This window comes from Streptomyces sp. NPDC126510 (assembly GCF_040302345.1).
Taxonomy (GTDB): Bacteria; Actinomycetota; Actinomycetes; order Streptomycetales; family Streptomycetaceae; genus Streptomyces.
The window spans coordinates 167,583-224,692 of record NZ_JBEORR010000010.1; the positions used below are offsets into that span (position 1 = coordinate 167,583).

General features: G+C 71.3%; 47 protein-coding genes and 1 riboswitch (1 of these 48 only partly in view). Of the genes, 22 read left to right on the forward strand and 25 right to left on the reverse strand.

Features of this window, described 5'->3' with window-relative positions; genetic code table 11:
* Together ABTX60_RS16520 and ABTX60_RS16525 are read left to right on the forward strand one after the other, a co-directional pair.
* Positions 1-1,324: the 3' portion of a glycoside hydrolase family 43 protein gene (locus ABTX60_RS16520; protein ID WP_352097738.1), read on the forward strand. It extends 293 nt beyond the left edge of the window; the window shows 1,324 of its 1,617 coding nt (coding positions 294-1,617); its start codon lies beyond the left edge, outside the window; the stop codon is at positions 1,322-1,324.
* Positions 1,325-1,389: 65 nt separating this feature from the next.
* Entirely contained in the window at positions 1,390-3,504 is a 2,115-nt protein-coding gene (locus ABTX60_RS16525) for a glycoside hydrolase (protein ID WP_352097739.1), read from the forward strand.
* Between the two features lie 92 nt (positions 3,505-3,596).
* On the opposite strand, the gene ABTX60_RS16530 is transcribed toward ABTX60_RS16525, so the two are convergent.
* From ABTX60_RS16530 to sigJ, 7 genes are all read right to left on the reverse strand, one after another.
* A complete protein-coding gene (locus tag ABTX60_RS16530; protein WP_352097740.1) occupies positions 3,597-5,459 on the reverse strand; it encodes an RICIN domain-containing protein in 1,863 nt (620 codons plus the stop codon).
* A 16-nt stretch (positions 5,460-5,475) separates the two neighbouring features.
* Complete coding sequence (locus ABTX60_RS16535) at positions 5,476-7,623, reverse strand: beta-galactosidase (RefSeq protein WP_352097741.1); 2,148 nt, start codon at positions 7,621-7,623, stop codon at positions 5,476-5,478.
* 48 nt (positions 7,624-7,671) lie between these two features.
* On the reverse strand, positions 7,672-8,604 hold the full coding sequence (locus ABTX60_RS16540; protein ID WP_352097861.1) for a carbohydrate ABC transporter permease: 933 nt from the start codon (positions 8,602-8,604) through the stop codon (positions 7,672-7,674).
* Between the two features lie 2 nt (positions 8,605-8,606).
* Positions 8,607-9,524, reverse strand: coding sequence for a carbohydrate ABC transporter permease (locus ABTX60_RS16545; RefSeq protein WP_352097742.1), 918 nt, complete (start codon positions 9,522-9,524; stop codon positions 8,607-8,609).
* A 1-nt stretch (position 9,525) separates the two neighbouring features.
* Positions 9,526-10,911 carry an ABC transporter substrate-binding protein gene (locus tag ABTX60_RS16550; protein WP_352097743.1) on the reverse strand — a complete coding sequence of 462 codons (1,386 nt, stop codon included), beginning with the start codon at positions 10,909-10,911 and terminating at the stop codon, positions 9,526-9,528.
* Positions 10,912-11,204: 293 nt separating this feature from the next.
* Positions 11,205-12,314 carry a LacI family DNA-binding transcriptional regulator gene (locus ABTX60_RS16555; RefSeq protein WP_352097744.1) on the reverse strand — a complete coding sequence of 370 codons (1,110 nt, stop codon included), beginning with the start codon at positions 12,312-12,314 and terminating at the stop codon, positions 11,205-11,207.
* Between the two features lie 641 nt (positions 12,315-12,955).
* Positions 12,956-13,873 carry an RNA polymerase sigma factor SigJ gene (sigJ, locus tag ABTX60_RS16560; RefSeq protein WP_352097745.1) on the reverse strand — a complete coding sequence of 306 codons (918 nt, stop codon included), beginning with the start codon at positions 13,871-13,873 and terminating at the stop codon, positions 12,956-12,958.
* Positions 13,874-13,973: 100 nt separating this feature from the next.
* On the opposite strand from sigJ, the gene ABTX60_RS16565 reads away from it, so the two are divergent.
* From ABTX60_RS16565 to ABTX60_RS16575, 3 genes are all read left to right on the forward strand, one after another.
* Positions 13,974-14,375, forward strand: a complete 402-nt coding sequence (locus ABTX60_RS16565) for a hypothetical protein (protein WP_352097746.1) — start codon at positions 13,974-13,976, stop codon at positions 14,373-14,375.
* Between the two features lie 297 nt (positions 14,376-14,672).
* Positions 14,673-16,556, forward strand: coding sequence for an ATP-binding cassette domain-containing protein (locus tag ABTX60_RS16570; protein ID WP_352097862.1), 1,884 nt, complete (start codon positions 14,673-14,675; stop codon positions 16,554-16,556).
* A 107-nt stretch (positions 16,557-16,663) separates the two neighbouring features.
* Positions 16,664-17,302: an acetoacetate decarboxylase family protein gene (locus ABTX60_RS16575; protein ID WP_352097747.1), complete on the forward strand. Its 639-nt coding sequence runs from the start codon at positions 16,664-16,666 to the stop codon at positions 17,300-17,302.
* 112 nt (positions 17,303-17,414) lie between these two features.
* On the opposite strand, the gene ABTX60_RS16580 is transcribed toward ABTX60_RS16575, so the two are convergent.
* Positions 17,415-17,603: a CstA-like transporter-associated (seleno)protein gene (locus tag ABTX60_RS16580; protein WP_352097748.1), complete on the reverse strand. Its 189-nt coding sequence runs from the start codon at positions 17,601-17,603 to the stop codon at positions 17,415-17,417.
* Entirely contained in the window at positions 17,600-19,795 is a 2,196-nt protein-coding gene (locus ABTX60_RS16585; RefSeq protein WP_352097749.1) for a carbon starvation CstA family protein, read from the reverse strand. Before ABTX60_RS16585 ends, ABTX60_RS16580 begins: the two co-directional genes overlap by 4 nt.
* 225 nt (positions 19,796-20,020) lie before the next feature.
* Here ABTX60_RS16585 and ABTX60_RS16590 point away from each other — a divergent pair, with 225 nt between their 5' ends.
* From ABTX60_RS16590 to ABTX60_RS16605, 4 genes are all read left to right on the forward strand, one after another.
* Positions 20,021-21,562: a sodium:solute symporter family protein gene (locus ABTX60_RS16590; RefSeq protein ID WP_352097750.1), complete on the forward strand. Its 1,542-nt coding sequence runs from the start codon at positions 20,021-20,023 to the stop codon at positions 21,560-21,562.
* Positions 21,559-22,125 (forward strand): sigma-70 family RNA polymerase sigma factor, encoded by a 567-nt coding sequence (locus tag ABTX60_RS16595; protein WP_502992331.1) that lies wholly within the window; start codon positions 21,559-21,561, stop codon positions 22,123-22,125. The genes ABTX60_RS16590 and ABTX60_RS16595 overlap by 4 nt, the downstream gene beginning before the upstream one ends.
* Positions 22,122-22,394 (forward strand): hypothetical protein, encoded by a 273-nt coding sequence (locus ABTX60_RS16600; protein ID WP_352097751.1) that lies wholly within the window; start codon positions 22,122-22,124, stop codon positions 22,392-22,394. Before ABTX60_RS16595 ends, ABTX60_RS16600 begins: the two co-directional genes overlap by 4 nt.
* Positions 22,395-22,479: 85 nt before the next feature.
* Positions 22,480-23,139, forward strand: a complete 660-nt coding sequence (locus tag ABTX60_RS16605; protein ID WP_352097752.1) for a maltokinase N-terminal cap-like domain-containing protein — start codon at positions 22,480-22,482, stop codon at positions 23,137-23,139.
* A 12-nt stretch (positions 23,140-23,151) separates the two neighbouring features.
* On the opposite strand, the gene ABTX60_RS16610 is transcribed toward ABTX60_RS16605, so the two are convergent.
* Entirely contained in the window at positions 23,152-24,096 is a 945-nt protein-coding gene (locus tag ABTX60_RS16610; protein WP_352097753.1) for a helix-turn-helix domain-containing protein, read from the reverse strand.
* 101 nt (positions 24,097-24,197) lie between these two features.
* On the opposite strand from ABTX60_RS16610, the gene ABTX60_RS16615 reads away from it, so the two are divergent.
* The 3 genes from ABTX60_RS16615 to ABTX60_RS16625 all read left to right on the forward strand — a co-directional run bounded on the left by ABTX60_RS16615 (position 24,198) and on the right by ABTX60_RS16625 (position 29,392).
* Positions 24,198-25,298 carry a saccharopine dehydrogenase family protein gene (locus ABTX60_RS16615; RefSeq protein WP_352097754.1) on the forward strand — a complete coding sequence of 367 codons (1,101 nt, stop codon included), beginning with the start codon at positions 24,198-24,200 and terminating at the stop codon, positions 25,296-25,298.
* A 116-nt stretch (positions 25,299-25,414) separates the two neighbouring features.
* Complete coding sequence (locus tag ABTX60_RS16620) at positions 25,415-26,503, forward strand: ABC transporter substrate-binding protein (protein ID WP_352097755.1); 1,089 nt, start codon at positions 25,415-25,417, stop codon at positions 26,501-26,503.
* A gap of 54 nt (positions 26,504-26,557) precedes the next feature.
* Positions 26,558-29,392: a SpoIIE family protein phosphatase gene (locus tag ABTX60_RS16625; RefSeq protein WP_502992332.1), complete on the forward strand. Its 2,835-nt coding sequence runs from the start codon at positions 26,558-26,560 to the stop codon at positions 29,390-29,392.
* Between the two features lie 46 nt (positions 29,393-29,438).
* Here the strand turns inward: ABTX60_RS16625 and ABTX60_RS16630 are convergent, their stop codons facing one another.
* The 4 genes from ABTX60_RS16630 to ABTX60_RS16645 all read right to left on the reverse strand — a co-directional run bounded on the left by ABTX60_RS16630 (position 29,439) and on the right by ABTX60_RS16645 (position 32,794).
* Complete coding sequence (locus ABTX60_RS16630; RefSeq protein WP_352097756.1) at positions 29,439-29,870, reverse strand: PIN domain-containing protein; 432 nt, start codon at positions 29,868-29,870, stop codon at positions 29,439-29,441.
* Between the two features lie 91 nt (positions 29,871-29,961).
* Positions 29,962-30,669 carry a GNAT family N-acetyltransferase gene (locus ABTX60_RS16635; protein ID WP_352097757.1) on the reverse strand — a complete coding sequence of 236 codons (708 nt, stop codon included), beginning with the start codon at positions 30,667-30,669 and terminating at the stop codon, positions 29,962-29,964.
* 110 nt (positions 30,670-30,779) lie between these two features.
* Positions 30,780-31,646 (reverse strand): GDSL-type esterase/lipase family protein, encoded by an 867-nt coding sequence (locus ABTX60_RS16640; RefSeq protein WP_352097758.1) that lies wholly within the window; start codon positions 31,644-31,646, stop codon positions 30,780-30,782.
* A gap of 20 nt (positions 31,647-31,666) precedes the next feature.
* Positions 31,667-32,794 carry a rhamnogalacturonan acetylesterase gene (locus ABTX60_RS16645; protein ID WP_352097759.1) on the reverse strand — a complete coding sequence of 376 codons (1,128 nt, stop codon included), beginning with the start codon at positions 32,792-32,794 and terminating at the stop codon, positions 31,667-31,669.
* A gap of 394 nt (positions 32,795-33,188) precedes the next feature.
* On the opposite strand from ABTX60_RS16645, the gene ABTX60_RS16650 reads away from it, so the two are divergent.
* Positions 33,189-35,090: a rhamnogalacturonan lyase gene (locus ABTX60_RS16650; RefSeq protein ID WP_502992333.1), complete on the forward strand. Its 1,902-nt coding sequence runs from the start codon at positions 33,189-33,191 to the stop codon at positions 35,088-35,090.
* Here the strand turns inward: ABTX60_RS16650 and ABTX60_RS16655 are convergent.
* Together ABTX60_RS16655 and ABTX60_RS16660 are read right to left on the reverse strand one after the other, a co-directional pair.
* Complete coding sequence (locus ABTX60_RS16655; protein WP_502992338.1) at positions 35,078-36,193, reverse strand: acyltransferase family protein; 1,116 nt, start codon at positions 36,191-36,193, stop codon at positions 35,078-35,080. The genes ABTX60_RS16650 and ABTX60_RS16655 overlap by 13 nt on opposite strands.
* Before the next feature lie 144 nt (positions 36,194-36,337).
* A complete protein-coding gene (locus ABTX60_RS16660) occupies positions 36,338-36,820 on the reverse strand; it encodes a MarR family winged helix-turn-helix transcriptional regulator (RefSeq protein WP_352097761.1) in 483 nt (160 codons plus the stop codon).
* A 123-nt stretch (positions 36,821-36,943) separates the two neighbouring features.
* Between ABTX60_RS16660 and ABTX60_RS16665 the strand changes: the two genes are divergently transcribed.
* Positions 36,944-38,305: a pyridoxal phosphate-dependent decarboxylase family protein gene (locus ABTX60_RS16665; RefSeq protein WP_352097762.1), complete on the forward strand. Its 1,362-nt coding sequence runs from the start codon at positions 36,944-36,946 to the stop codon at positions 38,303-38,305.
* Positions 38,306-38,321: 16 nt separating this feature from the next.
* On the opposite strand, the gene ABTX60_RS16670 is transcribed toward ABTX60_RS16665, so the two are convergent.
* The 5 genes from ABTX60_RS16670 to ABTX60_RS16690 all read right to left on the reverse strand — a co-directional run bounded on the left by ABTX60_RS16670 (position 38,322) and on the right by ABTX60_RS16690 (position 44,299).
* Positions 38,322-40,064, reverse strand: coding sequence for an amylo-alpha-1,6-glucosidase (locus tag ABTX60_RS16670; RefSeq protein ID WP_352097763.1), 1,743 nt, complete (start codon positions 40,062-40,064; stop codon positions 38,322-38,324).
* Positions 40,065-40,097: 33 nt separating this feature from the next.
* The gene (locus ABTX60_RS16675; RefSeq protein ID WP_352097764.1) at positions 40,098-40,916 is read right to left on the reverse strand and encodes a carbohydrate ABC transporter permease; all 819 of its coding nucleotides are present in this window, start codon (positions 40,914-40,916) and stop codon (positions 40,098-40,100) included.
* Positions 40,913-41,896, reverse strand: a complete 984-nt coding sequence (locus ABTX60_RS16680) for a carbohydrate ABC transporter permease (RefSeq protein WP_352097765.1) — start codon at positions 41,894-41,896, stop codon at positions 40,913-40,915. Before ABTX60_RS16680 ends, ABTX60_RS16675 begins: the two co-directional genes overlap by 4 nt.
* A gap of 10 nt (positions 41,897-41,906) precedes the next feature.
* Positions 41,907-43,148, reverse strand: coding sequence for a sugar ABC transporter substrate-binding protein (locus tag ABTX60_RS16685; protein ID WP_352097766.1), 1,242 nt, complete (start codon positions 43,146-43,148; stop codon positions 41,907-41,909).
* Positions 43,149-43,276: 128 nt separating this feature from the next.
* Positions 43,277-44,299, reverse strand: coding sequence for a LacI family DNA-binding transcriptional regulator (locus ABTX60_RS16690; protein WP_352097767.1), 1,023 nt, complete (start codon positions 44,297-44,299; stop codon positions 43,277-43,279).
* A gap of 354 nt (positions 44,300-44,653) precedes the next feature.
* On the opposite strand from ABTX60_RS16690, the gene ABTX60_RS16695 reads away from it, so the two are divergent.
* Complete coding sequence (locus ABTX60_RS16695; protein WP_352097768.1) at positions 44,654-48,307, forward strand: LamG-like jellyroll fold domain-containing protein; 3,654 nt, start codon at positions 44,654-44,656, stop codon at positions 48,305-48,307.
* Between the two features lie 57 nt (positions 48,308-48,364).
* Here ABTX60_RS16695 and folE read toward each other — a convergent pair whose 3' ends face one another.
* Entirely contained in the window at positions 48,365-48,967 is a 603-nt protein-coding gene (gene folE, locus ABTX60_RS16700) for a GTP cyclohydrolase I (protein ID WP_352097769.1), read from the reverse strand.
* A gap of 162 nt (positions 48,968-49,129) precedes the next feature.
* Here folE and ABTX60_RS16705 point away from each other — a divergent pair, with 162 nt between their 5' ends.
* From ABTX60_RS16705 to ABTX60_RS16720, 4 genes are all read left to right on the forward strand, one after another.
* Positions 49,130-49,882, forward strand: coding sequence for a helix-turn-helix transcriptional regulator (locus ABTX60_RS16705; protein WP_352097770.1), 753 nt, complete (start codon positions 49,130-49,132; stop codon positions 49,880-49,882).
* Between the two features lie 158 nt (positions 49,883-50,040).
* The gene (locus tag ABTX60_RS16710) at positions 50,041-50,985 is read left to right on the forward strand and encodes an MIP/aquaporin family protein (protein ID WP_352097771.1); all 945 of its coding nucleotides are present in this window, start codon (positions 50,041-50,043) and stop codon (positions 50,983-50,985) included.
* A 133-nt stretch (positions 50,986-51,118) separates the two neighbouring features.
* A complete protein-coding gene (locus tag ABTX60_RS16715) occupies positions 51,119-51,514 on the forward strand; it encodes a cupin domain-containing protein (RefSeq protein WP_352097772.1) in 396 nt (131 codons plus the stop codon).
* A gap of 32 nt (positions 51,515-51,546) precedes the next feature.
* Positions 51,547-52,137 (forward strand): histidine phosphatase family protein, encoded by a 591-nt coding sequence (locus tag ABTX60_RS16720; RefSeq protein ID WP_352097773.1) that lies wholly within the window; start codon positions 51,547-51,549, stop codon positions 52,135-52,137.
* Positions 52,138-52,165: 28 nt separating this feature from the next.
* Here the strand turns inward: ABTX60_RS16720 and ABTX60_RS16725 are convergent, their stop codons facing one another.
* From ABTX60_RS16725 to ABTX60_RS16735, 3 genes are all read right to left on the reverse strand, one after another.
* Positions 52,166-52,936: a CbtA family protein gene (locus tag ABTX60_RS16725; protein ID WP_352097774.1), complete on the reverse strand. Its 771-nt coding sequence runs from the start codon at positions 52,934-52,936 to the stop codon at positions 52,166-52,168.
* Between the two features lie 21 nt (positions 52,937-52,957).
* Positions 52,958-53,179, reverse strand: a complete 222-nt coding sequence (locus tag ABTX60_RS16730) for a CbtB domain-containing protein (protein ID WP_352097775.1) — start codon at positions 53,177-53,179, stop codon at positions 52,958-52,960.
* A 36-nt stretch (positions 53,180-53,215) separates the two neighbouring features.
* A riboswitch (cobalamin riboswitch) is annotated at positions 53,216-53,366 on the reverse strand.
* Between the two features lie 146 nt (positions 53,367-53,512).
* Positions 53,513-54,283: a UbiA family prenyltransferase gene (locus tag ABTX60_RS16735; RefSeq protein WP_352097776.1), complete on the reverse strand. Its 771-nt coding sequence runs from the start codon at positions 54,281-54,283 to the stop codon at positions 53,513-53,515.
* A 136-nt stretch (positions 54,284-54,419) separates the two neighbouring features.
* Between ABTX60_RS16735 and ABTX60_RS16740 the strand changes: the two genes are divergently transcribed.
* From ABTX60_RS16740 to ABTX60_RS16750, 3 genes are read left to right on the forward strand one after another with little or no spacing between them, the layout of a single operon-like run.
* Positions 54,420-55,556, forward strand: a complete 1,137-nt coding sequence (locus tag ABTX60_RS16740; RefSeq protein ID WP_352097777.1) for a type III polyketide synthase — start codon at positions 54,420-54,422, stop codon at positions 55,554-55,556.
* A gap of 4 nt (positions 55,557-55,560) precedes the next feature.
* Positions 55,561-56,076, forward strand: coding sequence for an isoprenylcysteine carboxyl methyltransferase family protein (locus ABTX60_RS16745; RefSeq protein WP_352097778.1), 516 nt, complete (start codon positions 55,561-55,563; stop codon positions 56,074-56,076).
* Positions 56,073-57,104, forward strand: a complete 1,032-nt coding sequence (locus ABTX60_RS16750; RefSeq protein WP_352097779.1) for an NAD(P)/FAD-dependent oxidoreductase — start codon at positions 56,073-56,075, stop codon at positions 57,102-57,104. Before ABTX60_RS16745 ends, ABTX60_RS16750 begins: the two co-directional genes overlap by 4 nt.
* The last annotated feature ends 6 nt before the right edge of the window (positions 57,105-57,110 follow it).

A 57,110-nucleotide genomic window follows, 5' to 3' on the forward strand; every position in this document is an offset into this window, starting at 1 on the left:
CTTCGGCGCCAAGTACGACCTGAGCGGTGGACGCGGCTACGTCCGGGGAATCTGGGCCTCGTCGCTGGCGTACCGCCCCGCCGACCGGACGTTCTACTGGCTCGGCCAGATCGATTTCGCCCGGACCTACGTGTATACGGCCCGATCCGTCGAGGGCCCCTGGAGCAGGCACGCGACGCTCCCCCAGGTGTACTACGACGCGGGCCTGCTGGTGGACGACGACAACACCCTCTACGTGGCGTACGGCAACGGCACGATCAGCGTGGCCCAGCTGTCCGGGGACGGCCGCAGCCAGGTGCGGACCCAGCAGGTGTTCAGCACCCCTTCGGGGATCGGCACGCTGGAGGGCTCCCGCTTCTACAAGATCAACGGGAACTACTACATCTTCCTGACCCGCCCGGCCAACGGCCAGTACATCCTGCGGTCCACCAGCGGCCCCTTCGGCCCCTACACCCTGCGGCAGGTCCTGCTCGACCTGCCCGGGCCGATCTCCGGCGGCGGCGTTCCGCACCAGGGCGGGCTGGTGCGAACCCAGAACGGCGCCTGGTACTACATGGCGTTCGTCGACGCCTACCCCGGCGGCCGCATGCCCGCCCTGGCACCCGTCACCTGGACCTCGGACGGCTGGCCGGTCATCCAGCTCGTGAACGGCGCGTGGGGCAGGTCGTATCCCACTCCGGTCGTACCGCCGCCGCCCCGGCAGGTCACTCCCCTGACCGGTGCCGACACCTTCGACGGAACGGTCCTCAAGCCCAGGTGGGAGTGGAACCACAACCCGGACAACGGCAAGTGGTCGGTGAACAACGGCCTGACCCTGCGCACCGCCACGGTAACCAACGACTTGTACTGGGCCCGCAACACCCTCACCCACCGCATCCAGGGGCCCACGTCCACGGCGACGGTCCAGCTCGACCACTCCGCGATGCGGGACGGCGACCGGGCCGGACTCGCGCTGCTGCGAAATTCCTCCGCCTGGATCGGCCTGAAGCGGGACGGCGGTGTGACGCGGGTGGTCATGGTCGACGGACTGACCATGGACGGCAGTTGGAACACCACCGGCACCGGGATCGAGCGGGCGAGTGCGAGCGTGCCGGGTGGTCGCCTCTGGCTGCGGGCGAACGCCGACATCCGCCCCGGGGCGTCCCGGCCCGGCACCTTCTCCTACAGCACCGACGGCGTCACCTTCACCCGCCTGGGCCCCGCCTTCGCCATGGGCAACGACTGGCGGTTCTTCATGGGCTACCGGTTCGCCCTCTTCAACCACGCCACGCAGGCGCTGGGCGGCTCGGTCCGCGTGACGCGGTTCGAACTGTCCACCCCTTGAATGGCCCGGCCTGTCCTACCGCTCCACCGCTCGTCCTCACCCGCAGGCAACCAACAAGGAGACGCATGAACCCCCACTTCACGCGAACCGGACGTAACCGAAGGCCGCTTTTAGGCGTGCTGGTCGCCGCCACTCTGCTGGCCGGCGGAACGACCGCCACCACCGGAGCCGCCTCCGCCGCGCCGGCCACCGCGGCCGCCGCCCCGAAGGCGAGCACACTCGGCGCCCAAGCCGCGCAGTCCGGACGGTACTTCGGGACAGCTGTGGCGGCCGGGAAGCTGAGCAACGGTGTGTACACGGGGATCCTGGACCGCGAGTTCAACTCGGTCACGGCGGAGAACGAGATGAAATGGGACGCCACAGAGCGCTCCCGTGGCTCGTTCACCTTCGGTCCCGCCGACCAGATCGTCAACCGGGCCCTCGGCCGCGGCCAGCGCGTGCGCGGCCACACCCTGGTGTGGCACTCCCAGCTGCCCGGCTGGGTCGGCGGCATCGGCGACGCCGGAACGCTGCGCAGTGTGATGAGGAACCACATCACCACGCTCATGTCCCGCTACCGGGGCAAGATCCACTCCTGGGACGTGGTCAACGAGGCGTTCGCGGACGGCGGCAGCGGCCAGTTGCGCAGCTCGGTGTTCCGCAACGTCCTGGGCACCGGCTTCATCGAGGAGGCCTTCCGCGCCGCACGCTCCGCCGATCCGTCGGCCAAACTCTGCTACAACGACTACAGCATCGAGAACTGGAGCGACGCCAAAACCCAGGGCGTCTACCGCCTGGTGCGCGACTTCAAGGCCCGCGGCGTCCCCATCGACTGCGTCGGCTTCCAGGCCCACTTCGGCGCCGGGGGCCCGCCGGGAAGCTTCCAGACGACCCTGGCCAACTTCGCCGCGCTCGGCGTCGACGTCCAGATCACCGAACTGGACATCGCCCAGGCGCCCGCCGCGGCGTACACCAGCAGTGTGCGGGCGTGCATGAACGTCGCACGCTGCACCGGCATCACCGTGTGGAGCATCCGGGACAGCGACTCCTGGCGGGTCGGGCAGAACCCCCTGCTGTTCGACAACAACGGCAACAAGAAGGCCGCGTACCGGGCCGCCCTGACAGCGATGGGGGGCACTCCGGTGAAAAGGGCGACGTCCGAACCGGCCGGGGAAGCGGCCGGCGAACGGAACGCCGGGAGCGGCTCCGGCGCCGGGTCACAGCCCTCCACCAAGTCCGCCGCGGCTCTCCCCTCGTCCTTCCGCTGGAACTCCAGTGGCCCGCTGATCGCCCCCAAGCCGGACGCGACCCACAACATCGCGGGGATCAAGGACCCTACCGTCGTCCACCACAACGGCAAGTACCACGTGTTCGCGAGCACCGCGCGCTCGGCCGGATACAACCTGGTGTACCTGAACTTCTCCGACTGGTCACAGGCGGGTTCGGCCACCCACCACTACCTGGACCGCACAGCCATCGGAGCCGGCTACCGGGCCGCGCCGCAGGTCTTCTACTACGCGCCGCAGCGCCTGTGGTACCTCGTCTACCAGACGGGCAACGCCTCGTACTCCACCAATCCCGACATCAGCAACCCCAACGGGTGGAGCGCGCCGCGCAACTTCTACGGGTCGATGCCGGACATCATCCGGCAGAACATCGGCAACGGCCACTGGGTCGACATGTGGGTGATCTGCGACAGCGCGAACTGCTATCTGTTCTCGTCCGACGACAACGGGCACCTCTACCGTTCCCGGACGTCCGTCGGCCAGTTCCCCAACGGCTTCACGGACACGGTCATCGCCCTGCGGGACTCCAACAAGTACGCCCTGTTCGAAGCGAGCAACGTCTACAAGGTGCAGGGCAGTAACCAGTACCTGTTGCTCGTGGAGGCGATCGGGTCGGACGGACGGCGGTACTTCCGGTCCTGGACCGCGGGCAGTCTCGCCGGGTCGTGGACTCCGCTCGCCGCGTCCGAAGGCAACCCCTTCGCCCGGGCGAACAACGTCGGTTTCCCGGCGGGCGCCTGGACCAGGGACATCAGTCACGGTGAGATGATCCGAGCGGGCAACGACCAGACCCTCCCGATCAACTCGTGCCGGATGCAGTACGTGTACCAGGGCATGAACCCGAACGCGAGCGGTGACTACAACAGCTTGCCGTGGCGGCTCGGCCTGCTCACCCAGACCAACTCCACCTGCTGACGGCACCGCACCGCTCGACTGCGGGGACGCGGCGCCTCCTCCGGGACGGAGGCGCCGCGTCCGAGCGTGTCAACGACCCACGGGGGCAGGCATCACGAGCCGCGCCGGGTGTCCCGGACCAGCCGCCAGTCCTGCGAACCGTCTCCGGCCGCGCTCTGGAGGGTCAGCGGCCCGCCCGCGGTCGCGCCGGTGAGATACAAACCGGTGTTCTTGACCGACTGGAGCTTGTAGGAACCGTCGGTGTTCTTGACGAGGTTCCAGCTGCCCGTCGGGCTGTCGTCGACCCACTGGCCGATCCGCTGGCCGGCCGTGGCGCTGCCCGTCCAGATGGCCGCCGCGCGGCCGCCGGACTTGTTGAGCAGCGTCGTGCCGCCCTTCGGCTCGGTCACCACGTGCCAGTACTGGGTGTCGGGGTTCGCCGCGGCGCCGGCGTCCTCCAGGACCACGTCGGGGACGTTCCCGTTGCCGAGGTTCGCGTCGTTGGTCCTGTTGCCGGTGCCGATCACCTGGCCGGTCTTGCGGTTCACCAGCCGGTAGTAGGCGCCGTCCGAGTCGCCGAGGTCGACCTCGGCGTAGGCGATCTGGGACGTGCCCTGGTTGTTGAGGATCGCGACGCGGCCGGTGCCCTCGACGTACTGGAGGTTGCGGCTGTATCCGGGCTGCGAGGTCGTCTGGTACTCCGTCCACACGCCGTCGCTGCGTCCGCTGTCGTTGACCCAGACGCTGCCGCTGTTCGCCGCGTTGTAGACCAGGCGCCCGTCGGGCAGCTGGATGAGGACCGGGCTGCCGCCGCCGGAGAGCGGGCGGGAACCGGCGGTGACGGGCAGTGTGCCGACGGACATGCCGGTCTGGGAGCCGCGGAAGAACTTCAGCGGGTCGTCGGCGATCACGTACCGGGTGTTGGCCCCGCCGCCCCAGTACTCGAACGTCAGCATCCACTTGCCGTCGGTGGTGCGGACGACGTTGGTCATGCCCGGCCGGCCGCCGCCGATCTCCGTCTTGCCGCCTCCCATGTCCTGGACCGATCCGGCCAGGTCGACGACGGCGTCGCTCCACTTCGTGGCGCTGCCGTCCCACGTGCGGTGCGCCAGGATCTGGCCGTGCGAGTCGGTGGCGGTGCCGTTGGCGGGGTCGGGCTTCGGGGCGCCGGTCTTCGGGTCGAAGCCGAGGAAGTCGTTCTCGTCGGAGTAGTAGCAGACCAGCTTGCCCTTGTAGACCATCAGGTACGGCTCCCAGAGGGGATCGACCTGCTTGGTCTTGTTCGCGTCGGCGACGTTCCGGCCGATGGCACCGGCGCTGCCGCCCTGCCAGCCGCCCGTCGCGACGATGTTGAGGACCTTCCAGGTCTTGCCCTCGTCGGTGCTGGAGTAGAGGGCGATCGCCAGGTCACTGCGGTCGCCGTCGTTGCTCGGCGTCCAGCCGGGGTCGGCCGCCTTGTGCTCCTTGTAGTAGGCGTCGTCGCCCGAGACGACGCTCGCCAGGAGCAGGGTGCCCGCCTTGAGCTTTCCGACGTTCTGCGGAAGCACGTAGAGGTAGGGGTTCGTCCAGTTGCTCGTGTACTTGGCGTACTTGGGATCCTTGGACAGGTACGCGGGTGCCTTGACCTCGGACAGCGGCTGCCAGCTCGTACCGTGGTCGTCGCTCTTGTAGACCGGCAGGGTCTGGCCGTCGGCGCTTCCCGACGTGGGCACGACGGTGGACTTCTCGAACGAGGCGACCAGGCGCCCGCCGGGCAGCTGTGCCGTCTTCGGGTAGACCGCGCAGTTGCCCCGGCCCTTCAGGCACGGCTCGCTGCCGAGCTGGTAGAGGATCCCACCCGTCGGGTTGTACGCCTGCGCGCTTGCGGCGGGTATCGCCAGCAGCGCGGAGGCCGCGGCGAAGGTCCCCAGGGCTCTGACCGTCCTGGTTGTTCTGGTGGCCCCTTTCGGGGACGACCACGGTGCGGCTCGGTTCATCGGTGGTGTGCCTCCTCTATTCGGTTGCTGCGACGAAGACGCGCACGTCCCACGCGCCGAGTTGGACGGACGTGCCGGCCTGGAGCGCCCCGCCGTCCAGGACGTCGGTCAACTGCACCGGTGCCTCGACCCGGGCGGGCTCGAAGCTCCAGTTGTGGACGACGTGGACACGGCGGCCGTCGGCGGCCGTGCCGGTGGTGACGGTGACGGACGCGGGGAGGTCGCGCCAGCCGCTGCGGGGCTCCGGCGCGAGCCAGGTGGCGAGCGCCCGGGCGAGCCCACGGCCGGGAACCGTGCCGACGTGGGTGACGCGGCCGGCTCCGTGGCGACGGGTGGTGAGCGCGGGCCAGCGTCCGAAGTGCGGGTGGTCGTACTCGCCGAGGACGTCGGCGTCGGTGACGGTCAGGCCGTCGACCCAGTGGGTCCCCGTCGCCTCCTCCGGCACCTCCAGTGGGCTGCCGGCCGCCGCTCGCACCGGGAGAGCGCCGGTGAGGTTGCTGAACTCGTCGTACGACACCCCCGCCGCCTCGGTGAGACGTCCGGGTGCCGCCTCGTGCCGGGCCCGGGCCTCGTGGTCGGCGTAGCCCGTACGGGGGCCGAGGACCAGGTGGCCGCCCGCGTGGGCGTAGGCGGCGAGCCAGTCGAGCAGCTCGTCGTGGGCGACGTAGAGCGCCGGGACGACCAGGACCGGGTGGCGGTGCACGGCCTCCTCGGGGGTCAGGCCCGCGTTCTCGCCGCGAGGGTCGTGCAGTTGGCGGGCGTGGACGATGCGGACCTGGCGGTCGGCCTCGAAGGCGCCGCGGTAGAAGGGGTCGAGGATGCGGTGGTAGGCGGCCGGGTCCGGCTCGCCGGCGGCGTTCGCCAGCGGCGGGTACTTCTGCATCAGCCACTTGCTGGGCGTGGAGTAGACGACCGTGATGTCGGCGTCCGGTTCGAGGTCCGCGACGAGCGAGCCCGCCCGGTCGAACTCGGCTCCCAGGCGCGCGATCTCGGCGTACGTCCGGCCGGGTTGCCCGGTGTGCGGCAGGACCCCGCCCCAGTACGTCTCGGCGCCGAAGCGCAGCGTCTGCCACTGCCAGTACTCGATCATCCGCGCACCGCGCGCCACGTGTGCCCAGGCGGCCTGGCGCCACTGCCCGTCGTAGCCGGGCCTGTTGTCCCAGCAGAAGCCGATGGAGTTGGCGTTGGTCTCGGTGACCAGGAAGGGCTCCTGGCGGGAGGAGAACATCCAGTCCGCGGTCTGGTACATCGACCAGACGCCGGTGGTCTTCCAGACCTGCTCGTGCTCGTCGGGCGTGGGGTCGGGCAGCAGCAGACCGTCCTGCATGTCGTAGTACGGGTTGCCGGAGGCGATGTCGAGCCGGGCGGACAGCTCGTCGTCCGCGACGCCCTGCCGCGTGTAGGAGATGCAGGTGGTGACGAACTGGCCGGGAAGGGCGTACTCGCGGACGATGTCCGCCTGCCAGCCGATGAACTCGGTGACCTGGCGGGCCTGGAACTCCCGCCAGGCGACGTCGTACTGGGGCTGTTCGTTGCCGTCCGGGGTCCACAGATCGGCCCAGGTGGACAGCCGGTGGGACCAGTAGACCAGGCCCCACTCCCGGTTGAGGGTCTCGACGTCCCCGTACTTCTCCCGCAGGTGGTCCGTGAAGCGCTGGAAGACGCCGTGGTTGTGGAAGAGGTGCAGGCCCGGCTCGTTGTCCACCTGCCAGCCGATGACCGCCGGATGGTCCGCGTACCGGGCGACGACCTTGCGGATGATCCGCTCGGCGAAGAAGCGGAAGGCCGGGTGGGTGAAGTCGACCTCCTGGCGGGCTCCCCAGCCGATGCGCTCACCGGTGCGCCGCTCCCCCGTGATCTCGGGGTACTGGCGGGCCAGCCACGGCGGCACCGCGTACGTCGGTGTGCCGAGGATGACGGAGATGCCGCGCTCGTGGGCACCGTCGAGAACCGGCTGCAGCCAGTCGAGGTCGAAGCGGCCGTTCTCGGGCTCCCAGGTCGACCAGACCGACTCCCCCACCCGGATCACGGTGAAGTGCGCCTCGGCCATGAGGTCGAGATCGGTCTTCAGCCGTTCGTCGGGCCGCAGGCCGGCGTCGTAGGAGGGGGTGTACTCGTGGTAGTACGCGGCACCGAACAGAACGCGGGCGGGCAGATCCGCCATGGGAGGAACCTCCGTGAACAAGAAGGGGGGACGAGGGCTGCGCGCGCCCTACTGCTTGACGCTGCCGGCGGCCAGACCGCTCTGCCAGTAGCGCTGCAGCAGCAGGAAGGCCGCGACGAGCGGCACGATCGAGATCAGCGAACCGGTCACGACGAGGGGGAGCATGTCGCTGCTGGCGCCCGCCCCACCGTTCTGCGCCCGCTCCGCCCAGGACGACAGTCCGACCGTGATGGGGTACAGGTCCGGGTCGTTGAGCATGATCAGCGGCAGGAAGTAGTTGTTCCAGGTCGCCACGAGTGTGAAGAGCAGGACGGTCACCAGGCCGGGGGCCAGCAGGCGCAGCGCGATCCCGAAGAAGATCCGCGCCTCGCCGGCCCCGTCGATGCGGGCCGCTTCCAGGAGGCTGTCCGGGACGGCGTCGGCGGCGTAGACGCGCATCAGGTACAGCCCGAAGGGGTTGACGAGGGAGGGGAGGATGACCGCCCACGGGGTGTTGACCAGGCCTACGTTGGCGAACAGCAGATAGGTCGGGATGGCCAGGGCGGTGGCCGGCACCATGATGGCGCCGAGGACCAGGTTGAAGGCCAGGCGGTCCCCGCGGAAGCGGAACTTGGCGAACCCGTACCCGGCGGCTGCCGCGAGCAGCGCCGCGCCGACCGCGCTGACCCCCGCGTACACGGCGGTGTTGAGCAGCCAGTGCGCGAAGACACCGCCGTCCTGGGCGAAGGTGGCCCGGATGTTGGTCAGCAGCTGTGGGGCGTGCGAGAACCACAGGCCGAAGCTGTCGAACAGGTCCTGGGTGTTCTTGGTGGAGGCGACGAGCAGCCACAGCAGCGGCAGCAGGAAGTAGGCGAGCGCCGCCAGCATGGCGATGGTCAGCGGGGTGCTGCGGCTAGACCGGGACCGGCGACGCGGCGGCGGCGCCGGGGTGTGCTTCCGCTCGGTTCGGCGAGTGGCGGTCGTGCCCGCGGGAGTGGTCATGGTCACGGGGTCCTCCTGCGGTTCGCCGTGAGCAGGACGCCGTAGGAGGCGATGACGATGACCAGGCCGAGGAGGAAGGAGACCGTGGCCGCGTAGTTGACCTGCTGGCCGGTGAAGGCGAGGGAGTAGGCGTAGAGATTGGCGGTGTAGGAGCTGCTGATGACGTCGGGCGCGATCTTCATCAGCAGGTTCGGCTCGTTGAAGAGCTGGAAGCTGCCGATCACGGAGAACAGCAGGGTGAGCAGCAGGGCGGGTTTCAGCGCGGGGAGCTTGATCGACCTCGCGATGCGCCAGGGGCCGGCTCCGTCCATCGCGGCCGCCTCGTACAGCTCGTGCGGGATGGTACGCAGGGCCGCGTACAGGATGATCATGTTGTAGCCGACGAACTCCCAGGTGACGACGTTGGCGAGGCTGCCGAGCATCCACCCGTCGCTGAGGAAGTTCGGTGCCGGGATGCCGAGTGCGCGGCTCAGCTGGGCGAACGGGCCGAAGTCCGGCCCGTACAGGTAGCCCCACATGAGGGCCGCGACCACGCTCGGGACGGCGTACGGCACGAAGATGCCCAGCCGGATCACGCGCGCCAGCCGCAGCAGTCCGCTGTCCAGGGCGAGGGCGAACACCAGCGCCAGCGCCAGCATCAGCGGGACCTGGATGAGGAAGAACAGGGCCACGCGGCCGACACCGCTCAGCAGCAGGGGGTCGGTCAGGGCGGTGACGTAGTTGTCCAGACCGACGAACACCGTTCCGCCGACGAGGCGTTCCTGGAAGAGGCTCAGGTAGGCGGCGTAGCCGAGCGGGGCGAGGAAGAGCAGCAGGAAGAGGACGAGGAACGGGGCGACGAACAGGGGGCCGGCGACGCGGCGGCGACGCGGGCCGGCTCCCTTCGGCCTGGAGACGGGGGGTGCGGTGGCGGCGGTCATGTCACGTTCCCTTGACGGTGAAGCCCTGCTTCTTGGCGTACGAGGTCAGGCGCGTCTGCCAGGCGCCGAGCGCGGCACCCGTGTCGGTCCTGTCGGCGAGGGACTTGCCGACGGTCTCGATCCAGTCGGTCGCCGCCTGGTCGTAGAAGGGCGGCCACTGGAAGGCGGGGTCGACCGTGTCGCCGATGGACGCGAAGAGCTCGTTGACCTTCTGACCGCCGTAGAAGGGGGCGGCGTCACCGGTGAAGGAGGGGTCGGTGAGCAGGGCCTTGGTGGCCGGGAAGAAGGACTGCTCCGTGGCGAAGAGCTTCGCGCTGGCGGGGTCGCTGTTGAGGAACTGGGCGAACTGCGCGGCGGCGATGGCGTTCTTGGTCGAGCGCAGGACGGCGGTGGTCGAGCCGCCCCAGTTGCCGGAGGCCGGCTTGGACGCGTCCCACTGGGGCAGCGGGGCCGCGCGCCACTTGCCGGCGGTGGACTTGGCCGAGCCGGACAGGAACGCCGGCCCCCAGGCCGCGGTGAGCCAGGTGGCGTACTTGCCCTTGTTGAAGCCCGCGTACCAGCCGTCGGTGAAGTCGGGGTCGGTGCTGATGACGCCTTCCTTGGCGAGCCCGCCCCAGTACGTGCCGAGCTTCTTGGAGACCGCGTCGTCGACGCTGACGGAGAGGTCGCTCTTGCCGGAGACGCCGTAGGGGCTCGCGCCCGCCTGCCACAACAGGCCGTGCCAGGCGGCGGGTTCGTTGGCCGAGAGGTTGGTCAGGTAGACGTCCGGGTCGGCCTTGTGCAGCTTGCGGGCCGCGGCGGCGAAGTCGTCCCAGGTCTTGGGGACCTGGATGCCGTGCCGGTCGAAGATGTCCTTGCGGTACAGCATCCCCATCGGGCCGGTGTCCTGGGGTATCGCCCAGACCTCCCCCTTCGGTCCGCTGACCTGGCCCCAGGTCCAGTCGACGAACTTCCCCTTGAGGGCCGAGGCGCCGTGCGGGCCCAGGTCCAGCAGGCTGTCCGTGATGGTGAACGTCGGGACCGCCTGGTACTCGATCTGTGCCAGGTCCGGGGCCCCGCTCCCGGCCTTGAGCGCGGTGCGCAGCTTCGTGTAGTGCTTGATCCCCTGGCCGGCGTTGACCACGTTGACCTTGATCGCGGGGTACTTCTTCTCGAACAGGGCGACCTCCCGCTGGATGTTCGGGACCCAGGTCCAGAACGTCAGCTGGGTCGGCTTGCGCATCGCCTTGTCGATGTCGGACTGGCTGACCGGCTTGGCCGCGGCGGACGAGCCGCCCGAGTCGCCTCCGCCGCAGGCGGACAGGGCCGCGCCGAGCGTCACCGCGCCGGTGGCGGTGAGGAAGAACCGGCGGCTCGGTGCGGACGAGGGGATGGGGGTTTTGGACATGCTGGACTCCCGCCGAGGCGAAGGAAGAGGGAAGGCAGAGGCCGGCAGCGGCGTGCCCGGGGAAAGCGAGATGTACGAAGGGTGTGGACCGGTGACCGCGGGCGTCGGGGTGGCCGAGCCGGGAAGCGGGTCCTGCGAGGTGGGTTGGCCCCTGGTGGGCCGGTCGGGCGACCGCCTGTGGCGGGGCTTGTACGGGTGGAGGGCGCGGGACCGGGACGGTGCCGGTGGATGTCCGGTCACGTCGTGGTGCCCTCGCACCCCCGCGGGTGACGGGGACGGGACGTGGCGCTCCGTCAGGCGGCTGGAGGGGCGTGAGCCTCGCCGGCCAGGGGTTGCACGGTATGTCGCACCGGGCCCGAGCCCACCCGGGCCGGTGGCGGCGCGGTGGAGGAGCGGACGACGAGCTCCACGGGTTGCCCCAGCGCCGTCGGCAGCTCCGCCTCCGGGTTCTCGATGGCGTGGACGAGCAGCCGCAGCCCCTCGTCGGCCACCGCGTCGAACGGCTGGCGCACCGTCGTCAGCGGCGGACGGACGTAGGCGGCCAGCGGGATGTCGTCGAAGCCGACCACGCTGACGTCCTGGGGCACCCGCAACCCGGCCTCGGTGAGGGCGCTGATCAGGCCGACGGCCATGTCGTCGTTGGCGGCGAACACGGCCGTGAGGTCGTTCCTGGCGGCCAGTTCACGCCCAGCCGCGTACCCGGACGCGGCGGACCAGTCCCCCTCGGCGACCGGGGGCTGCTCACGGCCACGCGCCGCCAGCGCCTGCCGCCAGCCCGCCAGCCGGTCCCGGGCGGCGAACCACCGCTCGGGACCCGCGAGGTGATGGACCGTCGGGTGTCCCAGGTCCAGCAGGTGTTCGGTGGCGGCCCTGGCCAGCGCCTCGGAGTCGACCCCCGCGGCGATGGTCCGCTCCCCCGTACGGGTGCCGGCCGGCGCCCCGAGGACGAGTACCGGAACCTCCGACGCGAGCGGATCGGCGTCCTCGTCGATGGGCTCAGACACGACGATGCCGTCCACGCCCCGTTCCAGGAGTGACTGCACGGCGCCGCCGACGCCACCCTGGTCGCCTTCGAGGGTGTTGACGACACTCAGCGCGTACCCGGCGTCCCGCGCGGCCCGCTCGACGCCGAGGAGCAGCGAGGCGGGGCCGTACAAGGCGGTTCCCAGCGCCACCACGCCGATGGTCCGGGACCGCCCCGAGGCCAGGGCCCGTGCCGCGCTGTTCAGCCGGTAGCCGAGACGGTCGGCCGCCTCGAGGACGCGGCGGCGCACGTCCACCGAGACGTACCGCTCGCCGTTGAGGACCCGGGACACCGTCTTCTGGGAGACACCCGCGGCTCTGGCCACGTCGACACCTCGCGGCGCGGCGGGACCACCGTCCCGCCCCCTTGCTCGCGTCATGGCGTCTCCCGGTGTGCGGTGGATCGGATCGTGTCGACGGCCACGGTCGCCCGCCGGTGTCGCCGGGTGACTGCGCTGTCATGACTGCGCAGACATATCTACGCAGTCGAGAGCGCGGCGTCAAGACTTCGCGCGAAGTCGGCTGCTTCCGCGGTCCGGACCTCGAGGAATTCGCCTGCTGGTCTGGACCGGAAGGCCAGGTGCCGGGCGGGGGGACTGGGGTGGGTACAGAGGGGCGTCCTGGCAGGTCGGTCCGCTCGGGCGGCCGACTGGTGCTCGGGGGCGGACTCTGTGTCGGCCCGGTCCCCTGAGCACGAGGCGGCGGGTTCTTCGGCGGTACGAACGCCCGGACCTCAGGACGGCAGGGGCTGCCTCGGCCCGACCGCCCGGACCTCAGGACGGCGGGCTCTTCGGCGGTGCGAACGCCCGGATCTCAGGACGGCGGGGTCGGCCTCGGCCCGACCGCCCGGACCTCAGGACGGCAGGGTCTGCCTCGGCCCGAGCGCCGCGAGCGTAGGGCGGCGACTTCTACGTCGGCGCGACCGCCCGGAGCTCGGGGGTCCGGATTCCAGGTCGGCGGCGACCGCCTGGGACCCGGCAACGATCCGGAGCGGGAATCCTCGCGTCCGGCCCTCCTGCATCTAGCCGCCCCGCCTCCACGGCCGCAGCTTCTCCGGGTTGCGGACAGCCCAGATCCCGGTGACGCGACCTGCGGAGACGTCGAACGAGGCGACGGTCATGACGATGCCGGCCCGCTGGGCCACCAGTCCCGGCCTGCCGTTGACCGACCGCTCCAGCAGTTCGAGGCCCGGCGCCTTGTCGGCGATGGCGACCATGTACTGGGCGATGCGCGTGCCGCCCTCGACCGGGCGCCGCGACGCGCCCGCCACGCCGCCGCCGTCGGCCGTCATCACGGCGGCGGGGTCGAGGAGACGGACCAGGGCGGCGATGTCCTTGCTCTCCCAGGCTTCTTTGACGTGCCGCACCACGTCGGCCTGGCCGGTGGCCTTCTCCTGGGCGCGCGCGGCGCTCACCCGCCGCCGGGCGGAGGCCGCAAGCTGCTTGCAGGCCGCGGGAGTCCGGCCGAGAACCTCGGCGATCTCGGCGAACGGGTAGCGGAAGACGTCGTGCAGGACGAACGCGACCCTCTCGGCGGGCGTCATCGACTCCAGGACGACGAGGAAGGCCACGGTCACCGACTCGTCCAGGACGATCTGGTCGGCGGGGTCCACCGTGCCGGTGGGGACGGAACCGTCCGCGGGGCCCCACTCGGTGCGGTCGGGCAGCGGCTCGGGCAGCCACGCGCCGACATAGCGTTCACGGCGGGCCCGCGCAGAACCGAGCACGTCCAGGCAGATGCGGCTGGTCACCGTCGTCAGCCAGGCGCCGGGGGAAAGGATCTCCTCGCGCCGGCTTCGCGGCAGCGCGTACCAGCGTGCGTAGGCGTCCTGCACGGCGTCCTCGGCCTCGGTGACCGAGCCGAGCAACCGGTAGGCGACATTGATCAGTTGACGTTGCTCACCGGCTGTCTCGTCCGTGCCGGCCCCGCCCGTTCCCATATGTCGGCGTCCCCCTCGCCTTACCTTTCGCGCCCCGGCGTCGTCGGGCTGTCGAGACCTTATCGATCTCCTGCCCGAGGGCGGAAGAGAGGACTGTGACATGGCCACTCAGGTGACGGCGGCGGCGCGGCGTGGCACCGCGTTCCTGCAGATCGCGATCGCCCTGCAGACGCTGACCATCTTCGTCCAGGCGGTGTCCGCCGGATTGCTGCTCACCTCGTCCTACGGAGAGATGCTGCACAGCGTCGGGGCGCGGGTGATGTACGGGGCGTCGATGCTGTACGTGCTCGCGGCGGTGCTGGCGTGGAAGCCGGGCGGAGGCTCGCCCCGGCCGATCTGGTACGCGTCGGGTTTCCTCGCGCTCGCCTCGCTCCAGGTCGTGCTCGGCATCGCGCACGTCCCGTCGCTCCATCTCCCCCTGGGCGTGCTGATGTTCGGCCTGAGCTTGCTGGCGCTGGCCCCGGCGGTGAGATCCGGCACGGGGCCCGCCGGAGCGAAGTAGGCCCGGGCCCGGGGCGGCACGGCCGGAAGGCCTTCAGCGAAAGCCCGCCCGCCTCACGACCGTCCCGAGGCTCCGCAAACCCATGTACCCCACGCGTTTCAAGCCTCCGCGATTCGGCCAATCCCGGGGCTGCCGGGAGCGGCCTCAGCAAGGAGCCGCTCCGGTCGGTCCCTTGTGCGGCAAGGGACTCAGCGCGTCCGGAATCGAGCGCGTTCGAATCAGAGGTCGTGTCGTTAGGCCGTGCACCGCCGGGCCCGTCCGGGCGCGGCACGGACCCCAGGAGGGCCTCAGGTGACGGTGACCCATGCCTCGACCGCTGACGAGAACACTCCGCCCCCTCCCCCGCCGGCGACCATCACGTTCGGCGGGAAGTACGGCAAGAACCCGCTGGCAGACGCCGGTTTCGGAGCGATGTGCCGCCGCCTGCCGTCCGTCCTCGGACACACCGCGCGGATGGCGTGGGCCGTCGACCGGACCGGCGTCGTGCTGCTCCTCGCGTGCCAGCTCCTCACCGGCATCGCGGCGGCGGTCGTGCTCGCGTTCACCGCGCAGGCCATGACGCACGTCCTCGGCAGTGGCAGCGTTCCCGAACGCCTGCACGGCGCGCTGCCGGCCCTGATCGTGGTGACGACGGCCGCGGCCGTCGGCCGGGTCAGCGGCGCCCTGTCCTCCTACGCCGACGGCCGCATCACTCCGCTGCTGACGACCGAGGCCGACCTCGCCCTGGTCGCCGCGGTGTGCCGGGTGGAGACCGCCGCCTACGGCGAGGACGGCTTCGCCGACCGGCAGGAAGCCGCCGAGGTCGGGGTCACCCGTACCCGGACGATGGTGCAGGACGCCCAGCGGTTCGTGTCGGCGTTGATCCGCATGATCGCCGCGAGCGGAGTCATCACGGCACTGCACCCGCTGATGCTGCCGCTGCTGCTCCTGGCCGTCCTCCCGGCCGGCGCCGGGGCCGTGCTGTCCGCCCGCGTCGACTACGAGACCCACTACCTCAACGTCGGCGACCGCAACGTGCGCTCGATGATGCGCTGGTGGGCCACGTACTCCCGATTCGGCGACGAGGTCCGCGCCAACGGCATGACCGGCTATCTCGTCCACTGGTACCGGGCCCTGTCCGACCGCATCGACCAGCGCACCCTCACCGCCGCCCCGCGCCTGCTGCGCATCGTGCTGACCACCAGCGCCCTGGGCGGAGTGTTCCTCCTGTGCACCTGGGCCACCCTCGCCTGGCTGGCAGCCGACGGCCGGGTCGCTCTGCCCGTCGCCGCCACGGCCGTCGTCGCCGTGCAGACCACCCTTGCCGCGCTCGGCCAGTTCGTCGTCCACGGCGCCGCGATGTTCCACACCTCGCTCTACCTGGCCGACATGCGGGCCTTCCTCGACATGGCCGCCGAACGCGCCCCGCGACGCGGTGAGCTGACCATCCCGGAACGCGTCGACGAGATCCGTCTCGACGAGGTCGTGTACCGCTACCCGGGCAAGGAGGAACCGGCCGTGGCGGGGGTGTCGCTCACCCTGCGCCGGGGCGAGATCCTGGCGGTCGTCGGCGAGAACGGCTCGGGCAAGTCCACCCTCGCCAAGCTCATCACCGGCGTCCTCCTCGCCGACAAGGGACGCGTGCTCTGGGACGGCGTCGACCTGGCGCACGCCGATCCCGACGCCGTGTGGAAACGGACCGCGCTCGTACCGCAGAACTTCGCCTGCTGGCCGCTGCGCGCCCGCGAGAACATCACCCTCGGGCAGCCGAAGAGCTTCGACGACGGTCCCGTGTGGGATGTCGTCGACGCCGTCGGCATGCGCGAGGCCGTCGAGAAGCTGCCCCGGCAACTCGACACGCTGCTCGCCAAGGAGCTGTGGGGCGGCGCCGAACTCTCCGGCGGGCAGTGGCAGCGGCTGGTGTGCGGCCGCGCACTGTACCGCCGGACGCCGCTGCTGATCCTGGACGAGCCGACGTCTCAGATGGACGCGCGCGGCGAACACGCCATCTTTCTGGAGATCAAGAGAATCGCCGCCGAACGCATGACGATCGTCGTCACCCACCAACTGGCGAACACCCGCCTCGCCGACCGCGTCCTCGTCATGGACCAGGGCCGGGTCGTCGAACAGGGGACGTACGAGGAGCTCGTCGACGCCGGCGGCCTGTTCGCCGAACTCGTCGCGCTGGCAGACGACCGCTGACCCCGGCCGGGGCGGGCCGGTGGCGTCGCGCCGCGGGCCCGTCCCCGCCGTGCCGGGTGGAACAATCGGCCGTACGAGTCCGAACCGAGGAAGTCGGTCATCACGCCGTGGAACCACCAGCCGTCCCTTTTCCTCCTTCGCCGTGGCACCTCACCGGTGACATGATCGTCTCGCTGTGGCGCGTCCCCGTGGGCGAGCTGCCGCCCTGGCCCCTGCCGCCCCGGGCCCGCCCGTGGATCGTGCGGCGCCGCGCCACCCTGGTCAGCTTCTGGGTCGACTACCGGCCCGGGGGCGTCCTCACCTACCGCGAGTTCCTCATCGCCCTGGTCGTGCGCCACGGACACGGCCTCGCGGCCGGCACCGTGGCCGCCTGGGTCGACGACGAACGGTCCCTCGCCGGGGGACGTGCCCTGTGGGGCATCCCGAAAGAGCGGGGCGCGATCACGTTCCGCGCGGACGGCCGCGGCGTCCGGGGCGAGCTGACCGCTCCCGGGGCTCCGGCCGCCGCCCGCCTCACGTACCGCGACGTCCTGCGGCTGCCCTGCCGGCTGCCCGCCCGTGGCCACCTGGTCCAGCAGGCGTCCGACGGTGCGGAGTGCCACGTCCCCATGCGGATCAGTGGACGGCCGGCCGTCGGCCGCGGCCGCGTCACGACCGGGCCCGAAGGGCCCCTGTCCGTCCTCGGCCGACATCGGCCGCTCTTCTCCCTCGCGCTCCGCGACTTCCGCAGCGTCGTGGGCAGCTGAGCCGCGCGGCTCCTGGTGGCCCGGTGCGGCTCGGGTCCGGTCGTCGGGGCCCGCGGACCACCGACGGAGCGTGCGGCACCACCGATGGCACACCGTGCGTGACCTGAGCCGTTCAGCAACAGCGGCTGTGGCTGCGGGCCTCTTGGTGCCGGAGACGCAGCGCCTGATACTCGCGGCGGGTCGGGGCCGGGGCGAACGGGTGATGGCGCCGGTGGCGCTCGCAGTGGCGGTCGTACTCGGCCTCGCCGGTCAGCTCGCGCAGGTACCAGCGCACGGCCCGCGCCCAGCGCCGGATCCTCACGAGCGGGCTCCGGCTCCGGCTCCGGCTCCGGCTCCGGCTCCGGCTCCGGCTCCGGTCAGAGGCTCGACCGGACTGCCCGACGCGTCGATGCGGGACTCGACGTACGGCGCCTCGGTGGTCGGCAGCGGCGTCGCGGACCGCATCGCGCGTACGCAGACCACCGCCGCGTTGCCGATCACCACGGCGACCAGGAGCAGGAAGAGGGCGATGAGGACGCCGTCGACGGTGGAGTTGGTGATCACGGTGTGCATGTCGGCCGTCGACTTGGCGGGGGCGAGGATCTGCCCGGCGTCCAGTGCGTCGGCGTAGTGGGCCCGTTGGGCGAAGAAGCCGATCTTGGGGTCGGCGGAGAAGATCTTCTGCCAGCCGGCGGTGAAGGTGATCGCGGTGACCCAGGCCAGGGGGACGCCGGTGACCCAGGCCCAGCGCAGCCGCCCGGACTTGATCAGGACGGTGGTGCAGACGGCGAGGGCGATGGCGGCGAGCAGCTGGTTGGCGATACCGAAGAGCGGGAAGAGCTGGTTGATCCCGCCGAGCGGGTCGGTCGCGCCGGTGTGGAGGAAGTAGCCCCAGGCGGCGACGACCATGCCGCTGCACAGCCAGATGCCGGGCTTCCAGTTGACCCGGCCGAGCGGCCTGAAGACATTGCCGAGCATGTCCTGGAGCATGAAGCGGCCCACCCGGGTCCCGGCGTCCACCGTGGTCAGGATGAACAGGGCTTCGAACATGATCGCGAAGTGGTACCAGAAGGCCTTCATGGCCGCCCCGCCGAAGACTCCGGAGAAGATCTCCGACATGCCGACCGCGAGGGTCGGGGCCCCGCCGGAGCGGGCGATCAGGGTCTGTTCCTCGACGGCCTTCGCGGCCTGGGTGAGCTGGTCGGGGGTGATGGTGAAGCCGAGGCCGGCCACCGCGTGGGAGGCGGACTCGGCCGTCGCGCCGAGCAGGCCCGCCGGTGCGTTCATGGCGTAGTACAGGCCGGGCTCCAGCGTCGCCGCGGCTATCAGCGCCATGATCGCGACGAACGACTCCATCAGCATCGCGCCGTAGCCGATCAGCCGGACCTGGGACTCCTTCTGGATCAGCTTCGGGGTGGTGCCGGAAGAGACCAGGGCGTGGAAGCCGGACAGGGCTCCGCAGGCGATCGTGATGAAGAGGAAGGGGAAGAGCGAGCCCGCGAAGACCGGCCCGGCGCCCGAGGTCGCGAAGTCGCTGACCGCGTCCGCCCTGAGCACGGGTGCGGCCACGACCACACCGACCGCGAGCAGCGCGATCGTGCCGATCTTCATGAAGGTGGAGAGGTAGTCGCGCGGGGCCAGCAGCATCCACACCGGCAGCACTGAGGCGACGAAGCCGTAGCCGATCAGACAGAAGACGAGGGTCGTGGGGCTGAGGGTGAACGTGCCGGCCAGGGAGGAGTTCTGCACCCAGCTGCCGCCGACGATCGCCAGAAGCAGCAGCGCAACGCCGATCAGGCTGGTCTCGACGACCCTGCCGGGGCGGACGCGGTGCATCCAGAAGCCCATGAAGAGGGCGATGGGGATCGTCATGGCGACGGAGAACGTGCCCCACGGCGAGTGGGCCAGCGCGTTCACGACCACCAGGGCGAGCACACCCAGCAGGATGATCATGATGGCGAACACCGCGACCAGGGCGGCGACCCCGCCCGCCCGGCCGATCTCCTCGCGGGCCATCTGCCCGAGCGACTTGCCGTCCCGGCGCATCGACAGGAACAGCACCACCATGTCCTGCACCGCCCCGGCGAAGATCACCCCGGCGACGATCCACAGCGTGCCCGGCAGATAGCCCATCTGCGCCGCGAGGACCGGTCCCACCAGCGGGCCGGCGCCGGCGATCGCGGCGAAGTGGTGGCCGAGCAGCACCCGGCGGTCGGTCGGCTGGAAGTCGACGCCCTCCTCCAGGCGTTCGGCGGGGGTGGCCCGGCGGTCGTCCGGCCGGAGCACCCGGCGGGCGATGAACCGTGCGTAGAAGCGATAGGCGATGGCGTAGGAGCCGAGCGCGGCGACCACCAGCCAGACCGCGGAGATCTTCTCGCCCCGGGCCAGCGCGAGGACACCCCAGGCGACAGCCCCGAGTAGGGCCACGACGGTCCACAGCAGGGCGGACCGAGGTGACATACGCGACTTCTCGGGCGCTGGCGGGCCGGTTTCGGGCAGGGCGGACGTAGGCATGGCGGCTCCTCACCGGGGCGGTGGAGACACCTCGTGACACGAGGTGCTGTGGGATCGGCGAAACGGCGGCTCTCCCGCTCGCTGCCGGTCTGTGCAAGAGTTGCCCGCCCCGCGGATCCGGTTGACAGCGAATGTCCAGAGGATTTCCCGCCGGTTCCGTGTCCTCCGATCGGGGCCCCCGCGCAACTCTCCCGTGAGGATCAGGCACACCAAGGACGGTGACCCATGGCCGACGGCACCATGACCGCGACGTTCCTCGCCGTGATCGGCGGAGCGTCGCTGCTCGCCGTCACCGCGCGGCGCCTGCGCCCCAGCGACCGGCTGCCGTCCCTGGAGGGCTGGGCGCTGGCCGACCGCAGTCTGGGCCCGGTGTGGACCTGGTTCCTGCTGGGCGGCACGATCTTCACCGCGTACACCTTCACCGCCGTACCGGGGCTCGCGTACGGCAACGGCGCGGCCGCCTTCTTCGCCGTGCCGTACACGGTGATCGTCTGCCCCCTCGCCTTCGTGCTGCTCAGCCGTCTGTGGACCGTGGCCCGCGCCCACGGCTACGTCACCGTCGCCGACTTCGTGCGCGGGCGGTACGGGTCACCGCCCCTCGCGCTGGTCGTCGCGCTGACCGGGATCCTCGCGACCATGCCGTACCTGGCGCTCCAGCTGCTCGGCATACGGGCCGTGCTGACGGCCGGCGGGGTGTATCCGCGCGGTGCGGCCGGGGACCTGGTGATGGTGGCGCTGTTCGCGGGGCTCGCCGTGGCCACCTACCGGCACGGGCTGCGCGCGCCCGCGGTCATCTCGGCGCTCAAGGCGGTGGCCGTCTTCGTGTCGCTGACCGCGGTCACCTGGCTGGTCCTGGAGCGCCTCGGCGGGCCGGGCGCCGTCTTCGACGGAGCGGCCCGGCGGCTCGGCGGCCCGGCGCTGGCCCTGTCCCCGGCCCAGCAGCCCGCCTACGCCACCCTCGCACTCGGCTCCGCGCTCGCCCTGATGATGTACCCGCACGTGCTGACGGCGGGCTTCGCCGCCGACGGACCGCGTACCCTGCGCAAGGTCTCGGTGGCGCTGCCCGCCTGGACGGGGCTGCTCGCGCTCTTCGGCGTCCTCGGTTTCGCGGCGCTCGCGGCCGGGGTGCGGGCACCGGAGGGCGGCGCCGAGGCGGCCGTGCCGATGCTCGTCGACCGGCTGATGCCGGGGCCGCTGGCCGGGCTGGTGTTCGGCGCGATCACGGTCGGGGCGCTCGTCCCGGCGGCGGTGATGTCGATCGCGGCGGCCACCGGCTTCGTACGCAACGTGTACGTCGAGTACGTGCACCCCACTGCCACGCCGAAAAGGCAGGTGCGCATCGCCAAGGCCGTTTCGCTCATCGCCAAGGCCGGGGCGGTCGCGTTCGTCTTCGGGCTGCGCGACCAGGACGCCATCAACCTCCAGCTGCTCGGCGGGGTCTGGATCCTGCAGATCTTCCCCGCCGTCGCCGTGGGCCTGTACACCGCGCGGCTGCATCCGCGGGCGCTGCTCGCCGGGTGGGCCGTGGGTATGGCGTCCGGGACCTTCCTGGTCGTGCGCGAGGGGTTCTCCTCCATCGTGGGCCTCGGTTCCGGGGCGCTGGAGATCTACGCGGGCCTCGCCGCGCTCGTGCTCAACCTGATCGTCGCTTCGGCCGGCACCGCCGTGCTCGAACGTCTCGGCGTCCCGCGGGGCGCCGATCTGACCGACCTGCCGTCCCGCCTGACCGTCGGGCGGCGTCCGGAGACGGGAGCGAACCAGCAGTGAGACCCAGACACCCGATACCGGTGCCGGAGCCCGGCGTCGAGACGCTGACGCCGGCACCGGCCGACCCGGCGGAGCTGGAGCGCGAGGCCGGACTCGCCGGGCTCTTCGAGCGGCACTACGCCTCGATGCTGCGCCTGGCCGTGCTGCTGGGCGCGGACGACCCGGAGAACGTGGTGGCCGAGGCGTACTACCAGATCTACCGGAAGTGGCGGCGCCTGAGGGACGTCGAGGCGGCGGAGGCCTATCTGCGCTCCACGGTGTGCAATCTGACCCGGATGCGCATCCGACACCTCCAGGTCGCCCGCAAGCACGTGGAGAGCCCGCCCGAGGAGACGGTCGTCTCCGCCGAGAGCGCGGCGCTGCTCCGCGACGACCAGCGCGTGCTGATCGAGGCGCTGCAGCACCTGCCGTCCCGGCAGCGCGAGGCGCTCGTGCTGCGGCACTGGCTCGGGCTGAAGGAGGGCGAGATCGCCGCCGCGATGGGCATTTCCGCCGGCTCCGTCAAGACGCACACCGCACGCGGCCTCGCCGCACTGACCCAGGCGATGGAGGCCCGGCGATGAACCACACCGAACCGGACCGCACGGAGCAGGAGCTCGCCGAGGCCTTGGCCGCCCTGGCCGGCGGGGTGCGGGCCGCGCCCGACGCCTACCGCACGGCACGCGGCGAGTGGCTGCGCCGCGAACGCCGTCGCCGGCTCGTCCTCGCCGTGCTCATCACCGTCGTGTTCGCGCTGGCCACGCTGATCGGCCTGTGGGTGCTGAACGAGGCGCCGTCCCATCCGGGGGTGATCTTCTCGGGCCTTCCGGGCACTCGGGGCGGCGCACCGTAGGCCGGCCGCTCGGCGACCGCCCTGCCGCGGCCGGGCGGTGCGACAGTGTGATCACCCGTGTGACTCGCCGGAAGGGAACCTCGGCATGGCCGTCATCCATCGCACCACCCTCAAGCCGACCAAGCTGGAGCTGCTGACTTCGTGGCTGCCGTCCCGCCCGTGGTACCGCGGCGGCCCGGCCGAACCGCGCCTGGCGAAGGCGGGCGGCTTCCGGCTCGACGATCCGCGAGGGGAGGTGGGGATCGAGTTCATGGTCGTCACCGACGCCTCCGGTCCCCAGCCGGTCGCGTACCTGGTGCCCCTCACCTATCGCGGCGCCCCGCTCGAAGGAGCGGCGCACGCCCTGGTCGGCACGATGGAGCACGGCGTGCTGGGGCCGCGCTGGGCCTACGACGGATGCCACGACGCCGTGGCGGTCGCCCAGTTGACGGCCCTGATCGAGGGACGCGTGCGGGCCCAGGACCAGAACATCAGCGACGCTCCCGCGCGGGAGGTCCTCGTCTCGTGCGCCTCTGAAGGCTCCCTCGCGCCGGACTTCGACGTCACCGACGATCAGGACGGCACCGCACTGACCACGCCGCACGGCGCGACCCTCCGTTTGCATCGAGCCCTGCGACCTTCCCCGGACGGCCCGCTCGCGTCTCCCGGGGAAGCGATCGGCCGCGTCACCGGTTCCTGGCAGCTGCCTGACGGCAGCCGCACCCGGGGGGCGTTCGCAGTCCTGCACAGGGCCGGTCGGGCGTAGCTTCCTCCGGGATCAGCGAGTCCCCGAGCGGAATGTCCTGCGGTACGCGTCCGGGGGCACGCCGACCGTGCGGTTGAAGTGGCGGCGCAGCGTCGTGGCGGTCCCCATGCCGGTGGCCGCCGCTATGGTGCCGACGCCGTCGTCGGTCTGTTCCAGCAGCTCCTGGGCGTACCGGATCCGCTGGGTCAGCAGCCACTGGAGCGGGGTCGTGCCGGTCACCGCCCTGAAGTGGCGGCCCAGGTGACGGGAGCTCATCCCCGCCCGGCGGGCCAGGTCCTCCACGGTCAGCGGCTGGTCGAGCCGTTCGATGATCCAGGGGAACAGGGCGGCCAGCGGGTGGTCGTCCCGGTCGGGCACCGGGGCGGTGACGAACTGGGCCTGGCCGCCTGCCCGGTGGGGCGGTACGACCAGGCGACGCGCGACGGCGTTGGCGACGGACGAGCCCAGGTCGAGACGGACGAGGTGCAGGCACAGATCCAGTGCGGCGGCCTTGCCGGCCGAGGTGAGCACAGAGCCGTTGTCCACGTAGAGCACGTCCGGGTCGACCTCCACCCGCGGGTGGCGGACAGCCAGAGCGTCGGTGTGCGCCCAGTGCGTGGTGGCGCGCAGCCCGTCGAGAAGCCCCGCCGCGGCCAGCACGAACGCGCCCGTGCACAGGGAGACCACGCGCGCGCCCGCCTCATGGGCCTCGCGCACCGCGTCGACGAGTTGAGCGGGCGGCTCCTCGTCGATGTCCGCCCAGCCGGGGACGATCACGGTGTCGGCCTGCCGGAGCCGGTCCAGCCCAGCATCGGGCTCCAGCAGGAACCGGCCGACCCGCACGGCGGCCGGTCCGCAGACGACGAAGTCGTACCAGGGGGCCGTCACCCCGTCCGGGGCGGCGTCGAACACCTCGTGTGCCAGGGACAGTTCGAAGTGCAGCATTCCGTCGGTGGCGGCGAGCGCGACAGTGGCCATGTCCGTAATTGTATGGGGCATGTCGTTCCAGACACTCACGGCCGGGTGCTCAGAGCCGTCAGGATGGCCGTAGTTGATCGTTCGAGCACAGGGGAGAGCTCATGGGACCGGGTCAGACGGTGACGGTGTTCGGTGCGTACGGACACACCGGGCGGTTCGTGGTGGCGGAGCTGCACAGGCGCGGGTTCGTCCCGGTTCTCTCCGGCCGCGACGAGGTCAAGCTGAAGGCGCTGGCGGCGTCGCACCCCGGGCTGGAGGTGCGGCCGGCGTCGGTGGACGATCCGGACTCGCTCGACCGTGCGCTGGCCGGAGCCGCTGCGGTGGTCAACTCCGCCGGGCCGTTCGCCACGACCGCGGCCCCCGTGATCGAAGCGGCCCTGCGCGCCGGCATCCCGTATGTCGACGTGGCGGCCGAGATCGAGGCGAACGCGGACACGTTCACGCACTTCGCGGACCGCGCCCGCGCCGCGGGAGCCGTGGTCGTCCCGGCGATGGCCTTCTTCGGCGGCCTCGGTGACCTGCTGGCCACCGCGGCGATGGGCGACTGGACCGCGGCCGACGAGGCGCACGTCGCCTATGCACTGAGCGGTTGGCAGCCCACGGACGGGACGCGGACCGCGGGCGCGGTCTCCCGGCAGCGTCGGGGCGGTGCGCGGGTCGTGTACCGGAACGGGCGGCTGGACTACGTCGACGACGAGGCCACGACCTTCCAGTGGCCCTTCCCGGAGCCGCTGGGATCGCGGGCGGTCGTCGGGGAGTTCACGATGGCCGACGTCGTCACCATCCCCAGCCACCTGCGCATCCCCGACGTGCGGACCCATATGTCGGCCGAGGCCGCCAGGGACGTGGTGGCTCCGGACACGCCGACGCCGGCCGCGGTCGACGAGCACGGACGGTCCGCCCAGACCTTCCTCGTCGACGTCGTCGTACGTTCCGGCGGGACAGAGCGGCGCGCAGTGGCGAGAGGGCAGGACATCTACGCCGTCACGGCGCCGCTCGCGGTGGAGGCGGTGCACCGCATCCTCACCGGTCAGACCCGGACGGTCGGTGTCGTCTCCGCGGGCGAGATCTTCGACGCGGCCGATTTCCTGCACGCGCTGTCCTCGCACCTCTCCGTGGAACTGCCCGCCCCGGCACCGACCGCCGCAGCAAGGCCCACGACCTCACCCAGGACGCCGTCGATCGTGAAGCCGACGTCCTGACGGATGGGCCCCGGGCCCCTTCCCGGCCCTGACCCCGCCCCTCCGCATCTGTGAAAGCGGCACTTTTCCTGGTAAACACTCATCAAAGCTGCACGAGGACGTTGTGGAGGCAGCCGGTGGGAGACGTCGGAGTCGGCCGCAGAGCCTTCCTGGCCAGGGTCGGGGGGATCGCCGCCGGCGCGGCCGCCGCACCGCTCACGGCGTGCGAGACCCGCGCCGAGCGGAGCGCCACCGAGGGCAGCAGACCGCTCGTCGTCCGGAACTTCGGCGGCTCCTACGGCGAGGCGAACCGCAAGGCCGTGTACGACCCGTTCACCAGGGAGACCGGCATCCGGGTCCGGGCGGTGAACTTCGGGCACGACCAGATGCTCGCCCAGATCAGGGAAGGCCGTCCGCAGTTCGACGTCATGGACATCGACATGTCCAACCTGGTGCTGTTCGAGTCCGAGGACGCCTCCGAGCCCCTGGACTACGGCCGGTTGAAAAACACCAGGAACACGGGCATCGCCCAGTCCCTGCTCACCCCCAACGGCGTGGGCAAGAGCTACTGGGCCAGCGTCCTCGCCTACCACACCGACGCCTTCGGCGGAAGGAAGCCCGAGTCGTGGGCGGACTTCTGGAGCCTGGGAGCCTTCCCCGGCCGCCGCGCCCTGCAGGGCGCGGTCGACCGGCCCGAGCTCGAGTTCGCCCTGCTCGCCGACGGTGTACCGCTCGACGGGCTCTACCCCCTCGACGTGGACCGTGCCTTCAAGGTCCTCGACGAGATCAGGGGCTCGGTGCGGACGTTCTGGGAGTACGGTGCGGAGCCGGGCGAGCTGCTGTCCCGCGGCAGCGTCATGGCTTCCAGCACGTGGGCCGGCAGACTCCAGAACATGATCGCCGACGGGGTACCGCTCGCGTACGAGTGGAACGGCGCCCGCCGGCAGAGCAACGGCTACGGCATCCCCAAGGGCTCCGCGAACCAGGACGCCGCGTACCGGCTCATCGATTTCGCGCTGCGGCCCGAGGTGCAGGCCCACATGGCCCGGCTCTACCCCGACGGCCCGGTGGTGCCCGCCGCCTACGGCCATCTCACCGAGTCCACCGCCGTCCGTCTGGCGAGCACTCCCGGCCACCTGTTGACGGGCTTCGACCTGGACATCGAGTGGTGGCTGGAGAACGGGGACGCCGTGACCAGGCGCTGGCAGCGGTGGGCTCGCGGCTAACCGAGCGGATGCAGCCATATGGCTGAATATCAATGCGCATGGTAAAGAGTCGGTATGGTCCGGCACCCAGGCCGATTCTCGGCCTTTCGCTCCCCCGCGCGCAGAGGTGGGCGACTTCGGCGGGCCTCGCGCCGGGCCGGGGAGTTCGATGCGCGGCAGCAGCCGGGCGCCGGGCCCGGTGCGCGCTGGAAGACCCTGCCGAGGGTGCGCAGCGTCGCCGGCCAGGTGTTCCTGCTCCAGCTGATGATCATGGTGCTGTTCGCCGCCGCCGCGGGAGGAGCGCTCGTGGTGCAGGCCAGGGACTCGAGTACGGAGGAGGCCCGGCAGCTTTCGAAGGGTGTCGCCCAGTCCTTCGCCCGGGCCCCGGGAACGCTGGCCGCCATGAAGTCCGGCGAGCCCACCGAGCTGCTGCAGCCGCGCGCGGAGGACACCCGCAAGAACAGCGGGGTCGACTACGTGGTGACCTTCGATCCCCAGGGCTTCCGCTGGACCCACCCCGACCCGACGCTGATCGGCAAGCACATCTACGCCCGGCGTGAGGGCGCCGCCGCCGACCGGCCGTTCACCAAGACGTTCGAGGGCAGTCTCGGTCTTGCCGTGGACACGACGGTTCCGGTCTACGACACCAACGGGATCACCATCGCCGGCTTCGTGTCGGTCGGGGTCACCGTGGCCAGCGTGGACGACGTCGTCCAGGATCAGTTGCCGCAGCTGCTTGGGTTCGCCGGCGGCGCGCTCGCCGTCGCCGCGGGCGGTACGGCACTGGTCTCCTGGCGGCTGCGGCGGCAGACCCGCGGCCTGGATCCCTCCGAGATGACCCGGATGTACGAGCACCACGACGCGGTGCTGCACGCGGTGCGGGAAGGCGTACTGATCATCGGGGGCGACAGGCGGCTGCTGCTGGCGAACGACGAGGCGCGACGGCTGCTGGACCTGCCCGCGGACGCCGAGGACCGCCGGGTCGCCGAGCTCGGCCTGGAGGCGGGTACCGCGGCGCTGCTGGGCACGGACCGGGAGGTCACGGACGTGGTGCACCGGGCAGGCGACCGGCTGCTGGCGGTCAGCGTACGGCCGGTCGACCCCGACGATCCCCCCGCGGGGAGCGTGGCCACCTTGCGTGACACGACGGAGCTGCGTGCGCTGGCGGGCCGGGCGGAGGGGGCGCGGGAGCGGCTGGGACTGCTGTACGAGGCGGGTGTACGGATCGGGACCACGCTGGATGTGGTGCGTACCGCGGAGGAACTGGCCGAGGTGGCGGTCCCCCGGTTCGCCGACGCCGCGACGGTCGATCTGCTGGATCCGCTCCTGCGAGGTGCGGTGTCGGCCGGCCCCGGTCCGGAGATGCGCCGGGTGGCGGTGCACGGCGTCGACGGGGCCCGGTCCCTTTATCCGGTGGGTGAGCTGATCCGTTTTGAACCCACGTCGCCCGTGGCGGTCGGCGTCGAGCGCGGCCGTGCGGTCCTGGATGCCGATCTGACCGGTTCCGACGGCTGGATGAACGCCCAGGATCCCGATCGCGCCCGGCGGCTGCTGGCCCTCGGCTTCCACTCCGTGATCACCGTGCCGCTCCAGGCCCGGGGCGTGGTGCTGGGCATGGCGAGCTTCTGGCGCTCGGACGGTGTTCCCTTCGACGGGGAGGATCTCGCCACCGCCGAGGAACTGGCCGCCCGGGCCGCCGTCGCCGTCGACAACGCCCGGCGGTACACCCGCGAGCACACCATGGCCGAGACGCTGCAGCGCAGCCTGCTGCCGGGCTCCCTGCCCGACCACTCGGCCGTGGAGGTCGCCCACCGCTATCTGCCCGCCCTGGACGGCGTGGGCGGCGACTGGTTCGACGTGATTCCCCTGCCCGGTGCGCGGGTCGCCCTGGTGGTCGGCGACGTCGTGGGGCACGGCCTGCACGCCGCGGCCACGATGGGCCGGCTGCGCACCGCCGTGCACAACTTCTCCGCCCTGGACCTGCCCCCGGACGAGTTGCTCGGGCACCTGGACGAACTGGTCGCGCGGATCGACGGCGACGAGAACGTGGAACGGGACAGCGAGAGCGTCTCGGGCGCCACGTGTCTCTACGCCATCTACGACCCCGCCTCCGGGGTGTGCCTCCTGTCCCGCTCCGGGCACGTGGAGCCGGCCCTGGTGCGTCCCGACGGCACCGTGGAGTTCCTGCGGGTGCCCGGTTCGCCTCCGCTCGGTCTGGGCGGCGGTGAGCCTTTCGAGACCACGGAAGTCACCCTGCCCGAGGATTCCCGGCTGGTCTTCTTCACGGACGGCCTGGTCGAGGACAGGGAGCAGGGCATCGACACCGGCCTCGAGGCGCTCGGCCAGGCTCTGGCCCGTCCGGGCCGGACCTCCGAGGAGACCTGCCGGGACGTCCTCGACGCGCTGCTTCCCGCCCGGTCGAGCGACGACATCGCCCTGCTCGTCGCCCGCACCCGGCTGCTGGACCGTTCCCAGGTGGCCGAGTGGGACGTGCCGTTTGATCCCTCGGCCGTCGCGGCCCTCCGGGCGGAGGTCACCGGGAGGCTGCGGACCTGGGGGCTGGAGGAGATGGCGTTCACGACCGAGCTGATCGTCAGCGAGCTGGTCACCAACGCCATCCGCTACGGCATCGAACCGATCGGGCTCCGGGTGCTGCACGACCGCGACAGTCTGATCTGCGAGGTCGCCGACGGCAGCAGCACCTCACCCCACCTGCGACGGGCCGCGACCACCGACGAGGGCGGGCGGGGACTGTTCCTCGTCGCCCGGTTCGCCCAGCGGTGGGGCACCCGCTACCTGGCCCGCGGCAAGGTGATCTGGACCGAGCAGTCCACCCGTGACCCTGCGGGCGAACCCGAGGAGATGTCGGCCGAGGCCCTGCTGGACCAGTGGGAGGACGCGGCCTGGTGAGTCACCGGGAGAACCTGTCGCCCAGAACGCGCTGAAGCCGGCCTTCTCAACGTTCGAAGTCTCTCGCGGCGTCGTCCCAGCAGAGGCTGCGGAGACCGTGATCGGCGTTCTCGCCCGACGGGACGTCGGGAGCCGCCTGGAACCACACGACGGTCAGTGCGGAGTGGTGCAGCACCGAATCCCGTTCCGGATCGATCGGCTGAGAGGTGAACGACCCCACACACGTCACCGCGGGCAGCAGTTCGACCGGGCCGAAGGCACCGGCAGGCAGGTCCGGCAGCTCCCGGTCCGGCGCGACCAGGTGCACCGGAATCGCGGGCCGATCCTTCTCGACACTGCTGAGCAGGCGCTCCAGCGTGAGGTCGTTCCAGCGCCGGAACGGGTACCCCTCCAGCATCCCGCCGTACGTCGAGGACAGTCGCACGTCCGAGAGTTCGATCGAACGGCCGGAAGTGAGAACTATCTGCGACAGTGCCATGGTCCCCAACATACTGGCGCGACAGGACCCGACGGCCGGCCTCCCGGCGCCGCATTCCCGACACCTCGTCCACGGCATGCACCGGGCTCCTTCACGGGGTCCGGAACCCTCGGAACGTCACGTGCCTGCGGGTATCGAAGCCGAGTCGTTCGTAGAGCGCGAGAGCGCCGCTGTTCGCTTCGGCCACGTGCAGGAATGGGCGGTCGCCGCGGGCCGTGATGCGTGCGATGTGAGCGCGCAGCAGGCGGACCGCGTGGCCTCGTCCACGGGCCTTGGGGGCGGTGCAGACGGCGCTGATCTCGGTCCACCCGGGAGGCCTCAGCCGCTCCCCCACCATGGCCACCAGCGTGTCGCCGTCGCGGATGCCGAGATAGGTGCCGAGCTCGTGCGTGCGGGGCCGGAACGGGCCCGGCCGGGTCCGCTCGACGAGGTCGAGCATCTCGGAGACGTCCTCCGCGCCGAGTTCGACCACGTCGGAGTAGGACTCGGCGGCGGAGCGGTCCGGCCCGCCGTGGCCGGTCCAGATCATCTGGCGGCCTTCCAGGACGAAGACCGGCTCCCAGTCCGGCGGCGGCATCGCCGGGCAGCTGAACATGTCGGCGAACTCGCCCGGGCCCAGCAGCTTGGCCAGGTCGGCCCATGCCGCCGCGTCCGGCTCGGCCGGCACCGCGGAGAAGGTCGCGACCTCGGGTACGAAGGTGAGGGCACCGCCGAGCCGCCGGGCGAGATGCGCGTGGTGCTCGCGGAGCGACTCGCCCACCGGGTCGTCGAGTGCGACGGCGTCGCGGAGCCCTGTCATCGTGCTGCGCCTTCCTGTGCTCTGCCGGAGCCGGTCGGCCGGCAGGCCCACACGGCGTCGTCGGATGCCGGCAGCCATGCTAGTCAGCGACTTGCGACCACATCCCGGCGCTACTTGAGATATGCGGCCAGCGGCACGTTCTGCCTGCGCACGTCACCGGCGACCAGTCCGGCTATCCGCTGTGCGCCGTACGTTTCGAAGTGGGTGCGGTCGTCGCAGAAGAAGGCGCCCACGGGCCCCGATCCGAAGTCGCCGTTGTGCGGGCAGAACCGCAGGCCGTTGTAGAGCGAGACGCTCAGCGCCTGAAGGTCGACGACGGGTGCCCCGGTGGCGGAGCCGACGGCGAAGGTCTCGTTCACGAAGCCGCGGTTCTTGGTCGCCGTGCTCCCGGAACAGGTGAGGGCGGCCACCGGGGTGAGCAGCACCGGGTGTGCTCCCCGGGCCAGGGCGGCCTGCGCCATGGTGGTCATCAACTGCCGGTAGCGGGCGGGGCCCACGTGCCGGGGACAGGTCGAGGAGGAGTCGTTGATGCCGAACTGGATGAACAGGTAGTCACCCGCCTTCATCCCGGTGCTCGCGTTCAGCATCGACTGCCAGCGTGCGGAGTACGTGCCGGAGGTGAGCCGGCACTCGCCGTCCGGGCCCTTGGTGCCGCTGACGTTCCCCTCGTACATCCAGGTCTGGATACTGCGTCCTCCCACGGCCTGGTTCTTGACGGTCACGTCGGCGGTGAACAGGGCGTCGAACTGGCTGCCCCAGCCGGCCGGGCAGCGGGCGGAGCCCGGGTTGGCCATGGTGGAGTCACCGGCCAGCCATACCGTGACCGGTGCGGCCGCCGTCCGTGGGGCCGCGGCCTTGGTTCCGGAGGCGCCGGCACATGTCGCCGCGGTGCCGTCAGCCGCTGAGGCCGTGCCGACGCCGAGGCTCGACAGGGCGATCACCAGCGCCGTCGTGACGAACGCACGAAGTTTCCTCATCATCGGTCCTCTCGGGTCGGTCAGCGCAGGTACGCGGCCAGGGGCAGGTTCTGCTCCCGGATGCTCTGGAGCACCAGCCCGGCCATCCGGGTCGCGCCGTACTGCGAGAAGTGGGTGTTGTCCGTGACGCCGTCGGTGGAGGAGCGGAGGAAGAGCTGCGCGGAAGCGGACGGTCCGAGGGACTCGACCAGCGCCTTGCTCCGGGCGGTCAGGTCGACCACCGGGACCCGCTGAGCGGCACCGACCGCGCGCATCTCGGAGGGCAGGTCCGCGCCCGCGCCGTTGACGTGCAGTGCCGTCGGCGTGAGCCGGTTCCCGTCGAAGAGCCTGCGGACCGGTGGCGTCACCAGGACCGGGACGCCGCCCTCGGCGCGGACCCGCGAGATCATGGTGGTGAGGTTGTTCCGGTAGACGGACGCGCTGGTCTGCTTGTCGTTGTGGCCGAACTGGATGAAGACCGGGTCGTTCGCACCGACCTTCGACAGCAACGCGGCCAGGAGCGCCGAGTTGCTCAGGAAGCTTCCCGAACTCTCCCCCGAGTCACCGTAGTTGGCGATGGCAGCGCCGGGACGCACCGCTGTGGTGATCATCTGGCCCCAGCCGGTGTACGGAGCGGCCGGCTGGTCGCACACCGTCGAGTCACCGGCCAGGTACGCGACCAGCGGCTGCGCCGCGGGCCTCACCGAGACGGCCGAGACCTGTGGGGCGGCACCCGTGAAGCGGAGGTCCAGGCCGGGGTTGCCGGTACCGCCCTGGCCGGTCGGCTGCCCCTCCGGCTGGCGCACGTTGACGGTGAACGAGTACGTGGCGACGGCTCCGGCCGCCGTCCTCGTCACCGGAAGCATCAGACGCCGGGCCTCCGCCCACATCTCGGTCTGACCGGCGGTGACGCCACCGACGGAGACCGTCACGTCGTAGTTGCCCGGTGCGACACCGTAGTGACAGGTGATCGGGGAGGTTCCGGAGCAGCCGGCCGGCAGGGCCCGCGGCACGGCTGACGCGGTTTGCGCCACCGCACCGGTACCGGCCAGCGTGGCAAGGGTCAGAAGACCCGCTGTTCCCAGCAGCCCCACCCGGCTCGGGGCGGCCTGGAGCGGTGTCCGGGGGCGGGTGATCCGAGAGGAAGTGGGAGCAGGGGTGGGGGACATGGTCGCTCCTCCCTGTCCGCCGACCGCGCGTGAGGTGCCGCGGCCGGCGGGCAGCGGGTTGTGGGGGTGGAGTTTCCGGGACCGCGTGATCCGTGCTCTGGGAGCGTTCACACCATGGGCAGGTGGGGAGATCCAAGAACAATCGGTGCCCTGGACCCGATTGCCTGCCGAGGTCAGCCAATTCGACTGTCTTGGATCGCAGTTGCCCGCGAGGCGTCATCACGCAGTGTTCAAGGCTCCACACCCGACTGTCAATGCGCGGGCGCAGACAACTCACTCATTCCAACAGGGCCGCACAGTGGCCCGGACAGAATCCTTGACGAGCCATCAGGCCGTTCTTAGTCTCCCTCCTTATGGGAGCGTTCCCATACCCCCACGCCCCCCGGAGGCCACCGTGACCGACCCGCACCGGCGTCCCCTCACCGTGTTACGACCCCGGCGATCGCCCCACCGGCCGGGCGGCCGGCTCGTCGGCTGCTTGTCCGCTGCCGCACTGGCCGTCTCCGCGCTCGTCGCACTGCCGCAGTCCGCCCAAGCGGCGACCGCCCGCCAGGTCGAGAAGCTCGACCGCGGACTGAGCAGCGTGCACACCGGCAGTGGAAACCTGGTGTCGTGGCGGTGGCTGGCGACCGACCCGAACGACGTGTCGTTCCACGTCTACCGCGGCACCACCAGACTCACCTCCTCGCCCGTCACCGCCTCGACGAACTACTTCGACGCGGGCGGCGCGGCCTCGGCCGACTACACGGTGCGCGCGGTGGTCGGCGGCACCGAGCAGGCCGCGTCCGCGCCCGCGGTCCAGTTCCGCACGGGCTACAAGGACGTGCCGATCTCCCCGCCCGCGGGCGGCACCGCCCCGGGCAACTCCGCCTACACCTACGACGCCAACGACGCCTCGGTCGGCGACCTCGACGGCGACGGCGTCCTGGACCTCGTCCTCAAGTGGCAGCCCACGAACGCCAAGGACAACTCCCAGTCCGGGTACACCGGCAACACGATCGTCGACGGCATCAAGCTCGACGGCACCCGGCTGTGGCGCATCGACCTGGGCCGCAACATCCGCTCCGGCGCCCACTACACGCAGTTCCAGGTCTACGACTACGACGGTGACGGCCGGGCGGAGGTCGCCATGAAGACCGCGGACGGCACCCGCGACGGCACGGGCGCGGTGATCGGCAACTCCTCCGCCGACCACCGCAATTCCAGCGGCTACGTCCTGTCCGGGCCCGAGTACCTGACGATGTTCGACGGCCGGACGGGCAAGGCGATGCAGAGCGTCGACTACGTCCCCGGCCGCGGCACCGTCTCCTCCTGGGGCGACAACTACGGCAACCGCGTGGACCGTTTCCTCGCCGGCACCGCCTATCTCGACGGCGCCCGCCCCTCCCTGATCATGGCGCGCGGCTACTACACCCGCACGGTGATAGCCGCCTGGGACTGGCGGGGCGGCGCCTTCACCCGCCGCTGGACCTTCGACACGGCGTCGTCGTCCAACAGCGGCAAGGGCTACGACGGTCAGGGCAACCACAGCCTGTCCGTCGCCGACGTCGACGCCGACGGCAAGGACGAGATCGTCTACGGCGCGATGACCGTCGACGACAACGGCAACGGCCTGTGGACCACCAGGCTGGGCCACGGCGACGCCGGTCACGTCGGCGACCTCGATCCCTCCCGTGCGGGTCTGGAGTACTTCAAGGTCTCGGAGGACTCGAGCAAGCCGGGTTCCTGGATGGCCGACGCCCGCACGGGGGCGAGGCTGTGGCAGACGGCGTCGGGCTCCGACAACGGCCGCGGTGTCGCCGCCGACATCTACGCCGGCAGCCCGGGCGCCGAAGCCTGGTCCGCCTCCGACACCACCCTGCGCTCCGCCTCCGGCGCCTCCCTGGGCCGGGAACCCTCCAGCATCAACTTCCTGTCCTGGTGGGACGGCGACCCCGTACGCGAACTCCTCGACGGCACCCGCGTCGACAAGTACGGCACCTCCGGCGACACCCGGCTGCTCACCGGCTCCGGCGTCGCCTCCAACAACGGCACCAAGTCCACCCCGGTCCTGTCCGGTGACCTGCTCGGCGACTGGCGCGAGGAGGTCGTCTGGCGTACCGGCGACAACAGGGCGCTGAGGATCTACTCGACGCCGCACCAGACCAGCACCAAGATCACCACCCTGCTCCACGACACCCAGTACCGCACGGCCCTGGCCTGGCAGAACACCGCCTACAACCAGCCCCCGCACCCGAGCTTCTTCATCGGCAACGGCATGCCGCCGGCGCCCCGGCCGACGGTCTACACGCCCTGACCGGCGCGGTCCCGCCGGAACGCCCACCCCAGCCAGGGCTCCAGGGCGAAGCGGAACAGCCGCCGCACAGGCGGTGTGCACAGGGCGGTCATGACGGCCGCCGCGACGAGGGTGACCGTGATCTCGCCCACGGGTTCGTGGATCCAGTCGGGACCGAACCAGCCGAAGTGTTTGGCTCCCTGGACGACGAAGCCGTGCAGCAGGTAGCCGTACAGCGTGCCCGCGCCGAGGGCGGTGAACCACGTGCGCCGTCCCGGGACCCAGGCGAAGAAGCAGGCGACGAGGAGCAGCGAGCAGCCGAAGAGGGCCAGGGTCATCATGGGCCCGTACCAGCCGGGGACGCCCAGTTCCTGGGCGCTTGAGCGGTGGAAGAGCCAGGCGTAGTCCCACCGGGGCGTGATCCAGTACGCCCCGGTGAGGGCCACGGCGAAGACGGGCAGGGACAGCAGGCGCGTCTGCCGTCGGCGCACCAGCCGGAAGTGTTCCGGCTTCAGCAGCAGCCCGAGCACGAAGTAGGGCAGGAACTGCAGGACGCGCTGGAGATCGAGGTCGTCGCCGATGGACGGCGAGAGGGTCGCCGACGCCGCGACGACGAGGGCGACCGGCAGCGGCCACCGCAGGAGCCTCCAGACCGGGGTGGTCAGCCGCCAGATGAACAGGGCCGCCAGGAACCACGTCAGATAGAGCGGACTCAGCAGACTGATGGCACGGTCGGGGTCGCCGCTCGTCCAGCGGGTGTAGTAGGTGTACGCCACCTCGAAGACGACGTACGGCACGACCACGGTGGTGACCAGGCGTTTGATCCGCTCCGGACCGGCGTCGAAACTGCGGGAGAAGTAGCCGGAGATGACGATGAACGCCGGCATGTGGAAGGCGTAGACGAGGGTGTAGAGAGCGGTGACGGCCCGGCTGCCGTCGCGCAGCGGCTCCCAGGCGTGTCCGATGGCCACCAGAACGATGGCCAGGTACTTGGCGTTGTCGAAGAACGCGTCTCTGGGCTTGGCCGCGGGGGCCGCCGGCCGGTCGCCGGTCGTCCGGCCGCTCGCTTCACGGGTGACTTCGGGTGGGGAGTGCCGTGTCTCCCGGTCGTCGCGCGGGGGCAGCGTGCGCGGGCCGGCGTTTCCTTGCGGTTGAAGCCCGGACAGACCAGAACACCTCTTTCGTCGCGTGTCGGTGGATCCTGCCTCCGATCACATCACGAAAGTTCATTGATTGCGTAATCGTGCAACCGTCACAGGCCTGAACGGTCAGTTGTCGCGCAGCGCCTTCTCGATCTCACCCAGCGAGCGGGTCAGCCGCCCGTAGTCGGCGGGGGTCACCGGCGACACGAAGTACCGTTCGACGACCTGCGCGTGGACCGCGGCCGCCCGGAGGAACACCGTACGACCTTGCCCGGTCGGCTCGACCAGGACACTCCTGCGGTCCCCGGGGGCCGGTACGCGCCGCACCAGGCCGGTTCCCTCCATGCGGTCGATCAGGCGCGTGATGCCGCTGCTGGTGAGCGTGAGGTCATCGGCGAGCCGGCGCTGCGAGATCTCCTCGTCCGGATGCCGGCAGAGCCGGATGAGGACCTCGAACATCGTGTGGCTGATCTCGCACTCCGTGCGCAGAGCCATGTCGATCCGCCGCTCCAGGCGGGTGGCGGTCTTGATCAGCAGGCCGAAGTCGTGCACCAGCCGGCTGTCGGCGGCGTGGGCCGCCTCGTCGTTCTCTCGCTTCGCGGGATTCACCCGGCCGACTTTACTGCTCCTTCACCTACTGTCGTCTCAATTACTGAGCAATCAATTGCTGAGCAGTCAACAAAGTCCTACTGTGAACGCCACCCGCAGACGTCGACAGAGAAAGGGAGAGCAGTGGACCTTCAGCACTGGCTCGGCCGGGCCAACGACGCGATACAGCAGTGGGCCGACACCTTCGGCCCCTACGAGCAGCACCCGTCCCTCCTCGTCGACGACGACCGTTTCGCCGCCGCCTTCGAGGAGCTGACCGGGAGACTGAAGGAGAACTATCCCTTCTTCCACCCGCGCTACGCGGGGCAGATGCTCAAGCCCCCGCACCCGGCCGCGATCGTCGGGCACCTCACCACCATGCTGATCAACCCCAACAACCACGCCCTGGACGGCGGCCCCGCCACCGCCCGCATGGAACGCGAGGCCGTCGCGCAACTGGCCTCGATGTTCGGCTACGACACCCACCTCGGCCACCTCACCACCAGCGGCACGATCGCCAACCTCGAGGCCCTCTTCGTCGCCCGCGAGCTCCACCCCGGCCGCGGCATCGCCTACAGCGCCGACGCCCACTACACCCACGGCCGCATGTGCCACGTCCTGGGCATGAAGGGGTACCCCGTCCCGACCGACGACCGCGGCCGCATCAGCCTCGACGCGCTCGAGGACCTCGTGCGCACGGGAGAGGTCGGCACGGTCGTGCTCACCGCCGGCACCACCGGGCTCGGAGCGGTCGACCCGGTCCACGACGCCCTCGCCCTCAAGGAGCGCTACGGCGTACGGCTCCATGTCGACGCCGCGTACGGCGGCTTCTTCACCCTGCTCGCCGGTGCCGAAGGCCCGGAGGGACTCCCCCCGCAGCCCTGGCGGGCGATCGCCCGCTGCGACTCGGTCGTCGTCGATCCGCACAAGCACGGACTCCAGCCCTACGGCTGCGGTGCCGTCCTCTTCCGCGACCCCGAGGTGGGCCGCTTCTACCTGCACGACTCGCCCTACACCTACTTCACCTCCAGCGAGTTGCACCTCGGCGAGATCAGCCTGGAGTGCTCCCGCGCCGGTGCCTCGGCCGCCGCCCTGTGGCTCACCTTCCAGGTGCTCCCGCCCACGCCCGAGGGACTGGGCCGCGTCCTCGGGGCCGGCCGACGGGCCGCGCTGCGCTGGGCCGACCTGATCACCGCCTCGGACGAGCTGGAGCTCTACCAGCGGCCCGAGTTGGACATCGTCGCCTACTTCCCCGCGGTGGAGCCCGCCACCCTCAGCGCTGTCGACGCGGCATCGGCACGCACCCTGGCCGACGGTATGACGGGCCCCGATCCCGTTTTCCTGAGCACCCTCAAGGCCGACCGGGGCGCCTTCACCGCACGCCACCCGCAGGTCACCGCCGATGCCGACGGCGCCCGCATCCTGCGCAGCGTCCTGATGAAGCCGGAGTCCGAGGACCACGTGCGGCGCCTCCACGACCGGGTCGCGCGTCTCGCCCGGTCATGAGCGCCGCCCACGGGGTTCACGTCAGGTCATGGTCGCCGCGGAGTGCGTACGCCTCGGCGAGGAGGAGGTAGCTGCTGGCGGTCCAGGTGTAGGCACGGTCGCGCAGGCCCGTTCCGGCGAGGGCGTCGAAGTTCTCGGCGAAGCCGTGGGCCTCGCACAGGGCGCGGAAGCGGCTGCTGACGTCGTCCGCCAGCCGGTGGTGACCGGCGCGGCGCAGGCCGTCCTCGACGAGGACGGTGGCGGGAGCCCAGATGGGGCCGCGCCAGTAGCCGTCGTCGAGGTAGTGGGGGGAGGTGGGCAGTTCGGTGGCGAGACCGTACGGCGTCAGATGGGCCTTGATGTGGTCGGCCAGGGCGCCGCTGACGTGACCGGGCAGGTGCTCGCCGAGCACGATGGGCATGAGGTCCAGGAGGCTGGCGCTGCTCCAGGTGTCCCCCGTACCGACGCCCCGGGCGAGGAAACGGTCGTCCCTCCAGAGCTGGTCCAGCAGTGCCGCCTGGGTCTCCTCGGCGGCTCGCGCCCAGCTGCGGGCCTCGTCACCTCGACCCAACTCCTCAGCAAGGTAGGCGAGTTCGTGGAGTTGCAGGATGAGGAAGGCGGACAGGTCGGCGGTCTCGATCGCCCGCTCGGGGTCGAAGGTGGTGGCGTTGTCCCAGCCGCTGTCGTTGCCGTGCTGGTAGTGAGGGAAGGCGGCGCCGGGGGCGCGCCGGGCGGTGAGCCAGAAGTTCGTCCAGCGTTCCAGCCGCTGGTAGGTCTCGTCCAGTTCGGCCGGGCCGGGAGGCGTCGGCAGGCGTCGGCGCAGGTGGCCGAAGGCCCAGCCGTGGATGGGCGGTTTGACGAAGTTGTAGAGGACCTCGGAGTGGGTCACCGAGTCGGGCAGGGCGCCGCTGCCGTCCTGGTGGTCGAAGGGCAGGGCGAACTGGTCCCGGGCCAGTTCCGGGCAACCGGGTGCCAGGGCGAGGGCGTTGAAGCAGTGGTCCCAGCTCCACACCTTGTCCATCCAGTGCTTGGACATCAGCACCGCGGGCCGGGTGACCAGACCGGTCGGGTTCACGGTGGCCGACCAGACGACGTAGGCGGCCAGTTCGGCGGCCGGGGTGGCGGAGGAGCGCCAGGGAGCCACCACGTCCACGAACCGGGCGAACGAGGCCTGCGCGGATGCCGCGATGTCGTCGAAGGCCACCGCGGACGTGTACGGCGGGCGGGCGGCTTCGAGTTCCTCGATCGCGATCTCCCAGGTTCCGTCCGCCGCCGCGGCCGTGACGAGACCGCGCTCGGCGCTGCCCAGCGTCTGGGCGCCGGTCGCGTCGAGGCTGTCGGCCAGCGTGGTGACGCGGTACCGGCGTCCCGTCTCGTAGGACGTGAACACGTGGGCACCGGCGGCGGCGTCGTGAAAGAAGTAGGTTCCGCTGAACGGCGTCAGGGTCGGGGCGGCCGCCCGTACGGCCATGCCCAGGCCGCTCCCCCGCAGTCGCACGGTGTCCGGCGACTCGTAGGCGAGGTCGACACGTCCGTCCGCGCCGGCCCAGCTGAGCAGGCCCGGTCTGGCCTGCACATGGGTCTCGGCGCGTTCGCCCGTGACCGGGTCCAGGGGGGTCAGGCTCAGGACGGCGTGCATGCCGTTCTGGTGGGAGACGAGGTGGAGATCCTCGGCGTACGTCTTCTCGGCCACCACGGGCGAGATACCGAACCAGGATCCGTACGTGCTGAACGGGATGTCCTGGACGGAGAAGGCCGGGCCGGAGCGGTCGGCGGTCATGAGGTGTCACTCGTTTCTCGAGCAGGGGGAAGGTCAGTCCTTGACCGCGCCGGCCGTCACGCCGGCGGCGACGTAGCGCTGGGCCAGGACGAGGATGACCGCGGCGGGCAGCGAGGCCACGACGGCGGTGGCCATGATGGCGTTCCACTCCTGGTTGTTGTTGCCGATGTAGTGGTAGATGCCCAGGGTGATCGGCTCGTGCGCCCCGCCGTTGACGAGGGTGCCGGCGAAGACGAAGTCGGACCAGGACCACAGGAACGCGAAGAGCGAGACCGTGACCACTGCGTTGCGGCTCATCGGCAGGACGATCGACCAGAAGGTGCGCACGGGCCCGGCGCCGTCCGTCCGGGCCGCCTGGAGCATCTCGCCCGGGATGCCGGACATGAACGCGGTGAAGATGAGCACCGCGAAGGGGACGGCCAGCGTGGAGTCGGCGACGATCAGCCCGGGGACGGACTGGAGCAGGCCCAGTTGCAGGTAGATGGCGTAGAAGCCCATCGCCATGATGATGCCGGGGATCATCTGCGCGGCGAGGAGGAAGAAGCTCAGCGCGCCTGCGCCGCGCGGGCGCAGTTTGGCCAGGGCGTAGCCGGCGGGGGCGGACAGGGCCACGGTGAGGGCGACGGTGCCCAGGCCGATGACCAGGCTGGTGCCGAGGTAGGGCAACTGCTCGTGGAGGACGGTGCGGTAGCCGGCCAGGGTGCCGTGGACGGGGAACAGGTCGGGAGGGGACTTGCGCATGTCCTGGTCGCGGGTGAGGGACACGTTCAGCATCCAGTAGACCGGGAAGAGCATGATCGCGGTCAGCAGGACGCCGACGGTCGTCTTTCCCCAGGTGCGTCGGCTTCTCATGAGTACGCCTGCTTTCGCTGGACCCTCATGTACAGGAGGCCGAACGCCAGGGCGGCCACCACCAGCAGGTTGCCGACGGCCGCGCCCGGACCGAAGGCGGGCAGCAGGTTGCCGAAGCCGAGCCGGTAGGACCAGGTGGCGAAGGTCGTGGAGGCGTCGGCCGGGCCTCCCTTGGTCATGATCCAGATGATGTCGAAGACCTTGAGGGTGTAGACCAGCCCGAGGAGCAGGGTGATCGCGGACACGGGGCGCAGCAGCGGGAAGGTGATGCTCCAGAAGCGGCGCCAGGCTCCCGCCCCGTCGAGGGCGGCCGCCTCGTACAGTCCGGAGGGGATGGACTGCAGGCCGCTGTAGAGCACGACCAGGTTGAACGGCACGCCGATCCAGATGTTCGCGATGATCACCGAGGTGAGTGACCAGGACGGTGAGGTCAGCCAGTTGACGGGGTCGAGGCCGAGGGCGTGCAGGGCCGCGTTGACGATGCCGGAGTCGCTGTTGAGCATCCACGACCAGGTCGAGGCCGACACGATCAGCGGCAGCAGCCAGGGCACGAGGAACAGGGCCCGCAGGGTCGCCGAGAGCCGGAAGTGCTGGTTGAAGAAGACCGCGAGGGCCAGACCGATGGCGTACTGGAAGGCCAGGCACACACCGGTGAAGACCACGGTGTGGAGCAGGGCCGGGGCGAAGGTCGGGTCGTCGAAGACCTTCCGGTAGTTCTCCAGGCCGGTGAACGGCGCGTCGCCCTGGACGAAGGAGCGGACGGTGTAGTTGCGCAGGCTCAGGTCGAGGTTGCGGTAGAGCGGATAGGCGTAGAAGAGGGCGAGATAGAGGGTCACCGGGGTGAGGAAGGCCCAGGCGGCCCACTGCGGGGAGACGGGCCGGCGGCGTTCCGTGGTGCGGGCCGGGGGTGGGGCGGCGTGGGCCGCCCCGTTCCGCGGCCGCACGGACTGCTGGTCCGGCGGACGGACGGTCTGCTTCATCGGACCCACATCACTTGACCGCGGCCTGCGCCGAGGTCAGCGCGTCCTTGGGCGACTTCGATCCGCTGAGGGCGGACTGCACGGCCTTCCACATCTGCTCGGAGATCTTGGGGTACTTGGTGCCCAGGTCGTCACTGGTACGTCCCTTGGCCGCCTTGACCGCGTCGACCCACGGCTTCAGCGCGGGGTCGGCCGCCACCTGCTTCTTCCGGACCTCTTCGGTGGGGGCGACGTAGGAGAGGGTGGTGTCGGTGTCGTACAGGTTGGTGGTGCTGGTCAGGCAGGCGGTGAGCTTGCTCGTGGTGGCGTAGCGGGCGGTGTCGCTCTGGACGGGGACGGTGACGAACTCGCCTCCCGTCGGGGCTGCGGCGCTGCCTCCGCCGGTGGCCGGGATGGGCAGGACGCCGTAGTCGAAGCCGGCCTTCTTGGCGGCCGCGAGTTGCCAGGTGCCGTTCTCGGCGAAGGCGTAGTCGCCGCTCGCGAACTCCTGCCAGCTGGTGGTCTGGGTGTTGTTGAGCACGGAGTTGGGGGCGTAGCCCTTGTCCAGCCAGTTCTTCCAGAGGGACAGCGCGGAGACGGCCGCGGGCGAGTCGAGGTCGGTCAGGGCGGCGCCGGATCCCCAGAACCAGGGCAGGAACTGGAAGCTGCCCTCCTCGGTGCCGATCGCGGAGAAGGTGATGCCCTTCTTCCCCGCCCTTTCGACCTCGGACAGGGCTGCTGTCAGCGACTTCCAGTCCTTGACGGAGGCGATGTCGACACCGGCCGCCTTCAGGACCTTCTTGTTGTAGTAGAGCGCGAGGGTGTTGGCGCCGATCGGGGTGCCGTAGGTCTTGCCGTCCGACTGGCCGGCCGCGAGAAGGTTGGGGTCCACGGCGGAGGTGTCGAGCTTGGTCTCGTCGGTCGTGGTGAGCACGCCCGCCTCGGCGAGGGTCGACACCACCGGGTTGTCGACGATGAGGACGTCCGGGGAGTTGCCCTGCTGGGCCGCGAGCAGCGTCTTGTTGGCCAGGTCGCTGGTGTCGAAACCGGTCCGCTTGACCTTCACACCGGCCTTGCTGCCGCAGGCGTCCAGCAGCTTCACCCACGCCGAGCCCTTGGCGAACTGCGGGTAGGGGTCCCAGATGGTGTAGGTGCCGCTGTCCGCGCCCTTGGTGTCGGTGCTCCCGGAGCCGGAGGAGCAGGCGGTGCCGGCCGCGGCGAGGACGGTCGACAGGGCCACTGCGGCGAGACGCCGTCTGGAGGAGCTGTGCATCGCGGGTTCCTTCGTTCTAGGCACAGGGGTGCCGTGGCGGGGGCGATGTGGGGGAAGCGGGCACACCGCAGGGAGGCGTTGCGGGGGTGTGCTCGAAGAAAGGGAGGGAGAGGGGCCGGGGACGGGGGTCAGGGCTGTGGGGAGCCGGTGGCGGGTCCGGTACTGGCCCGCAGCGAGATGGGGGGTGTCAGCAGATGGTGCCGAGCGGGGGCGCCGGGCTGGTCGAGCCGCTCCACGAGCAGTTCGACGGCGCGCCGGCCCAGTTCCTCCGCCGGTACGTCCGCGGCGGTGAGCTGCGGGGTCACCGTCTCCGCCCACCGGCTCGCCACCACCCCGGTGACGGAGAAGTCGCGCGGCACATGGCGGCCGGCCCGGGCCAGTCCTCGGTACAGACCGCCCAGCGCGGCCTCGTTCAGGGTGACCAGGGCGGTCGTGTCCGGGTCGTCGCGCAGGATGTGTTCCAGGCAGGCCTGGCCGGAGGCGGCGTCGTCCCCGCAGCAGTAGGTCCGCACGGTCAGTCCGCGTTCGGCCGCGGCCTTGGTGAAGCCGTCGAGGCCGCGGTGTGCCGACTCGTAACCCGCGCGCAGCAGTTGCTCGGGGCGGTTGACGAAGGCGACCCGTCGGTGGCCCAGGTCAGCGAGGTGGTGGACGCACGCCGCCGCCAGCGCGGTGTGGTCCAGGCCGACCCACCAGCCGCTCTCCGGATGGGCGGTGCGGCCGATGGCGACGGCAGGGAAGTCGAGGGCGGCGAGGTGATCGGCCCGGTCGTCCTCTAGCCGGATCTCCATCAGGATGGCGCCGTCGACCCGCCGCTCCCCCAGCAGCCGCTGGAAGGACCGGTCGCTGTCCACGCCGCTCGGTGACAGCAGCACGTCGTAGTCGTAGGCCGCGGCGGCCTCCACGACACTGCCGATGAAGTCCAGCTGCATGCCGGTGTAGTGGTTGCCGGCCGGCGGGAAGACGAGGCCGATGGTGCTGGTCCGCCCGTTGGCCAGGGCGCGGGCGCTGGCGCTCGGACGGTAGCCCAGTTCGTCGACGACCTGCTGGATCTTCCGGCGGGTGTCCTCCGAGACCGGGCGCTTGCCGCTGAGTGCGTAGGACACGGTGCTCCGCGAGACACCGGCACGCTTGGCGATCTCCCCGATGTTCACGGCATCTCCTGGCTCGTCGAACCGGTTCGCATGGCAGGAAGGTAGGAAGCGTCCCGACTCCTGTCAACACCTGGGACACACTTCGCTGGTCGGTCGGGCGCCAGCGCGGAATCCTCGTGTCACAGGCATTGCTGACCCGGGATGCCGGTGCTAGCTTCGCGAACCGGTTCGACGCATCGACCCGTTCGGTCGCGGTGAGACAGACCCTCATGCCCTCATCCGCGCACCGGCCTACCCGCCACCCGAGACGCACGCCGTTCCCTCGCACGCGCCACGGATCGAACCGGTTCGACGGACGCGCGGGCCGAACCGCTGCTCGACGAAGCGACGACACGACGACTGAGGACGCCATCCATGCCATCCGCTGACAGATTCACGCGGCGCCGGGCCCCGGCCGCCGTGGCGCTGACCCTCGGAGCGGGCCTGCTGGCCGCACCGGCCGCCCCGGCGCAGGCCGCCGAGGCACCGCAGCCCGCCGCGCACTACTCCTTCGACCAGGACGACCTCGCCTCCGGAAAGATCACCGACAGCTCCGGGAACGGCCTGACGGCGACCCTGGTGAACGTCTCCACCGCCCGCTCGGTCGACGGCACGGCCGGCGGAAAGGCGCTGTCCCTGCCCGGCGGAGCTCCCGCCTCCGACGGCGCGTACGTCCGCCTGCCCCGCCAGGTGCTCGCCGGCACGACCGACCTCACCGTCTCGGCCCGCGTGAGGTGGAGCGGCGACACGTCGCCCTGGCAGCGGATCTTCGACCTGGGCACGGACACCACCAAGTACCTCTTCAGCACGCCCTACAACGGCAGCGGGCTGTTCCAGACCTCGGTGACCACCGGTGGCGGGGGCGCGGAAGCCCAGGTGCGCGGTTATGCGAGCCTGCCCGCCGACGAGTGGAGGACGGTCACCGTCACCCTCGACACCACCGCCGGCCGGCTCACCACCTACCTCGACGGCGTGGCGGTCTCCTCCTCGGCGACCGGCATCAAGGCGGGAGATCTGCTGGACGGTTCGGCCACCGCCGCCGGGTACATAGGCAAGTCCCTCTACCCGGACCCGCTGCTCCGGGGCGCGATCGACGACTTCACCGTGTGGCACGCGGCACTGAGCCCCGAGCAGGTGGCCGGTACGGTCGGTGCCGTGCCGACCCTCCAGGAACTCTCACGGACGTCGTTCGAGGTCCGTACCACCACCGGGACCGCCCCCTCCCTGCCCGCCGCCGTCCGTGCCTCGTTCTCCGACGGCTACGACCGCGACACGCCCGTCACCTGGGATGCCGTGCCCTCCGACGAGTACGCCGCGCCGGGCACCTTCACGGTCGCCGGAACCGCGGCCGGGCGCGCGGTGAAGGGCACCGTCACCGTGGTCCGCGAGGGGGAGCTCACCGTCGACCTCGGCTCGGACACCGGCGCGTTCCACGGCGGCGCCTCCGGCACCCTCTACGGCGTGTACGGGCCGGACGTCCCCACCAACAACCTCATGGAGGGCATGGGCCTGCGCACGGTCTCCACCAAGGCGCAGGACGGCCCGCAGCACCCCGGCGCCGACGCCCTGGAGGTGGTGAAGCCGCTCGCCGACTCCACCGACGGGGACGTGTACATCTACATGACCGACATCCACCGCGGCTTCCCGTACCAGTGGCCGGGCGACACCCCCGCGGAGAAGCTGAAGCTCTACAAGGAGAAGATCGCCCAGCAGGTCGACCAGGTCCTGAAGCTGCCGAAGCAGTACCAGGACAACATCGTCTTCGTGCCGTTCAACGAGCCCGAGGGCAACATGTTCGGCACCGGCGAGTGGAGCTACGACAAAGTCAGCTGGCTGAACGACCCCGACGACTACTTCACCGCCTGGGACGACGCGTACCAGCTCATCAAAGGCCGGATGCCCGGCGCCCGCATCGCCGGGCCCAACACCAGCGTCCTGTACGACCAGGTGAAGGGCTTCCTCACCCACACCCTCGCGGCCGGCACGCTCCCGGACGTCATCACCTGGCACGAGCTGAGCCACCCCGAGGCGGTGCGCCAGAGCGTCGCCAAGTACCGGGCCTGGGAGAAGGACCTGTTCCAGGGCACCGACCGCCAGGGCACCCAACTCCCGATCAACATCAACGAGTACGCGTTCAACTACCACACCTCGGTGCCGGGCCAGATGATCCAGTGGGTGTCCGCGATCGAGGAGTCGAAGGTCGACGCCGACATCGCGTACTGGAACATCGACGGCAACCTGTCCGACTCCGCGGTGCAGTCGAACCGCGGCAACGGCCAGTGGTGGCTGCTGAACTCGTACGCCTCGATGAGCGGTCACACGGTGAAGGTGACCCCGCCGTTCCCGGGCGAGAACTACACCATGCAGGGCGTCGCCACCCTCGACGAGAAGAGGAAGCAGTCCCGGCTGATCTTCGGTGGCTCCACCGGCAAGGGTCACGTCACCTTCGCCGGGGTCCCGGAGAAGGTGTTCGGCAAGCGGGTGCACGCCTGGGTGCGGGAGATCGAGTGGAGCGGGCAGGTCGGCGATTCGTCCGGCCCGAAGCTCCTCGCCGAGACGAACCTGACGGTCGGCGGCGACGGCACGGTCGCCCTCGACTTCGGCGACGGCACCCTGCCGAAACTGAAGGAGTCCTCGGCCTACGAGGTCGTCCTCAGTCCGGCCGGCGAGGCGAAGGGCACCCAGGCATCTCCCGTGCGCTGGCAGTCCTCGTACGAGGCCGAGGACGCCGCGCACACCGGCTCCGGCTGGTCGAAGAACGGCCCCGAGGGCTCACCCCGCGACGTGTCGAAGTTCTACACCTCCGGCGGCTACGACGTCGGCGGCCTGCGCACCGGCTCGGACGTCGCACTCGACTTCACCGTGGACGTGCCCGAGGACGGCACCTACGACCTGAGCGTCTTCGCCAACTCCCTCAACACCTACGACAAGGTCGAGGAGCAGGGCCCCACCAACGTCTTCCTGCGCGTGGACGGCAAGGCATCCGGCGAACAGGAACTGCACCTGCCGCTCGGCTACAAGTGGGTCGTCTGGGACCACACCGACACCAAGGTGAAACTGACCAAGGGCAAGCACACCCTGACGCTCGCCGCGAAGAGCGCCGACGGCAAGCGCGTGACCAAGGGCGACGCCATCGTCGACCGCCTGACCCTCTCCCTCCCCCGCGCGTCGGCGGACACACGGGTGTACGAAGGCGAACTGGCGTGGCCGGCAGGCGGGGCACGCCCGGTGTACGACCTTCCGAAGCCGGCAGCCACCGGCTCGGGCGCGGTCCGCCTCGCGAAGGACCAGAGCGCGACGTTCTGGGTCTACTCACCGGCCGACCGCGAGGCCACCCTCCGGGTCGACACCCTCGGCGGGACGGGCGCCCAGGTCTCCGTCAACGGCCACGACGTCCTGCGCCTGGCCAAGGGCCGGACCAGTGCGGCGGTCTCCCTCTCCGGCGGCGTCAACAAGGTGACGGTGACCGGTGGTCCGGCCACGACCCTCGTCGACCGCCTCACGGTCACCCCGACCGAGGGCGCGCTGCCGGCACGCACCTACGAAGCCGGGGACGCCGCCCTCGCCGGATCGGCCACGCTCGCCCCGCTCTCGCTCGCCACCGGCGGCACGGCGATCACGGGTATCGGCGGGGCCCCCGGCAACGGCAACACCGCGACCTTCACCGTCACGGCCGACCGGGCCGGCCTGTACGCGCTGCGCGTCCGCTACTCCAACCCCGAACAGTCGGAGGCCACGCACTACAACCCCGACCCGCTCGCCCGCCACGCCGACATCAGCGTCAACGGCGGCCCGGCACATCGCGTCGGCTTCCCGCACAGCTTCCACCAGAACAACTTCTGGGAGCTGACCGTCCCGGTACAGCTGAAGAAGGGCAAGAACACGATCGGCTTCCGCTCCGAGGAACTGCCGAACTTCGACGGCACCACCTACGCCTCGGACACCTTCCCCGGCGTGCTGCTCCGCTCCCGCTACGCGCCGCTGATCGACCGGATCACCGTCGCGCCCTACGCGCGAGAGGTGCGATGACCCGCTGACGCGCGGCGCCCGGAACCGTCCCCGACGGTCCCGGGCACCCCGCCGCGCTCACTTGGCCACCCCCGTCAGAGCGAGGAACTCGCCGCGGGAGCGGGCGTCGGAGCGCAGGAGACCGAGCAGGGTCGAGGTCAGGGTGTCGGAGCCGGTGGCCTGTACACCGCGCAGCGTCATGCAGGAGTGCTCGGCCTCGATGACCACACCGACGCCCTTGGGCTCCAGATGGACCTGCAGCCAGTCGGCGACCTGCTTGGTCAGGCGCTCCTGGACCTGGGGACGGCAGGCGAAGTGCTCGACGACGCGGGCCAGCTTGGACAGGCCCAGGATGCGGGCGCCGGGCAGATAGCCGACGTGCGCGGTGCCGACCACCGGCAGCAGATGGTGCTCGCAGACGGTGCGGACCGGAATGCGCCGGGCGAGGACGAGTTCGTCGTAACCCTCGTCGTTGGGGAACGTCGTCAGGTCGAAGGGGCGCGGGCTGAAGAGTTCGGCGTAGGCGCGGGCCATCCGGCCGGGCGTGCCGCGCAGGCTCTCCGAAGCCGTGGAGATGCCGAGGGCCTCCAGGAACCGGCCTGCCGCGGCCTCGGCGGCGGCCAGATCGATCCCGTCGGTTTCGTGGACCACCCGCAGGGCGGGCCGCACGGGTGCCGTCATGCCGGCTGCCTCCGATGCCGAGTGCGGTGAGAACGGGACCATGGTGACCTCCAAGAGTTTCACCAACAAGTTTTTCCTTTATTCCACGCCATCGTCAAGGCTTGCAGACCACAGAGCCCGAACTGCCCTCGCTCCCACAGGTGTGGGAGTTACCGTGGTCGTGTGGCTTCCGACCCGCCCGCGCCGGCCGATCCGGCCGACAGCGCCATCGACTCCGTCAGCGTCCTGAGCGAGGACTCGCGCCGGCGCATGTTCGCCTTCATCCGGCGGGCCCGGCACCCCGTCACCCGCGACGAGGCCGCCGCCAGCGTCGGCATCTCCCGCAAACTCGCCGCCTTCCACCTCGACAAGCTGGTCGACGCCGGCCTGCTGCGCGCCCGCTACGGAGCGCCGGGCGGGACCCGCAAGGTCGGCAGGCAGCCGAAGGTGTACGAGCCCACCGGCGCCCAGATCACCGTGAACATCCCCGACCGGCGGCACGAGCTGCTGGCCGACCTGCTCCTGGACGCCGTCCTGACCGAGCAGACCGGCGAGGACGCCGCGCAGGCCGCGATGCGCGTCGCGCGGCAGCGCGGCCGGCAGGTGGGCGAGGCCGCACGGCACGAGACCCGCCCGGGCCGGCTCGGCCCCGAGCGCGGGCTGACCACCTGCGAGGGCCTGCTGGACCAGTACGGCTACGAGCCGGTGCGGGAAACCCCGACACGGATCCGGCTGCGCAACTGCCCCTTCCATCCGCTGGCCGCCAGGGCGCCGGATCTGGTGTGCGGCATGAACCAGGCGTTCCTCAGCGGCTACCTCGAGGGGCTCGAGGTCAACGGGGTCGGCGCGGTGCCGGCGCCGGAACCCGGGGAGTGCTGCGTCCGGCTCGGTTCCGAGGACAGCGAGTCGGCCGAGGAGACACCCCCGGGCCCTTGAGGGTCGTCGGAGTCGCACACCGCTGCTCGTCGCTCGTTCGGCGGGCACGGTGAGCGAGCCGCCAGAGGGTCTCCTGCGGTTGCCGCGGGCCATGCGCCGGGTTACCACGTGATTACCAGGCGTCACACGCGACCGCAGCGAACCCAGGGAGAAATCACATGGCAGTGGAGATCAAGCCTCTGGTGAAACCCTCCAGGCTCAGACGTCGCGCCGGCTTGGCGGGCGAGTGCCTGGCGGAGTTCCTCGGGACGTTCGTCCTCATCTCCTTCGGGTGCGGCGTGGTGGCGATGACGGTGGCGGCCCTGCCCGGCTCGGGCCGTACCGAGGGGCCCACCATCTTCTTCCTCGGCGCCGGGGACTGGCTCCTGATCACCTGGGGCTGGTGCATGGCCGTGATCCTCGGCATCTATGTGGCCGGCGGCGTCAGCGGAGCGCACATCAACCCGGCGGTCACCCTGGCCTTCGCCGTCCGCCGTAAGTTCCCCTGGGTCAAGGTCCTGCCCTACTGGGTGTCCCAGGTGGCCGGCGCCCTGGCGGGGGCGGCCCTGGTCTACGCCGTGTACCACGACGCCATCAACGCGTTCGACGCCGCCTTCAAGGGGCCGAAGACCGACGGAAAGACCCTCGCCTCTTTCTCGATCTTCGCGACGTTCCCGGCGCCGTACTTCAACGGAGGCATCTGGGGTCCGCTGATCGACCAGATCGTCGGCACCGCCTTCCTGGTCATGCTGGTCGTGGCGATCATCGACCTGCGCAACACCGCCGTGAAGGCGAATCTCGGCCCGCTGGTGATCGGCTTCGTCGTGGCGGCCATCGGCATGTCCTTCGGGGCGAACGCCGGATACGCCATCAACCCGGCCCGCGACTTCGGCCCGCGCCTGTTCACCTGGATGGCGGGATGGGACGGATTGGCCTTCCCCGGCAGTCTGGCCGGGGCGTTCAGCGACTACTGGTGGATCCCGATCGTCGGACCGCTCGTCGGCGGTGTGATCGGCGTCCTGGTGTACGACCTCTTCATCGGCGACGTACTGCACGCCCGCGCGCAACAGGGCGAGGCACCGGAGCCCGGTCGGACGCGCCCCACCACCTCCGACGACGAGTGAGCGCGCATCGGCCGCGGCCGGGACCGCGGCCGATGCTAAATTCATCCGGGCGTCCGCCCGTGAGAGGTGCGGATCGCCCGCCGTACAGGTGAATCGGCCCAGGGCAGGCCCGAATCGGATGGTGGCACGATCCATGACTGACCCGGAGGAGCTCTCCGCGGCCGACACCCCTCTTCCGCGGATCCTCGGCAATACCGGGTCGCTCGCCGCGGCCGAACCGGAGGCGACCGGCGCTCTGTGGCGGCTGGCCGAACCCGGCCGGCAGCTGGACGCCAACCTCGTCCGCGTCCCGCCCGAGGGGTCCATCGACGCCCACGCCGAACCCGACCTCGACGTCCTGCTGCTCGTCGTCTCGGGGGACGGCACGCTCGGCTCCGCGGCCGGGCCGCACCCGGTGGAGCCCGGCAGCCTGGTCTGGCTGCCGCACGGCAGCGTGCGCAGCGTGACCGCGGGCGCGGACGGCCTGTCGTACGTGACGGTCCACCGCCGCCGCCCGGGCATGCAGATCCAGGGCCGGCCGCGGACGTGACCTCGGTGCCGGGCAGGGGGGGGCACGGACGGATGACCAGCCGAGTCGTCCTCGTCTCTCCCGCGATGAACCGCTCGCTGCGGCAGGCCCGTTTCGACGACGGGGGCGCGCTCGACGAGGGCGGGCGGGAGCGGGCCTCGGCGGCGGCCGGGTCGCTGCCCCGGGCCGCCCGGGTGGTCGTCTCCCCCAGTGCGCGCTGCCGGCAGACCGCCGGGGCGCTCGGTCTGGACGGGGTCGAGGAGGCCGGGCTCACGGGGCTGAATGTGGGGCGGTGGCGCGGCCGGACCCTCGACGAGGTGGCCGTCGCCGAACCGGAGGCGGTGGGGCGGTGGCTGACCGATCCCTCCAGCGCACCCCACGGCGGGGAATCGGTACGGGACGCATGTGCGCGGGTCGCCCACTGGCTGGACGGCCTCCGCGAGACGGACGGGCGCACGCTCGCCGTGGTCGAGCCGGACGTCGTACGGGCGGCCGTGGTTCACGCCCTGGGCCTGCCGACGGCGGGATTTCGGCGGCTGGACGTGCCGCCGCTGACTGCGACGGAACTCAGCGGGCGGGCCGGGCGCTGGAACCTGCGGCTCGGGCGCCCGCTGGACGTGCCGGAAGCCGGCGCGGAGCACTGAGTCGCGCCGGCTCTCCGGGAACGCTGCTTCAGGCAGGCCGTCGGGGTGCGGCGACCGGCCGGGCCGGGGCTGTGGACGTCGCGGGCCCGGGGGTCGGCAACCGCTCGGCCAACTCGCCGAAGAGCAGCCCGAATCCGGACCAGAGGGTGGTCTGGACGGCCAGCGCGCAGAGGCGGAACCGCCACAGCACGGTGGCTGGGAAGCCGGCGGGAACCTCGTCGACGGCGGGCAGGAACGCGTACGCGAGCCCGATCGCGAGAACGAACGCGGCCACCGCGGCGACCGTCGCCCACCAGGTGCCCAGGCCCCGCGCGAGGCGCTTGCCGAGGAGGGTGGCGGCGATCGCCAGCAGGACGCCGAGCAGCATCATCAGGAAGTACAGGGTGGTCCGACGGCCGATCGTGTCGGGGTCGCCGACGGCCGGCGGGTTGGCCGGATACTTCAGGAACGGTACGACGTAGACGGCGAGCAGAGCGCCACCGGACAGCAGCAGCGCGGTGGCCCGGGGACTGAAGCGGCCCACCCGGCCGAGCGCGAAACAGTAGGCCAGAGCCGCGATACCGCCGAAGGCGACCCCGTAGAGGAGGACGCCGGTGGCCAGGCCGGCGGTGGACTGCAGGCCGCGGGAGACGAGTTCGGCCTCGTGCCCGTGAGCGGGGGCATGGGCCTCTTCGAAGCCGATCGCCCGGTCGACGAGCGGTTCACCGAGGAAGTAGGCGACGGCCAGGGCGAATACGCCGGCGGCGAGACCGGCGAGCATGCCGCGCACGAGCAGGTTTCTCACCAGGGTGGAGTTCATGAGGGATGCGGCTCCGCGGCGTCAGTGGCAGGGGAAGCCGAGCAGGTGGCGTGCGTCGTGCACCCACTCGTGGACGTCCTCGCCGGAGACGACGGAGGTGGCGCCCTGCTCGGCGCCGACGAAGTAGAGCAGGACCAGCATCAGGACGCCGAAGAAGACCGCCCAGGGGACGATCGCGCCGATCGGCAGCTTGGCGGGGAGGGCGGGAGTGGTGTCGGTCGGCTGGGCGACATGCTGCGCCATGGCGGGTCCTCCTCGGGGAGCTCGCGTCCCCTGTCGGTGGTGCACGGGACGACGGCTACGGGTCTGACTCGCCCCGTCCCGTTTCGGGGAGGGAGCACACAGTGGCGCGACCGTGCCGGATTCCCACCGGCTTCCGTCCTGCCGTCGTCGATTCGCACCGACCGTACCGCTCGGCCGGTACATGACCAATGCCCAGGCGTGAAGCCGAGGTCGGCTCTCACCGAACGCTTACCTGCGACCGAACACAAGTATCGACGGTGACATGACGGCGCCCTACGGCCCGGCCGGCAGGACACGAACTTCCGCGTGGGCTGCTGAGCGGACCTTCGACGCCTACGACATGTCCGGGCCGCGCAGGAGGAGTTGGGTCACGGCCAGGCCCGCGACGATGACAGCCGCCCGGAACGGCCACCGGCTGCGGTCGTCGACGGGCAGGGTCGTGCCCGCGACCGACACGACGACGGCCGCCCCCGCCAGAACCCAGCCCGGGCGCCCCACGCCTCCGGGCGGGCCGGTGACGAGCACGCAGACGGCGGCGAGCATCAGGGACGGCGCCAGCCATCGGCAGGCTCCGCGGCCCAGCCTCTGCGGGAGGCCGCGCACCCCGGTCGCGAGATCGTCCCGGATGTCCGGAAGCACGTTGACCAGGTGCGCCCCCACCCCCAGCAGGGCCCCGGCCGCCATCGCCCACCAGGCGGGCCAGGACGGCGAGGGCAGGCCGAGGGTGACGAACGCCGGCAGCAGACCGAAGGCGACGGCGTAGGGCAGCGGGGAGAGCGGCGTGCGTTTGAACAGCAGGTTGTAGCTCCAGGCGGTGGCGACCGCGGCGAAGTGCGCCACTCCTGCGAGAGCGCCGCTCAGCAGGGACAGCGGCACGCACAGGCCCAGGGCCGTCCCGGCTGCGACGGCCGCGGCCCGGAGCGGCAGTTCGCCGGTGGCCACCGGCTTGTCGCTGCGCCCGCAGAACGCGTCGCGCCGGGCGTCGGCCGCGTCGTTGCACCAGCCCACCGAGAGCTGGCCCACCAGCACGGCTGCCGCCACCTCGGCCGCACCCGCCGCGCCCCGGCCGGCCGCGACGGCCAGCACGGTCGCGAACGCTGTCACGGCGAGCGCCGGTTCCAGGTGGCAGGAACGCAACAGCGCCGGAACGCGGCGTGTCGCTCGGGAGAGGACCGGTGACGGGTGTAGAGACACACAGGCAAGATAAATGGGCAAAGAGGGCGAGAGAGGCACTGTCGATATGCGTGTCCCTGTGACGGCCGAAGACCTCCCCGCCTCACCGGGCACGGTGCGCGGGAAGGCCCGGCTCCCTGCGGGGACCACGATCACGGCGGTCCACACGGCGCTGCCCGCGCACCGCTACGCCCAGGACGACCTCACCGAACCGATCGGCGATCTGTGCCTGGCGCCGGGAGCCGACCGCGCCCTGCTGCGCCGCCTGCACGCGTCCGCCGGGGTCCGCGCCCGGCACCTCGCGCTGCCGATCGCCCGGTACGCCGCCCTGCGCGACTTCGGGCAGGCCAACGACGCCTGGATGGCGGCGGGTCTGGAGCTGGGCGAAGAGGCCATCGCCGGCGCGCTGAAGGAAGCGGGACTCGAACCGGCCGATGTCGACCTCCTGGTGTGCACCTCCGTCACCGGCATCGCCGCCCCCTCGCTCGATGCCCGGCTGGCCGGACGTCTGGGCATGCGGCCCGACGTCAAGAGGGTGCCCGTGTTCGGACTGGGGTGTGTGGCGGGCGCGGCCGGTCTGGCCCGGCTGCACGACTATCTGCGTGGGCATCCCGGTGGCACGGCCGTGCTGCTCGCCGTCGAACTGTGCTCACTGACCCTTCAGCGACGGGACGACTCCCAGGCCAACCTCGTGGCCGGCGCCCTGTTCGGGGACGGCGCCGCCGCACTCGTCGCTCGCGCCGGCACACCCGCCGGGCCGCGGGCCTCCGGCCCCACCGTGGTCGCCACGCGCAGCAGGCTGTATCCGGACACCGAGCAACTGCTCGGCTGGAGCATCGGCACGACCGGGTTCCGCGTGGTGATCGGTGCCGGCATCCCGGGCATCGTACGGAGCCACTTCGGTCGGCATCTGCGTGGTTTCCTGGCCGAGTACGGCCTCACCGTCGAGGACATCGGCACCTGGGTGTGCCATCCGGGAGGGCCCAAGGTGCTCTCCGCCGTCGCCGACACCCTTGATCTGCCGGACAACGCCCTGGCACCGGCGTGGAACTCGCTGGCGGCCGTGGGGAACATGTCCTCCGTCTCCGTCCTGCACATCCTGCAGACCGTCCGGGAATCCGCCAGGCCCGAGCCCGGCAGCTGGGGCCTGCTCATGGCGATGGGCCCCGGGTTCTGCTCCGAACTCGTCCTGCTGCGCTGGTGACCTCATGACGTGGTACGTCCTTCTCCTCCTGGCCATCGGCGCCGAACGCCTCGCCGAACTGGTCGTGGCCCGGCGCAACGCGTCCTGGACCCTGGCCCGCGCCGGCGTCGAGCACGGCCGCGGCCACTACCCGGCCATGGTCGCCCTGCACACCGGCCTGCTCGTGTGCTGCCTTCTCGAACCCGCCCTGGCCGGCCGGCCTTTCGTGCCCGCGCTCGGCTGGCCCATGCTCGCCCTCGTGATGTCGGCCCAGGCGTTGCGCTGGTGGTGCGTCATGACGCTCGGGCCGTACTGGAACACCCGGGTCATCGTCGTCCCCGGGGCGCGTCCGATCGGCACCGGGCCCTACCGGTTCCTGCGCCACCCCAACTACGTGGCCGTCGTCGTGGAGATCGCCGCCCTGCCGCTGGTGCACTGCGCGTGGCTGACCGCGCTGGCGTTCACCGTGGCCAACGCCTGGCTGCTGACCGTCCGCATCCGCTGCGAGAACGCCGCCCTCCCCCGGGCCGTGCCCGCATGAGCGCCACCCTCGACATGGTGATCGCCGGAGGCGGGCCCGCGGGGCTGGCGACCGCTCTGCACGCCGCACGCGCCGGCTTCGACGTCGTCGTCGCCGAGCCCCGCCCCGCGCCGGTCGACAAGGCCTGCGGCGAGGGCCTGATGCCCGGCGCCGTGCGAGCCCTCTCCGCCCTCGGTCTGGAGGTCCCCGGCCGGCCGATCACCGGCATCCGCTACATCCAGGGGCACCGTACGGCCCAGGCGGATTTCCGGCAGGGCCCGGGCCTCGGCGCACGCCGCACCGGCCTGCACGACGCCCTGCACCGGGCCGTCACCGACGCCGGGGTGCCCGTACTGCCCCTCCGCGTCGACGCAGTACGGCAGGACGACACGGGCGTGACCGTGCCGGGCACGGGTCTGCGCGCCCGGTGGCTCGTGGCCGCGGACGGGCTGCACTCGCCGGTGCGCCGGTCGCTCGGGCTGGAGATGAGGACCCGGGGCGAACCCAGGTACGGACTGCGACGGCACTACGCGGTGCCGCCGTGGGCGTCCTACGTCGAGGTGCACTGGGGGCCCGACGGGGAGGCGTACGTCACGCCGTTGGGCCCCTCACTGCTCGGCGTGGCGCTCCTGACGTCCCGGCGCGGCTCCTTCGACACCCGGCTGGCGGCCTTTCCCGAGCTGGCCGCCCGCCTGCCCCCGACGGCGGCCGTGACCGCGGTGCGGGGCGCGGGGCCGCTGCGCCAGCGGGTGCGCACCCGCTTCCACGGCCGGGTGCTGCTCGTCGGTGACGCCGCCGGCTACATCGACGCCCTCACCGGCGAAGGCATCTCCCTGGCCCTCACGGGCGCACAGGCCCTCGTCACGAACGTGCGCCGCGGAACGCCGGACCGCTACGAGGCCGACTGGAACCGTGCCACCCGCCGGCACCGGCTGCTGACCGACCTCCTGGTGAGGGTCCGCCGGCGGCCCGCGCTCGCACCACTCATCATGCCCACCGCGGCGCGCCTGCCACGGGTGTTCGCGGCGGCGGTGAACGCACTGGCGTAGCGCTTG

Coding starts and splice junctions, on each gene's coding strand:
- ABTX60_RS16525 (WP_352097739.1), top strand. CDS start 1,390: ATGAACCCCCACTTCACGCGAACCGGACGTAACCGAAGGCCGCTTTTA.
- ABTX60_RS16530 (WP_352097740.1), bottom strand. CDS start 5,459: ATGAACCGAGCCGCACCGTGGTCGTCCCCGAAAGGGGCCACCAGAACA.
- ABTX60_RS16535 (WP_352097741.1), bottom strand. CDS start 7,623: ATGGCGGATCTGCCCGCCCGCGTTCTGTTCGGTGCCGCGTACTACCAC.
- ABTX60_RS16540 (WP_352097861.1), bottom strand. CDS start 8,604: ATGACCACTCCCGCGGGCACGACCGCCACTCGCCGAACCGAGCGGAAG.
- ABTX60_RS16545 (WP_352097742.1), bottom strand. CDS start 9,524: ATGACCGCCGCCACCGCACCCCCCGTCTCCAGGCCGAAGGGAGCCGGC.
- ABTX60_RS16550 (WP_352097743.1), bottom strand. CDS start 10,911: ATGTCCAAAACCCCCATCCCCTCGTCCGCACCGAGCCGCCGGTTCTTC.
- ABTX60_RS16555 (WP_352097744.1), bottom strand. CDS start 12,314: ATGACGCGAGCAAGGGGGCGGGACGGTGGTCCCGCCGCGCCGCGAGGT.
- sigJ (WP_352097745.1), bottom strand. CDS start 13,873: ATGGGAACGGGCGGGGCCGGCACGGACGAGACAGCCGGTGAGCAACGT.
- ABTX60_RS16565 (WP_352097746.1), top strand. CDS start 13,974: ATGGCCACTCAGGTGACGGCGGCGGCGCGGCGTGGCACCGCGTTCCTG.
- ABTX60_RS16585 (WP_352097749.1), bottom strand. CDS start 19,795: ATGCCTACGTCCGCCCTGCCCGAAACCGGCCCGCCAGCGCCCGAGAAG.
- ABTX60_RS16590 (WP_352097750.1), top strand. CDS start 20,021: ATGGCCGACGGCACCATGACCGCGACGTTCCTCGCCGTGATCGGCGGA.
- ABTX60_RS16600 (WP_352097751.1), top strand. CDS start 22,122: ATGAACCACACCGAACCGGACCGCACGGAGCAGGAGCTCGCCGAGGCC.
- ABTX60_RS16605 (WP_352097752.1), top strand. CDS start 22,480: ATGGCCGTCATCCATCGCACCACCCTCAAGCCGACCAAGCTGGAGCTG.
- ABTX60_RS16610 (WP_352097753.1), bottom strand. CDS start 24,096: ATGGCCACTGTCGCGCTCGCCGCCACCGACGGAATGCTGCACTTCGAA.
- ABTX60_RS16615 (WP_352097754.1), top strand. CDS start 24,198: ATGGGACCGGGTCAGACGGTGACGGTGTTCGGTGCGTACGGACACACC.
- ABTX60_RS16625 (WP_502992332.1), top strand. CDS start 26,558: ATGGTCCGGCACCCAGGCCGATTCTCGGCCTTTCGCTCCCCCGCGCGC.
- ABTX60_RS16630 (WP_352097756.1), bottom strand. CDS start 29,870: ATGGCACTGTCGCAGATAGTTCTCACTTCCGGCCGTTCGATCGAACTC.
- ABTX60_RS16635 (WP_352097757.1), bottom strand. CDS start 30,669: ATGACAGGGCTCCGCGACGCCGTCGCACTCGACGACCCGGTGGGCGAG.
- ABTX60_RS16640 (WP_352097758.1), bottom strand. CDS start 31,646: ATGAGGAAACTTCGTGCGTTCGTCACGACGGCGCTGGTGATCGCCCTG.
- ABTX60_RS16645 (WP_352097759.1), bottom strand. CDS start 32,794: ATGTCCCCCACCCCTGCTCCCACTTCCTCTCGGATCACCCGCCCCCGG.
- ABTX60_RS16670 (WP_352097763.1), bottom strand. CDS start 40,064: ATGACCGCCGACCGCTCCGGCCCGGCCTTCTCCGTCCAGGACATCCCG.
- ABTX60_RS16675 (WP_352097764.1), bottom strand. CDS start 40,916: ATGAGAAGCCGACGCACCTGGGGAAAGACGACCGTCGGCGTCCTGCTG.
- ABTX60_RS16680 (WP_352097765.1), bottom strand. CDS start 41,896: ATGAAGCAGACCGTCCGTCCGCCGGACCAGCAGTCCGTGCGGCCGCGG.
- ABTX60_RS16685 (WP_352097766.1), bottom strand. CDS start 43,148: ATGCACAGCTCCTCCAGACGGCGTCTCGCCGCAGTGGCCCTGTCGACC.
- ABTX60_RS16695 (WP_352097768.1), top strand. CDS start 44,654: ATGCCATCCGCTGACAGATTCACGCGGCGCCGGGCCCCGGCCGCCGTG.
- folE (WP_352097769.1), bottom strand. CDS start 48,967: ATGACGGCACCCGTGCGGCCCGCCCTGCGGGTGGTCCACGAAACCGAC.
- ABTX60_RS16710 (WP_352097771.1), top strand. CDS start 50,041: ATGGCAGTGGAGATCAAGCCTCTGGTGAAACCCTCCAGGCTCAGACGT.
- ABTX60_RS16715 (WP_352097772.1), top strand. CDS start 51,119: ATGACTGACCCGGAGGAGCTCTCCGCGGCCGACACCCCTCTTCCGCGG.
- ABTX60_RS16720 (WP_352097773.1), top strand. CDS start 51,547: ATGACCAGCCGAGTCGTCCTCGTCTCTCCCGCGATGAACCGCTCGCTG.
- ABTX60_RS16725 (WP_352097774.1), bottom strand. CDS start 52,936: ATGAACTCCACCCTGGTGAGAAACCTGCTCGTGCGCGGCATGCTCGCC.
- ABTX60_RS16730 (WP_352097775.1), bottom strand. CDS start 53,179: ATGGCGCAGCATGTCGCCCAGCCGACCGACACCACTCCCGCCCTCCCC.
- ABTX60_RS16740 (WP_352097777.1), top strand. CDS start 54,420: ATGCGTGTCCCTGTGACGGCCGAAGACCTCCCCGCCTCACCGGGCACG.
- ABTX60_RS16745 (WP_352097778.1), top strand. CDS start 55,561: ATGACGTGGTACGTCCTTCTCCTCCTGGCCATCGGCGCCGAACGCCTC.
- ABTX60_RS16750 (WP_352097779.1), top strand. CDS start 56,073: ATGAGCGCCACCCTCGACATGGTGATCGCCGGAGGCGGGCCCGCGGGG.